This is a genomic window from Mycobacterium bourgelatii (assembly GCF_010723575.1).
Taxonomy (GTDB): Bacteria; Actinomycetota; Actinomycetes; order Mycobacteriales; family Mycobacteriaceae; genus Mycobacterium; species Mycobacterium bourgelatii.
Genome location: NZ_BLKZ01000001.1, coordinates 3911495 through 3969165, shown reverse-complemented (window position 1 = coordinate 3969165; position 57671 = coordinate 3911495). Strand labels below are relative to the sequence as shown.

Here is a 57671-nt window from a genome sequence, read left to right as displayed (position 1 = left end):
CCGGTCAGGCCATTGCCGTCGACGGCGGCTACACCGCCGGCCGCGATCACGGCGTGGTCGAGCTGTTCGGATTGCCCGACTAGTCCTTGGGCTTCTTGGGCTTCTTTGGGCCCTTTTGCGGCGGTCCTTGCGGTGGTCCCGGTTGCGGAACCTGAACGGTGGTGGTCTCGGTAACCGCTGGTGGCGGCTCGATCGTCGTCGGAGGCGGCAACGGCGTGCTGGTGGTCGCGGGTGAGGGGGACTGTGCCGCAAACGGGTTGTACGCCATCAACATGATCGCCAGGATCAACAACGAGATGACCGCGGCGATCCACAGTTTTCGCCAGGGTTGTTCCGGCTCGGCATCAGCGTCGACGCCCGAATAGGTCCCGTCATAGGTCCCGTCGGGAACCGGCGGGGCCTCCATCACCCGGGTGCGGGGTGGTTGCCGCACCGGATCGGGGCGGTGCAAGGCCGCGCGCATCGCCCCGGCCTGCGCAAAGCGCTCCGCGGGTTCTCGGGTCATCGCCCGCGCAATCACGGCTGCCAGCCCCGGGTGCACGTCTGGGCGCCGCGCTGTGATCGGCGGCGGTGTTTCGTGCAGGATCGCGTGCGACAGCACGGCCAGTGAGTCCTCGGGGAACGGCCGTCGTCCGGTCAACGCCTCGTAACCGACCACTCCCACGGCGTAGAGGTCGTCGGCGGGCGTGGCAGGCTTCCCGATCAACCGGTCGGGACTCAGGTAGGCCATGGTGCCAACGACGTGGCCGGTCATGGTGTGCGCGCCGCCGGTGGTCTTGGCTATGCCGAAGTCCGCCAGCTTGGCGTGGCCCGCGGCGGTGAACAAGATGTTGCCGGGTTTGACGTCGCGGTGCAGGATCCCCGCGCTGTGCGCGTCGGTGAGGGCGGCGAGAACGGAATCAAGAACCCCGTGCACAAACGGTGGGGGCAGCGGACCGCGTGCGATGTGGTCGGCGAGTGACACGCCAGGAAGCCGTTCCATCACGATGAACGGCACCCCGCGGTGTTCGCCGATGTCGTGGACCACCACGATGTGCGTGCTGCTCAGCGCCGCGGCCGCTCGCGCCTCGGTCTCGAACCGCAGTCGGTTCTCCGGCCGGTCGATCGACGGATGCAGCAGCTTGATCGCCACGGGGCGGCCCAGCTTCAGATCCCACCCGTCGCGCACCTCGGCCATGCCACCGCGACCGATGACCGCTCCCAGTTCGTAGCGGTCGCCAAGCCGCCCGCCCGGTTCCAACAGCGCCGCGACGGCGCCGTCAACCCGGCGAGGTTCTGGATTTTGGCGTTCGGTACCCATGGCTGCGTTACGGGGATAGCCGCTGACTACGACGCCGAAACTCCTGGCGTACGGTCGTCGCATGACGTCGACAACCGAAGTCAGTGGCGGGGTCGTCGAACGGGCGCGCGGCATGCGCGACCTGGTGCGTGCCGAGGCCGCTGAATCCGAGCGCATCCGCACCCTCACCGACGCCATCGTCAACGAAATGTGGGCCAGCGGCCTGATGTCGTCATTCAATCCCGTCGAGGCCGGGGGTGTCGAGCCGTCGTTCGCCGAAATGATCGAGACGTGGATCGAAATAGCTTGGCAGGATGGTTCTTTCGGCTGGGTCGGCATCGGGAACCTGCCGTCGTCGTTCGCCGCCGCCAGCTACTTGCCCGACGAGGGTTTCGCCGAGGTGTTCACCGCCAACAACAACCGCGTGACGATGGGTGGCCAGTTCTTCCCGAACGGACAGGGAACCGCGGTCGACGGCGGATACCGGCTGAGCGGCTCGTGGAATTTCGGCTCCGGGATCGGCCACTCGCAGTACGTCGCGGCGGGATTCTTCCCCATGGACAACGGCGAAATGCGTTGGGTCGGTGAGGGAATCCCCGACATGCAGATAGCCATCGTGCCGCGGGAGGACATCAGCTTCAACGACGGTTGGTATGTGCAGGGGCTCAAGGGAACTGGCTCGTACGACTACAGCGCCCAAGACGTGTTCGTGCCGCAAAGCCGGACCTTTGGATTGTTTGAACGCGTGCCGTGCCGGGGGAGTTCGCCGGCCACCCGAATGGGCCTGATGCCGGTCACCGCCGCCGGTCACGCGTCGTGGGCGCTCGGGGTGGCCAAGAGCATGCTCGACGATGTCGCCGAACTGGCGGCGACGAAGTATCGGATGAGCGACATGGCGTCGTTGGCCAGTCGGCCGACGTTCCAGAAGGGGCTCGCGCACCATGTCTCGGCCTGGCGTGCCGCGCGCCTGCTCGTGCATGACGCGTTCGCCACCGCCGAGGCGGCCGTCGCCGCTGGCGAGGAACTGACTCCGACGCTGCGGGCCGATATGCGCGCGGCCGCCGTCTACGCGACCGATACGGCTCGCGGTTGTGCCGAATGGGCACATCTGGTGGCGGGGACGAGCTCAATCCGCGAAGGCAGTCGCCTCGAGCGTGCATTCCGCGACATGTACACCGGTACCCAGCACGCGTTCATCAGCGAAAAGGTCGCCATCGACGCGGCGCAGATTTGGCTGGGCATCATCGAGGACCAGTTCGGGTTGTGAATACACGAAACCTCCCCGGTCAGGTGACCGGGGAGGCTCGTCGAATTTGTGCTTACTTGGCCAACTTCGCCATGGCGCTCGCCGCGACGCTGCCGGCCACGATCAGCCCGACCCCGACCAGGAAGTCCAGGGCACCGGTGATCAAGCCCGCGATTCCGGTCACCACGACGAACTCGGGCAGCCACTCGAGGATCTTCACCAGCGAGGGCACCTCCGCCTGCTCGCCATTGGCCAGGTCGAACTTGGCGGTGGCGTAGTCGGCGTAGAACTCGGTGAACGAGATTGCGCAGAAGATGGCCGCCAACTGCAGGATCCAGCCGGTCCAGAAGTTGCCCGGGTCGTGCAGGATCGCGTCGCCGACGAAGCCGACCGCCGCCGCGAAGGTGAAGGCGCTGGCCCAGGCCGCGGTGATGACGCTGTTGATCCGCTTGAACAGAGGACTCTCCCAGTGCTCCCGCGGCGTGCTGTCCTTGGCGTAGGAGATGGTGAACGGCTTGCGGATCAGCAGGGTGACCCACGCGAACATGGCGAGCGAGAAGTTGGTGAGCTCGCCGGCCCAGGTCTCCAGGAACGTGGTGACGCCGCTGCCGGCTAACGCGCCGACCAGCGCCAGAGAGGCGAAAATCGTCGCACCGAAGATCTCCAGGCCGTGAATCTTTATGCCGCGGAAGGTGCCGATGAGCATCACCAGCAGCGCAAAGCCCAGCGCGGAGATCACGGCGATCTCGAAGCGGCCCGGCGTGGACAGGATCGCCATCAGCGCCCAAGGGGCAATGCCGGCAAACGGCGACTTGAGGAAGCTGTCAATCGTGTCGCCGATGCTGCGGCGTTCCGGCTGAGCGTTCGTCTCGGTGGTGTGGGACGCCGGCGCGTCGTGGGGGCGGGTGCTGTCGTTCATTTTCAACTCCTCGAGTGACCGACGTTCCGTTTATGACGTGTCGATATTGTCATGTCGACAGTGACATGTCAATACAGGAATGTTCTGAGGGCTCGGCCCATGCGGGTGATGGCTTCGGTGAGGATGGCTCGTGACGTCGCGAAGTTGACCCGCACGTGCCCGCTGCCGCCGGTGCCGAACACGTGGCCGGAACTGAGCGCCACGCGGGCGTGGTCCAGGAACCAGCGGGCCGGACCGGCGAGATCGGACACCACGGCCAGGCCCTCGGACTTGGCTTCCTCGATGCCGAGCGCGCGGCAATCCAGCCACGCCAGGTAGGTGCCCTGCGGTCGGAGCAGGTGAATTCCAGGCAGATGCTCCGCGGTGAGCTCGGCCAGCAGGGTTCGGTTCGCGTCCAGCCCCTGCAGCAGCGCGTCGAGCCAGTCGCCGCCGCTGCGGAAGGCTTCGGCGTGCGCGATGATACCGAGGTGGCTGGGGCCGTGGCCGACTTCTTCGGGCATCCTGCGCAGGTCGTCGGCGGCCTCGGGCCCGGCGATGGCCAGCGCCGCCTTGAGGCCGCTGAGATTCCACGCCTTGGAGGCCGATATCAGCGCGAAGGCGTTCTCGCCGCCCGGCACCGTCAGATACGGGGTGAAACGCGCGCCGCTCAGCACCAGCGGGGCGTGGATCTCGTCGGAAACCAGGCGGACGTCGAAGTGTCGGGCGCGCTCGGCGACCCCGCGCAACTCGTCGGCGGTGTGTACCGCACCCGTCGGGTTGTGCGGGTTGCAGAGCAGATAGGCGACATTGCCTGACCGGCCGGCCGACGTGCGGGCCTGTGCGAAGGCCTCCTCGAGCGCTGCCAGGTCGAGTCGGCCGTCCTCGCCGAGCGGCGCCTCGACGACGCGGCGGCCGTCATGGGATACGAAGGCGTAGAACGGGGCATATACGGGGCTGTTCACGATGACGGTGTCGCCGCGCTCGGTGACCAGCCGCAGCACTTCGACGATCCCGAGCATGACGTCGGGAACGACGGCCGTCCGGCTGATGGCGATGTCGTCCCAATGCCAACGCCGCGAAGCGAATTCGCGGACCGCCTTCGCGTACACCTTGCCGTGCGGGTATCCGGTGTCGCCGTCGTCGATGGCGCGATGAAGGGCTTCGGCGACCGTCGGTGCGAGGTGCACGTCCATCTCGGCCACCCAGAGCGGCAGCACGTCGGCAGGGTGCCTGCGCCACTTCATGCTCGTGCGCTGGGCGCGCAGTTGCTCGAGCGTCAGCTCCTCGAGTGGATTTGGCACCCCGCCTTTTTACCGCGAGCAGACGCAAACTCGTATAAATCCTTGGGGTTTGGTACAAGTTTGTGTCTGCTCGCGGGGGTTATCGGGCGGGGAGGTACGCGTGTTGGGGGATGGTGAGGGGGAGATCCACGGCACTCAGCAGGCCGGGTTCGGCGGCGACGACGTAGGGGATGGCGTTGACGACGCGCATCGCCGTGGCCACCATCGCGCCCGCGCCCGACGTCATATGGCCGACGCCGGCCTTGCGGGGATCTTTGAGCGTGGCGGCCAAGGTGCAGTCGATGTCGGGGTCGCCGGTGATCTGGATGCGGTAGGACAGGTCGCCGATGCCGCGTGGCCAGTCGGGGGCGACGTCGTGCGCGAGCCGGGTGACGTGCTCGATGGTGATGACGTCGCGGCCGTCGGCGACGCCGATCGCCTGCATGCGGATCGCGCCACACGTCCCGGCCTCGACCGTGCCCATCGCGACTTCGAGCGTCCGCTCGGTGACCGCGCGATCGAACGTCTCGCGGAATTCGTCGACGGGAATACCGAGTGCCTCCGCCACCAACCGGATTTGGCCCTGCCATTCGCCGGTGATGGCGCCGGGGAATCCGATCCACGGTTGGTAGTCGAGTGGCCGACCGAAGCCCAGGGCGTCGCTCATGATGTCGGGCACCCCGTAGTCGTCGTACAGACCGATTTCGTAGGCGTGGATCTTTTCCACGGACGACGACTGGGTGGACAGCACGAGGGGCAGATAGTCGGCGGCGAAGCCGGGTTCGATTCCTGAGGCGTACAGCGAGACCTGACCTTGCTTCGCGGCGGTCACCAGTTGGTCGCGCCACTCGGTCGGTTGGTAGGCATGCGGATTCACCAGCCGGGTGGTGCTGGTGGTGACGACGTTGATGCCGGCTTGGAGCAACCGCACGTAGTCCGGGATGGCCAGCGCGTCGCGTTCGGGCCCGCTGGCCGCGTAGATGATGCAGTCGGGCTTGAGGGCGATGAGCGCGTCGGCGTCAGTGGTTGCCTTCAGGCCGATCGGCTCGCCGTTGGCCAACTCGCCGGCGTCCTTGCCGTCCTTTTCCGGCGAGTGCACCCATACCCCAACGAGATCGAGGTTCGGACGCTGGTGGGCGGTGCGGATGGCGATGGACCCGATGCCCCCCGTCGACCAGACAACTACGCGATATGTCTTTTCTTCGGGATTGGCCATCGTGGCCCCTTCGGCTGCAGTGACGAATGGATACCGAATATTTGATCCGGAAGCTAGCAGCCGCCGTAGGGGCCGTCAACGTGCCCGATGTGCGGATACTCGAATAAGCGTGGCGCTTAAGCCAATTGGACCCGACCGGTGATGAGGTCCATGATCGCCTTGCCGGGCGCCCACGAGCCGGTGATCGACGCCATGGCGTGCCCGTTGTCAACGTTGAGGGTGATGCCGTTGATGGCGGCCGAGGCGGCGCTGTTGAGCATGATCATCGCCTTGCCGATGTCCTCGGGAGTCAGCACGGCACTGCCCGTGTCGTCGCGGAAGTCCTGGGCGAAGCTCAGCCACAGGTCGGCGTTCGCGCGCGCCAGGGGAGTGTCGGTGGGGCCGGGGCAGACCGCGTTGATGCGGACTCCCTTCTTCAGGAAGTGGTAACCCTGCCAGGCGACGTAGGCGTTAATCACCTGCTTGCTGAAACCGTAGTGGATGAAGCCCTGGGCTTCGCGTTCGGCAACCCAGTCGTTGGCCGCCTTGTAGTCGGGCGTGGCCAGGAAGTCCAGCACCAGTTCGAGGTTGTTCTCCCAGCCCATGCCGGCCACCGACGAGATGAAGCAGATGGCTGCGCCCTTGTTGATCAAGTCCTTTGCGAACAATCGGTCGATCAGGTGACGGTGCCCAATGAAGTTGACCCGCATCAGTTTCGGCCCGTCGGCGACGCCCGCCGCCGAGAACAGCGAGTCGACCGGCCCGTCGAGTTCGTCGACCGCGCGGTCGATCGAATCCTGGTCGCTCAGGTCGACCTGGATCACCCGGTCGACCTCATAGTCGACCGAGGCGTAGTCCGCCACGGTGACGTGCGCTCCCAGGGACTTTGCGATCTGCGCCGTGGCGGCACCCATCCCGGTCGCGCCACCGACCACCAGAACGCGTTTTCCCTCGTAACCCAACAAGTCTGACGCCGTTGTCATCGTTCCCCTTTTCCCTGGCCATTCGTTCGCCGACGTTACAGTATCCGGACCAGATGTAAGTTGCCAACCCTCCGCGGGCGTGGCGGTTGACCGCGCTCGCGGGTCCCACGTAGCGTACTGAGACAAATATTAGGTCGGCTAGGAGTCGCCGTGTACATGCTGCGCTTCGACATGCGGGCCCCGGCATTCGGCGCCAAACCAGAGGCGCTGTATGGCGCGGCGATCGAGATGTGCGCATGGTCCGAGGATCACGGCGGACTGGCCGCCGTGTTGTGCGAACACCATGGGTCCGAAGACGGCTACCTGCCCGCGCCGCTGATGTTGGCGTCGTCGATCGCCGCGCGCACCCGACGCATGGCGCTGAGTCTGATCCTGGTTCTGCCGTTCTACGACCCGGTGCGACTGGCCGAAGATATAGCGATCCTCGACATCATCAGCGGCGGACGGGCTTCCTACATTCTGGCGCTGGGTTACCGGCCGGAAGAGTATGAAATGTTCGGCGTTTCGCTCGGCGAACGCGGGCCCCTTGCCGACGAGAAACTTTCCCTGCTGCGGCGGTTGCTTGCCGGGGAGGAAGTGGTGCAGGACGGGCGGCGGATCAACGTGACGCCCAAGCCGCTGACGGCCGGCGGGCCGGCGTTGACGTGGGGCGGCGGCAGCGTGGCGGCGGCGCGCCGCGCCGGTCGGTACGGGCTGAGCCTGTTGGCCAACGCCAATGTTCCTGGCATGCAGGAGGCCTACGAGGCGGCGTGCCGCAAGCACGGACACCCGATCGGCGGGACGATCCTGCCCGACCGGGACGCGCCCTCGGTGATTTTTGTCGCAGACGATGTCGACCAGGCCTGGGCGGAAATCGGCGAGCATCTGCTCCACGACGTGCGGACCTACGCGGCGTGGAACCCTGGCAACGAAGTGTCTGCGGGCTTTTCCCATGTGGACACCGTCGACGAATTGCGCGAAGTGGGAGGATCACACGTGATCTACTCTGTCCCGGAAGCGATTTCACGAGTTCGCGCCGGCCAAGTGCTGCACTTGTCGCCGTTGTGCGGTGGACTGCCGCCGGAGATTGCGTGGCCGTATCTCAAGCGAGTGGGCGAGGTTGTATTGCCCGAAGCTGCCCGTCTAACGCGCGTGGAGACAGCATGACCGGCGCCGGCACGACCGAGATCTACTACGATCCATTCGATTTCGAGATCGACGACGACCCGTACCCGATCTGGAAGCGGATGCGCGATGAAGCGCCGCTGTACTACAACGAGAAGTACAACTTCTACGCGTTGAGCCGGTATGACGATGTCGCGCCCGAGCTGACGAATTGGAACACCTACCGGTCCGGTCGCGGCACCACCATGGACATCATCATGAGCGGCGTCGATATTCCGCCGGGCGTCATACTTTTCGAGGACCCGCCGCTGCACGATCTGCACCGGCGTTTGCTGTCAAGGGTTTTCACGCCGCGGCGGATGGAGGCGATCGAGCCGCTGACGCGTGACTTCTGTGTGCGTGCGCTGGATCCGTTGGTCGGCACGGGCAGGTTCGACTTCATCGAGAATCTGGGCGCGATGGTCCCGATGCGCACGATCGGTTATCTGCTGGGCATACCCGAGGATTCGCAGGCCGCCATCCGCGATCGTGGGGGGCGGGCGATCAGCCTCAAGGAGGGTACGTTCACGGCCGTCTCGGACGACCTGTTCGAGAAGAGCTATCAGGTCTTCTCCGACTACATCGATTGGCGGATGGAGCATCCCTCCGATGATCTGATGACGCAGCTGATCAACGCCGAGATAGAAGACGGCGGGGTGCTGCGGCGGCTGACACGGACCGAAGTGTTGATGTACACGACCATGATCGCCGGGGCGGGTAACGAGACGACGACGCGCCTGATCGGGTTCATCGGTCAACTGTTGGGCGAGCACCCCGACCAGCGCCGAGAACTGGTGGCCAACCCATCGCTGATTCCGATGGCCATCGAGGAGGTGCTGCGCTACCAGGCGCCCTCGCCCGTGCAAGCGCGGTATGTCGCGCACGATGTCGAGCATTATGGGGTGACCATTCCCGAGGGATCGGTCATGTTGCTGCTCAACGGTTCCGCGAATCGGGACGAGCGCAGGTACCCCAACGGCGAGGCGTTCGACATCCATCGCGGCGCCCCCCATCTCAGCTTTGGGCATGGACTGCACTTCTGCCTGGGGTCGGCGCTGGCACGCATGCAGGCCCGGGTGGCGTTGGAAGAAGTGCTCAAGCGTTGGCCGGATTGGGAAGTGGATTACTCCGGTGCACAGATGGCGCACACCAGTAGCGTGCGCGGGTGGGCGAAGTTGCCGGTCATCACGGGGTAGGGGTGGGGCTGGCGCGTCGGCCGCGCGGCGTGCGCTGCCGGCTTAGTCACATCCGTCACTTTGGTCTCTCCGCCAGGAAGGTGGATCTGTGCCCGGCTTGTAGCGACAAGCGTTGTGGCAGAGTGTTTGTCGCTACAAAGCCGGGCAGGAAGCCTGCCGGCTGGCGGAGAGACTGATGTGGTGATTGGGGCAGATGCGCCGACACCTGCGGCGTACGCTTCCTATGTCACATCCGTCACTTTGGCCTCTCCGTCGGGAAGGTGGATCTCTGCCCGGCTTGTAGCGACAAGTGTTGTGGCAGAGTGTTTGTCGCTACAAGCCGGGCAGGAAGCCTGCCTGCTGGCGGAGAGACTGATGTGGTGATTGGGGCGGATGTGACTGGCTTTCCGAACCCAGTCCTCAGCTGTCAGGACTTATCCAGCTGATCCACCAGTACCGCACCGTCTGGGCGGTCCCCGAGGGTCTGCAACTGCAGCGTGATGTCGTCACCCTGCGCCGTGATCCGGATGATCTGGGCAAGTTCCGCGGGTGCGTCGTTCTGCACATAGTGATCGGCCGTCGGCACCACCCAATAACGGCTGCGGCCAGGCATTTCCCGCAGATACGCCTGCCAGACATGGTTGGCCACGCGTAGCGGGGAAACCGAGTCATGCAGCCCCCAGATCAGGGTGACGTTCATGGGCAGCGCGGAAAGCTTTTCGAGCCAACTCTTTTCATCGGCTGCGCGCTCGCGCAGGTATTGAATGGTGTCGGGCAGGACGCGCATTCCGTCGTCGTGCGCAAAGCATTTCGCCAGGGCGGTCAGCTCAGGGTCTTCCAATACCCGACGCGGCATGAAGCAGGTTTGCCCGAGGCCGGCGGCCAGCAACTCCGGCGTCACTTCCGCGGCCGCGCGCCGTCCCGTCTTCGGGTCGAGCAGCGCGGTCTGAAAGGCGGTCAGATTGGACAGCGGAAGGTAGACGTTGCCGTTGGTGATGATGTGATCGACCGGCAGCGGTTGTTCGGCGTCGGCCAACAGCCCGAGCGCGATCATGCCGATGCTGCTGCCGCGATCATGGGTCAGCATCCGGTACTCGGTCAGCCCCCACACGGAGGTGATCATGTGCACCAATAGCTGCGCGTCGTCGTAGAGCGAATACACGTGTGGCTCCGGCGGCTTGTCGGACAACCCATACCCGGGGAAGTCCAACGTGTAGATGTCGAACTCGGACTCCAGTTCACGCGCCAAGGCGAAGAAGTCGATGCTTGACGTCGGGAAGCCGTGCACCAGCACCAGGGCGGGCGCGCCTTCGGTGCCGTAGCGCCGGGTGAACACGGTGACGTCCTTGCCCTCGTTGGCGGCCGTCGTCGACTTCCAACTCAATTCCGTTCCGCCGCTTTGCCATTCCTCGAAAATGTCCACGGTGCAAGCCTTATCCCAGAGCGAAGGTTACGGTAGCCAGCAGCAACGGTAATTGGTCCTGGCGCAGTTGCGGTAGGGGCAGTTGCTCGGCGCCGAGGAACGCGCCGCTGAGATAGTTGTCGGAGTTCCAGACGGCCTCGGTGCTGACCTGACCCTGGTAGCTGAAGCCCTCGATGACGTAGGGCAGTCCGTCGGCTTCGAGCAGCGACGGGCCGTTCATCAGCTGGAAGTGCAGGTGCGGTGCGTTGGAATTGCCGGTGTTGCCCAGCTTGGCGATCTGCTGACCTTTCGTGACCTTGTCGCCTTTCTTGACCAACAGCGAGCCCTTGTCGAGGTGGGCGTACATCGCGTACACGCCATCACCGAGATCCAGGATGATGTGGTTGCCGTCGACGTTCTCCACGGTCAGCTTGGCGGCCAGGACGGGATCCGACGCCGGCAGGATGCCGGGGACATTGGCTTCCAGATCGTCCAGGATCTCGACGACGGTGCCGTCGGCAACCGCATGCACGGGCTGCCCAAAGCTGACATAGCTTTCGTTCTTGGTCCGGTCGCCGGTGTAGAAGTTGCCCTGATCGTCGGTGCGCATCCAGTCGATCGCAAAGCGCTGGCTGTTGTTGAGCTTCATGTTGACCGGGAGGATGGCGTCGCGGTGTCCCCAGCCCGGATCGCAACAACCGTTGAAGGCGACCCAGTTGTTGCCCCGCAGCGGGGGAGCGATCTGTCTTGGCTTGCCGGCCGAGATGTCGAACGGGTAGCCCAGCGTGACGAACGGCCCCGCATCCTTGGCTCCCGGATGCGCCGCGCCGGTGCCGTGCAGGCGCAGCATCACCGCTTTCGGAAACTGTTCGGGCTTGTCCAGCGCGAAGTCGATGAGCAGTGTCCGCGACGTCTGTGGCGCGATGTCCGCATCGGTCGACGGTTCTTGGGTGAGTTGGCGTAGCCGGTTGCAGTTTCCGTAGTTGCAGGCGGGATCGACCAGTTGGACTCCGCCGAACGATGCCAGCACCTTGTTCGGGTCGCCGGCGTCGACGACATCGACGGCGGAGAGGGTGGCGGGTGCGGCGGTGGAGTTGGTGAGCTGTACGTCGAAGGCCAGGTGGTACTTGTTGTCGGTGCCCGGGAACGGGAACGTCGGCTGGCTGATCGGCGCGACGGTCAGCGGCGTGAACGCATCGGGCACCTTGATGCCCGCCACGGCATTGCTCGGCGCCGGAGCGCCCGACGGTGCGGATGCGGCCGGGCCGGACGGGGTCGAGGATGTGCACCCGCCGACGGTGAGTGCCAGCGCGATAACGGCCAAAGTCTTTCTGAGCGCGCTGCGCCCCCGCTGTCTCGTCACCCCGGTGAGCTTAGGGTGGCCCGCGATTGCCGTTGATGATCAACACGCGGGTCATCGGCGGCGTCGCTACCGAGCGGCTGTAACGCCCGGACATCGCTAAACAAAAGGAACGATAACGATTCTCGGCGGCTTCGCCGTGTCGCGCGACAATTCTGCAGATGGCCGTCGAATGTCCGCCGACGCAGGGGGAATCGTGCACAAGTCTCTCCGCGCGCTCGTCGGTGTGGCAGCCGGGTGCTGCGTGGGCGTCAGTGTCGCCGCTGCGGATTCGGAGGCCGATCCAGGAGACAGCCTTGCCGTGAGCGCCTGCGAACTGCGCACACTGGTGCTGACCGCCTTTCCCGCCGAGGCCGATGCGGTCTTGTCCCACACCACGCTTGACCCCAACCCAGTCGTTGTCGCCAATCGCAGGCACTTCTACCTCGGCACGCTCGGCGGCAAGAAGGTCATCGTCGCGATGACCGGCATCGGGCTGGTGAATGCAACGACCGCGACGCAGACCGCCTTTGACCGGTTCACCTGCCCGTCCGGGATCGCCGTTGGCGCCGTGATCTTTTCGGGTGTCGCGGGCGGAGCGGGTCGCGTCAGCCTGGGCGACGTGGCCGTTCCCGCCCGATGGACGTTGGACGACGGCGCCACGTTTCGCCCGGTCGATCCGGGCATGCTCGCCGCAGCCCAGTCGCTCGCGGTCACGTTGTCCAGCGTGAATACCCTTGGCAATCCGATGTGTTTGTGCAAGAACGTGCCCGTCGTGCGGCTCAACGACTTGGGCCGGGTACCGCAGTTGTTCGTCGGTGGTGACGGCTCCAGTAGCGACAACAACAACGGCACGGCGTTTCCCTGTGTCCCCAACGCCGGCGACGTCTTCGGCTGCCAACCATGCAGCGCCCCCGATCGCTCACTGCTCTATACGGGCAACTTCTTCAAGGACACCCCGGCCTGGTTGTTCAAGGGGTTAATCGGAAACCTGAGACCCTTCCCCCTGGAGAATCCGGCGTTCGATGCCGTCGACCAGGAGAGCGCGACGGCGCAGGTGGTCGCCGATGCGCACGGCACGCCGTTCCTGGCTATCCGCGGCATGTCCGACGGGCCAAACGACCCGCTTCGCTTGCCGGGCTTCCCCTTTCAGTTCTTCTTCTACAAGCAGCTCGCCGCGGAAAACGCGGCCCGGGTGGTCGCGGCCTTCCTGCAGAACTGGGTGGGAATCTGACGCTAACCGCGGGCGACTGGACGGGTTGGATCCGAGCTCCACTCCGACCACGACCCCGGGAACAGCGCCGCCTCGTAGCCCTGGGTGGCGAGCGCCGCGATGACGACCGCCGCGGTGACACCCGAGCCGCAATACGCGCCGACGGACTCGTCAGGCCCAATGTCGTTGTCGGACAACAGCCGAGCGAGCGCGTCATCGGCGAGGAAGTTGCCGTCGCCACTCAAGACGGCGCCGCTGGGCAGGTTTTTCGCGCCCGGGATATGGCCGGCGACGGGGTCGACGGGCTCAACATCGCCGCGGTAGCGTTCCGGCGCACGGGCATCGAGCAGCGTCACCGTCCCGATCTGCTCCGCCGACAAGGTCGGCTGGCTTCCCGTGTACAAATCATCCACCGGCACAATCACATTGCCGGGTTCTCGATGCACCGGACCGCTCTCCAGCGGCCCGCCCGCGGCGCGCCACGCGGCCAGGCCGCCGTCGAGGATGCGTACGTCCTGCAGTCCGGCGGCGGTCAGCACCCACCAGGCCCGGGCGGAACCGGCACGGTTCCAGTCGTCGTACGTCACGATCGGTGTGTCCTGGTTGACGCCCCAGCGGCGGGCGGCCGCCTCCAGGCTGCGTCCCGACGGCAACGGGTGGCGGCCGCGACCGTGGACGGTGTGGTCGCTGAGCTCGTCATCGAGCGACACATACACCGCGCCAGGGATGTGTCCTTGTAGGTAGGCGTCGCGCCCGTCGGGTCGGTCGAGGCGCCAACGCACATCCAGCACGGCCACCGGTTTGCCGCTGTTCAGCAGCTGGGCCAGCTCGTCGGCGGTGATCAGGACCTCGTGGCGTTGGGGCACAACGACGAGCCTAGCTACCGCAGTCGGTCGCGGATCGTGGCCAACTCCTGCTCGGCGAGCTCGAGCAGCACGGCAAGGCGACGGAAGGAGTCGTCGATCACCGCGGCATCATCGGTAGCTGGCGTGGCGCCGCCGAGCCTCCCTTGGACATCGGTCCATGCCGTCTCCACCGCCTCCAGCAGGGCCGCACTGCGCGAAACCTCGGGGCCGAAGAAGTTTGTGACGAGCGCGGGCGTGCGCGGGGTGGGTGTCAGGTCCGACGGCAGCGACGGGGTGATGATGTATCCGTTCGCGAGGTCGCCGTAGATGGTGACGTCGTCCGGTCGGCGTGCGGCATACAGCGCGATGTACGCGCACAGCACGGCGTCGATCGGGTCCTCCGCCCGGTCCAGATCGACCTGCCGTTCGGCCTGCTCCACTGCGTGTTGTAGCCGCGCCCAGTCGGTGCCGGCGGTGACTTGCATTCGCGGGGACGCATCGGCCAGGCCTTCGATGAGCCGCATGAGCTCGAGCAGCGCGGCCCTGCGGTCCGCGACGCTTCTGCCTCGCGCGCCCTTGTACTTCAGGGTCCGGCCCAGCCGGAACAGGACAACGGTTGCGGGGTGCGGGTAGACCTCGATGGCGCGCCGTTTCGAGGTCGAATACGGATCGATGTCCAGGCCGAGTCGTGCGGCGAGGCGGGCGCCGCGCGGAGCGTCGCGGAACCAGTCCATACCGGTGTTCGCCGAATGTGCGCCGGCGTCGAACTGCCGGAAGTGCGGGTTGAGTTCACTTTCGGCCAACCGCATGCCGGTCGGGTTGTTGACCACCAACGGCGCATCGATCCCGACCAGGCACGGCCCGTCGACGTAGGGCGCCAGCGCGGCCAGCACGGCCGCATCCGTTGTCGCCGCGTCAGCAAACTGCAAGAGACCTTGATCGTCCAGCACCGCGACCCCGCTGGGATTGCGTTCACCCCAGGCCAGGTCCAATCCGACGAAGTACATCTGCCAACCTCCCGCCAAGCACCCTAGTCTCAGAGCGAAGCTTTGAGGCGATAACCTCGTGGGCGGAATCGGGGTAGGGAGACCATGGTGAGGCGGGTCGACAAGAGCATTGCGACGGTGCTGGGGGTACTGGGCGCCCTGTGTCTGCTTCCGGTCGCACCGGCTCGGGCCGTGCCCAACACGCAGTGCGTCCTGACGACGCCGGTGCGGGAGGTGCGGAGCACCTCGGAATTGCCGGCCGAGCTACTCGGGCTGCTACCGCGCATCGCCGAGATCGGCGCGCCCTTCAACAAGACGGACGCGGTCAACGACGCCACACTGCCGTTCCGCAGGTTGATTCGGGCCGGCAGTCGCGGGACCGACTGGTTCCTCTGGTACGAACACGGCGGCTTCGACTACTTCTGGCAGGCCGTGGTCGCGCGCGTCACACCAGGTGAGGAGGCCAAAGTGTTGGCGAATGCGGGCACAGTGTCCGATACTCTCTGCACATTCACGGACGGCGTTTTCGCCGGAAAGGTGCCACCCTATCCGCAAGGCACGTGGGCTGCTGCTGGCTTCTAGGTCGCAACTCGCCTGGGCACGAAAGGACATCCAGCTATGAATCCGCAGGACCCGAATCAGCCGCCGTACGGAGGCCAGCAGTGGGGCGGACAGCCCCCCGGCTACGCGCCGGGCTACTCGCCCGCCTACGGGCCGGCGACTACCACAAACACCATGGCGATCATCGCACTCGTCGGTGCGCTCGTGTTCGCCCCGCTGGGAATCGTCTTCGGGCACATCGCTCGTGGACAGATCCGGCGCACCGGTGAAGGCGGACGCGGACTGGCCACCGCTGGCTTGATCCTGGGCTATATCTTCACGGGCATCTGGGTCCTCACGGTGGTGCTGCTCATCATCTTTGGTGTCTTCGTCGCGTCCCACGAGTCCGACTTCGAGCCGTCCTACGTACCGTCAAGCGACACCTCGGTGTTCTTCACGCATATCCCGTGACATTAGGACTGAAATCACATGTGTCACTGTGGTTTCAGTCGTCCCAATTGCCGGATGGGGGTCCGGGGCTGCGGTAGCCTCATGGCACCTAGTCGGAGGGGTCATCTGTGTCCTATGTCGTAGCGGCGGTTGAGCTGCTGACCACTGCTGCCGAAGATTTGGCCGCGGTGAGTTCGGCGATCGCGGCTGCAAACGCGGCGGCGGCAACCTCCACCACGTCCCTGCTGGCCGCCGCTGCCGACGAGGTATCCACGGGTATCGCCGCGCTTTTCCGTGCGCACGCACTGGAATATCAAGAGGTCCAAGCGCAACTCGTGCAATTCCACGGGCAATTCGTGAGCAAGCTGGTTGCCAACGCGGACGCCTACCTAAGTGCCGAACTCGCCAACGCGACGAACGCCGGTCCGTTGGCGGCGGCCAGTACGAGGATTACGGTCCCGGGGGCGACGCCGCTCTACTTCCCCGGGCTGATCACTCGGCTGCCCTATCTAGGACAGATATTCCTGCAGGGCGGGGTGGCAGGGCCGCCCACGGCGTCGCTTCTGCAGGCCTACGACCTGCTCAATTACGCCATCGGGCAGAACTGGTACCCCGGCACGGTGGCTCAGGTGGTGAACTTCCCCGCCAGCATGGGCATTGTCAGCGGCAGTCTGACCGCGCCGACGGTCAATGAGGCCGTCGCCATCGGGCGGGGGATGCTCCACGACCAGATCATGGCCGCGGTGGCCGACGGCACTCCGGTGCACATCGCCGCGCTGTCGCACGGAACGCTCGTCGCCAACCGCGAATTGGCTTACCTGGCAACCGCTCCGGACGCTCCAGCGTCAAATGCCCTGCAGTTCACCCTGTTCGCCAGCCCCGAGTTCGGCTTGTTCAAGACTTACCTGCCCACCGGGGCAACCCTGCCCATAGTCGATTACACGGCGCACGCTTTGGCGAACACCCAGTACGACGTCAACTTGGTGTTCGGACAATACGACGCCTGGTCCAACCCGCCGGACCGGCCCTGGAATCTGCTGTCGGTGGTGAACTCGCTATTCGGTATGGCCTACCACCACAACACCGCGGCGCTGACCTCCATGTCGAACGCGGTGGTGCTGTCCAGCGACGTCACCCCCTTGGGCGGCACGATCACCACGTACATGATCCCGTCGCCGATTCTGCCGATGTTGTTGCCGCTGCAGGATATTGGCGTCCCGCAGCTAATTGTCAACGGCCTCAACTCGATTCTGCAACCGATGGTCAATGCTGGTTATTCGTCGCTGGATCCCAATGCAGGGCCGTACTTCTCCGGTGGAGCGCTGGTCGGGCTGCCTCGGCTCTTATGGTGACGCTCGGTTTTCGGGCCTAGGGCCAGACTTCCCAGCTGATCATCGTCCGCATCGGACCGGCGAACACCGGCCGCACCACGCCTGACTGCCAACGCTTTTCGATCAACGGGGTCAGATAGGTGGTGGTGGCGATCGGGTCGTCGTCGAGGTAGACAACGGTGATGAATTGCGGGTCGGTGCGCCAGCCTCGTGGTGGGGGGTCGTAGGCATTTGTGGCGCCGAACGTCCAGGCGCCCGCGGTGCCATGGGTAGCGAGCAATTGTGGGTAGTGTTCGGCGCGTAGCCATTCCAGCCATGCGGTCGTGTCTGCGTCCGCGGTGGGTTCTTCGACGATCAGCAGCACACCACGGTGTGGGCGGAACGGCACGACCTCGGCCGAAACCAGCGCACGCGGGGCGGCATGCCACTGCAGCAGTTGGAGTCCGGCGATCTGCAGCAGTGGGCGCCAGACCGGGAAGCGTCCCTGGTCGCGGAGGGCTCGGCCGAGGGCGACGAAGTCGTCGATGGTCTGTCGAACGGGATCGCCGACCAGGTAGTGCACGGCGTTGCCGACCTGGCCCAACGGCCCTTCCGCGACCAGTCGGTGGTCCAGGTAGTCGCCGTCGGCGATCCACCGCAGGCCGTACACGATCCCGGGCAACTGATACTGCTCCGGCATGTGGTCGAGCAGATGCCAACGCAGGTAGCTGCCGTCGTCATCGGGCGACTCGGGTGCGGTGAGGCTGAAAATGCCTGCCTTGACGCGGTTCACGTTGTATTGAGCTCGGCGAGCGCCTGCAGGTTCTCCAGGTAGTGCTGCAGGGAGGTGCTGGCGAAGTTGGCGTTGACGATCGTAGCGCCGTGCGCGACGGTGTCGGCGATGAGTTCGCGACTGCGCTCGGGGTTGTCGATGGGATCGAGACGAGACGACGGCGCCAGCACGACGTCGAATGCGGGCGGAATCGTCAGGCGAGCCAGCCAGTCTCGGGCCTGCTTCAGGGGCACGCCGAACGGTGTCCAGCCGTCGGCCAGGTTGACCGCCCGCCGCAGCGATCGCAGCGTGCGCCCGCCGACCCAGATGGGGACGCGCTCTTGGACGGCGCACGGGTCCACCACCATGCCGTCGAATGAATAGAACTCGCCGTGATACTCGGGCTCTGTGCGCGATAGCGATGCCCGCAGCGCCCGTAGCGCATCGTCACCGCGGGGGCCGCGGTCGTCGAATGGGACGCCGAGCAGATCGAACTCCTCCTTGAGGCTGCCCACGCCGACACCGAGGATGAGTCGGCCGTTGCTGACGACATCCAAAGTGCCGTAACGCTTGGCGATTTCGAGCGGATGGTGGTAGCCGAGCACCAATACGTTGGTGGCCAGCCGGATGCGCCGGGTGCGTGCGGCCAGATACCCCAGCGTGGCCAGCGGATCCCAGTAGCGCGACCCGCGGCGGGCTTCACCGTCGCCGGCGGGAAGCGCGACGTGCTCGCTGCATGTCAGGTGGTGATAGCCGAGTCGGTCCGCGGCTTCGGCGACGTGCGTCAATTCCTCTATCGAGGCGCCATTTTCCCAGTCGGCGTTCATGCCCGGGACCGACGTGACAATGGGCGAGGCGATGGACAGCTTTGCGATGGGGGCGCTCATCGGGCTAGATTCTAACAGTGCTCGAATTGCTTCGAACCGGGCTCGAATGACGTCGGCGACCAGGCGTCGGTACGGGGAACTCGACCGCGCTCAGGTGGTGTCGTCGCTGCACGGCCTCGCGCGGCGCGTCGGCGTACAGCGGGTGACGATGCGTGATCTCGCCGCCGAACTCGGCTCCGCCGTGCCGTCGGTCTACTACCACGTCCCGGGAAAGCAGGCCGCGCTTGATCTGCTCGCCGAGACCGTCCTGTCCGATATCCCTGCCCCGTCAGACGGGCCATGGGATGCGCGGATTATCGAACTGTACTGCGCCGCACGGGAAGTAATGCTCGAAGTACCCGGCCTCGTCAACGTCCTGCAGACCAGCGGCGGGGGAGAGGCCGCTGGCCGCCTCGACAAGCTCAGCCGCTCGCTGCTAGCCGAAGCCGGGGTGTCGAAATCCGTTGTCACCACTGCACATACGCTGCTGTACACCTATCTGCTCGGTTCGGTTGGTCTGGAGGAACTGCGCGGCAAGCGTCAGACCACCGCGCGCTTTCGCGCCGGGCTAGAGGTGATCATCGCTGGAGTGAAGGCCTCGTGAGCACCCCGAAGATCGGCTCGATCGTTGTCGAGAGTCAGAACAGTCCCAGTGACCGCGACGCCGCGGCGGTGCTCGACCCCGACACGTTCGTGTCCGGTGCGCCCTTCGAAGCGCTGGCCCGCCTGCGGGCCAACTCGCCGGTTCACCCGGTGCAGTTGTCCGGGTTGCCACGCGCGTGGCTGCTCACCCGGCACGCCGATGTGCGACTCGTCAGCCGCGACACGGACACTTTCACCAGCAGTCGGGGCAACACTTTGGTCGAGGTCTCGGCGGCGCCGAATTCGGCGATGCTGCCGGGCATCGACCCGCCGCGACACGTGAAGATCCGCAAGCTGATCAACCAAGGTTTCACGGTGCGCAATGTGCAGCGCCTCGAACCGCACATGCGCAGGGTGGCCCGCGACATCGTCGCCACCATCACCGGGAAGGGCGAATTCGACGCCGTTCTAGACATTTCCGCGGAGATGTCACTGCAGGTGATCGCCGACGTGCTCGGCGTGCCGGCCGAAGACCGGCTGGAGGTTTTCCGCTGGAGCAATGCGATCGGCAGCCTGGGCATCGAGGACCCGGACTATGCACCCACGCCCGAAGCCCTCGGCCAGGCCGCAGCCGAAATGTTCGCCTACTGCGGTGAATTGGTGAAGCATCGGCGCAAGTATGGGCTTACCGACGACATCCTGTCGGCACTGCTCGCCGCGGAGGTGGACGGCGAGCGCCTCAACCGCGACCAGCTCAACGAGTTCTTCCTGCTGCTGGCCGTTGCCGGCAACGAGACCACCCGAAACACGCTCAGCCACGGCATTTTGGCGTTGTCCGAGCACCCGGATCAGCAGGCTGTGTTGGCGCGCGACCCCGCCGTCGCCAAGGTCGCTGTCGAGGAGTTGTTGCGCTGGGCCACCCCGGTGTTGCATTTCCGTCGCACCGTCACCCGGGATGTGGTGATCCGCGGTCAGGCTATTTCGGCCGGTGACTGGGTGCTGATGCATTACCTGTCTGCCAACCGCGACGAGGAAGTTTTCGATCGCGCCGACGAATTCGACATCACCCGAACCGATGCCGGGCATGCGGCGTTCGGCGGCGGCGGAGTGCACTTCTGCCTGGGCGCTCAGCTGGCCCGGCTCGAACTGCGGGTGATGCTCGAGGAGTTGTACCCGAATGTGCCGGGGTTGACGGTGACTGGACCACCGGATCGGTTGCGGTCCTCGTTCTTTCACGGGATCAAACGGCTGCCGTGTAGTACGGGTTAGGGTGCGGCTTCGCCGCCGTGTCCGGAGGCATGTGTCACCTTCAGATTTGATGGCGAATGCGCTATCAAATCTGAGGGTGGCCTGGTGGTCCCGGCTGCGGGCCGCTCGGCCAGGCGCGACCTACTCCCCGCTCCCTTCGTAGGCTTCCGTTTCGCTGGGATCGAGCAGTTGCACTTCTTGGAGATCCATATCGCGCTGCAACTCGCGCAGCACGATGTCGTCGATGAGGTTTTGGTTGCGCAACTCGGTGATGGCCTGTCGCTGGCGATCGAGCACGCCAAGACGGACGCGCCGGATTTGGTCGCTGCGCTCGGCCACATCGCTGGCCGCGTCGCCGTCACCGTTGGCCAGCACGGCACGTTCCTCGTATTCCTTCTTCAGGCGCTTCAGGACTTCTGGGCCAACTCCGACCTCGGCGGCCACTTCGGGCAACGCTTCGAGGGCGACTTCGGCGCTGCGGGTTTGGGCCAGGTGCAGTTCGTCGGCCTGGGTGACGTCTTCGGGCATGTGTGCCCACCGAACGACTGCCGGCAGCGTGCTCCCTTGAACCAGGACCGTCACCAAGATGACCACTACGACGACGAAGATGATCCGATTGCGTTCCGGGAACGGAGCTGTTCCGCCTTGTGTGGTAAACGGAACCGCCAACGCCGCAGCGAGCGACACCGCGCCGCGGAACCCCGCCCAGCTGGTGACAAACCGGTGGCGGAAGGGCGCGTAGTGGCTGGGCTTCTTGAAGGTCTTGTCGATCACGCGGCCCAACACCGAGCTGAATTCCACCCAGAGGAAACGGGTGACGATCACGACGCCCGTGACCGCGAAGGCCATGACGAGCGTGTCGCGAAGCCCGCCCTCGCTGTCGGAGAGGTGGCGCACCGCGCCGGGAATCTGGACCCCGACGAACACCCATAGTGACCCGTTGAGCAGGAACGTCGTGACGTCCCAGAAGGCGTAGGACTGCAGGCGGGAACGCGCCCGGATCACTTTCGGCCCGGAATAGGTCAGCACGAGGGCCGACACCAACACCGCGACCACGCCGCTGCACTCGATGGCTTCGGCGAGCAGGAACGCCGCGAACGGCGTCAGCAGGCTGAGCGCGCCCTCCTCCAGGGGCGCGTCGATGCCGCGGCGGAACAGGGTCACCAGCGCCCCGATCAGCAGTCCGGCCACGATGCCGCCGAGGTAGGAAAGGACGAATCGTCCGGTCAGCGCGGCGGGGCTGACTGGTGCGCCGCCAACCGCGACGGAGACGGTGACGCCGAACAGCACGAGCGCGGTCCCGTCATTGATGAGGCTTTCCCCGCGTAGGACGGTGAGCGCGCGGCGCGGCAGTTTCTTTGCCAGCCCGGCCACGGCCGCCGCGTCGGTGGGGGACAGGACGGCGCCCAGGACACTTGCCGCGTGGGGTTCCATGCCGAGAAGTCGTGCCGCCGTCGACACGGCGAACGCGGTGGCGATCACCAGGCCGATGCTGAACATGATGACGGCGCGAATGTTCCAGCGCAGTTCGCGAAAGCTGGTGTTCAAGCTCTCCCAGTAGAGGATCGCCGGCAGGAACAACAGCAGCACGATCTCGCCGTGGATCTCGACTTCTCCGAAGCTGGGGATCAGGCCCAGCAGCCCTCCGAGCAGGATCAGCAGGACCGGCGGACCGACGCGGTAACGCCGGCCCACCACCGTCCCGACAACCACGGCGGCGACCAGCGTGACGATGACGACGAGCCCGAACACCTGCCCAATCCTGCCGTACTAGAGGATTGGCCGCCCGACAACCTCCGGCGCCGCAGAGGCTCAGTTGCAGTCGCAGCAGTCTCCGCAATCGCAGCAGTCGCAGCTGTCGCCGCAGTCGCAGTCACAGCCGTCGCCGCAGTCGCAGTCGCAGCAGCCGTCGTCGCCGCAGCACTCGCAGCAACACTCACCTTCGCACTCACAGCAGCATTCTTCGGTGAACCTGTCCCAGCAGCCCTGTTTGCGTTTCGGCACGGGCGGTGGCAGCTCACCGGGAATACCCGGGATGGCGCCGGAGCCGATGACCTCGTTGCCCCAGCTGATGCCTTCCTGCTCGCCGTGCGGCGTCCCGCCGCCGCGCATGTCGAAGGTGCGGGATACCGCGCGGCGGACCTCGCGGGTCAACAACCGCCGGGGGAGCCGGCCGTCGGTGAAGTCCACGTCGGCCAGCGCCAGTTCGATGCCGAGCACCGCGTCGTCGCACAGGGCGCGGGCCTCGGCGATGGAGGTTTCGGTGGCGACAAGGGGGTTCCACTTCCCGCGGGCCACGTCGTCGCGGTAATCCTCGACCGCGTCGAGCAGATGCGCGATCCGGCCGAACAGCCTGCCGACTTCACGGAGCGGTTCGGCGTTGGCGGGGCGGCCGGCCAACACGGCGGTGTGCGCGAAGGCCGCGGCGACCGCCGTCTCGGTGGGTTCGGTCACCGCCAGCAGCGAGCTGCCAGGGCCCGCCGCCGCCTCGAGCTCGGTCTGTCGGTCGATCGCGGCCACCAGCACGCCCGTGTCGAATCCCAGTGAATGCCCGGCGTCGGTGCCCTGGCGCACCCAGCGTTCGGCGAGCCGACGCGCGGCGGGCCGAACCGGTGCGGCGCCGACCAGGCCGTCGCGGTCGTCCACGTGATCGCGCACCCGGGCAGCGGCCAACGCCAACGACACCACCGCGGCCAGCTTGACGCACTCGCCGGTCGCCACGTCGGCACGCTTCATGCCGCGCAACGGGCACGGTCCGGCGGTGCGACGCGTCGGTTTCGCCGTCGACTGGGCTTCGACGAGCAGGGAGACCACCATGCCGTCGTAGTTGGTGGCGATCCGCGCGGCCTGTCCGTAGTCGTCGCGCAAAGCCAGGCACAGTCCGCACAACTGCGCTCGCCAAGCCGCGGTGAGTTCGCTGCCGAGGCGATGACGGCAGGGCCGGATGATGCCAAACACGAAATGAAGCTACCCGACCGTGCGGGCGCACACGGTCGGAAACGCCGCACTACTGTCGCAGGTAGTGCGTAAGGTCAGAATGAACACTCGCGGGAGAGGAGTCCGCTCATGACGAGCGAGGTGGATTTCCACTTTGATCCCATGTGCCCCTTCGCATATCAGACGTCCATCTGGATACGCGACGTGCGTGAGCAACTGGGAATCACCATCAACTGGCGGTTCTTCAGCCTGGAAGAGGTCAACCGGGTCGAGGGCAAGAAGCACCCGTGGGAGCGAGACTGGTCCTACGGGTGGTCGCTGATGCGCATCGGCGCGCTATTGCGCCGGACGGATATGTCGTTGCTGGACAAGTGGTATAGCGCGATCGGACATGAGCTGCACGGTCTTGGCGGCAAACCGCACGACCCGGAGGTGGCGCGCCGGTTGCTGGGCGAGATCGGCTCGGACCCAGGGGTTCTCGACGCGGCCCTGGCCGATTCGACGACGCACGACGAAGTGCGTGCCGAGCATCAGCGGGTCGTCGATGCGGGCGGGTTCGGGGTGCCGACGTTGTTCTTGGATGGGCAGTGCCTGTTCGGGCCGGTGCTGGTGGACCCGCCCACCGGGGCGGCGTCGTTGAGGCTGTGGGACGTCGTCACCGGTATGGCCGAACTGCCGCATGTGTACGAGTTGCAGCGGCCGAAGTCGGCGGCTGATGCCGAGTTGATCGGCCGGAGCCTGCGCCCATATCTGGATGGGCGGGATTGGGTGAGCATCAACCGCGGGGAAGTGGTCGACGTCGACAAGCTAGTGGGGCGTGCTTAGCCATGGTGACCGTTGTGGCACCAATTGCCAAGTCGCCGAGTAGGTTCCGGATGGCGTGATCGATGTCTAGGCCGCAGGGCGGCGCCCGCGTTGGCACCCGGTTCGGTCCGTACGAACTGCGGTCACTGCTCGGCGTGGGCGGAATGGGCGAGGTCTACCAGGCATACGACACCCGCAAGGGCCGGATGGTCGCGCTCAAGCTGCTGCGGTCCGAGTTCGCCGCGGACCCGTCATTCCAGCAACGATTCCGCTGGGAGTCTGAGCGGGCGGCGCGACTACAGGAACCGCATGTCATCCCGGTGCACGATTTCGGCCAGATCGACGGGGTGCTGTTCATCGACATGCGCCTGGTCAACGGCGGCAGCCTGAAAGACCTGCTGCGTGCACGCGGCGCGCTCGAGCCCGCCCGGGCGGTGTCGATCATCAACCAGGTGGCATCCGCGCTCGATGCCGCGCACGCCGACGGACTGGTGCACCGCGACGTCAAGCCCGAAAACGTGCTGCTGACCGCCGAGGACTTCGCCTATCTGGTCGATTTCGGCATCGCCCGCGCCGGCAACGATCCCAGTGTGACGGCGAGCGGGTCGTTGCTCGGGTCGTGTGCCTACATGGCACCCGAGCGGTTCGACAAGGTACCGATCGGGCCGCAGGCCGACGTCTATTCGCTGGCCTGCGTGCTTTACGAGTGCCTCACCGGCGAGCCGCCCTTCCCGGGTACGGAGGCCCCGCAGCTGATGACCGCGCACCTGATGTCGCCGCCGCCGCGGCCAAGCATCATGCGCAGGGGGATCAACACGGCGTTCGACGACGTCATTGCCATCGGTATGGCCAAGCGGCCCGATGCGAGGTTCGCGTCCGCGGGTGAACTGGCCAGCGCGGCCTCCGATGCGCTGGGTGTGGATTCCCCGGCCCCGGTGAGTCGGCCGTCGCAAACCCGGCCCTTCTCGACGAGATACGAAAACCCGGATAACACCGGCTTCAGCCCGTATCCGCCAGCGATGCCTGCGCCTCAAAGCGCTTCCCGGAGACCGGGTTACGGGCGTACGACGGTCATCGTCGGTGGCGTGGCCGCGACCATGTTGGTGCTCGCGGCGATCCTAGGTGCCATCCTGGTCATCCGCAGCACCTTCTCCAGGTCGACCCCAGCGGCGGAGGCGCCGCCGCAGCCGACGACGGCGACGCCGTCGCTGTCACGTCCGGTGGATGGCGCCGACGGGCTTGGCTTCATTGGGCACTCCGCCCGGTGCGATCCCGGGAATCCTCCCGCGATGGTGGTGCGAACGGCCCAGTCACTCTTGGTGATATGCCAAGCCGGCACTGGGAGTTACTACTACCGGGGTGAGCGGATCCGTGATGGCGCCAACATCGAGCTGGCCAATGCGGTGCGCATCGACGGTGGATTCGACGTCACCAATCCGGCCAACGGCGTCCGCTATGAGGTGCGTCCGCAGCAACTCACGATTCTCAGTGGTAGCCATGTCGATTCGGCGGAACCGGTGCTGCAATACGCCACCGCGAACTAGGTCCGTCGTCGTCCACCCAGCGCCGTCCGGGAGCCGCGATTCGCGCCAAACGCGCTCAGCCGTCTGCGAAGATCACGCCGGGGTTGAGGATGCCCGCCGGGTCGAAGCTCTCCTTGATCCGACGCATGAGCGCAATCTTGGCCGGATCCTCCAGCTTGAGGTAGTACGGTGTCTTGGCGCGGCCAATGCCGTGCTCGCCGGAGATTGCGCCACCCAATTCCATTGCGAGCGCGAAGATGTCGGTCATGAGCTGCTTTCGCTTCGCGTCGTCTGGGCACACGATTGCCATGTGGACGTTGCCGTCGCCGGCGTGCCCGCAACCGATCGCGCCGCCGCCCGCGGTTGCTGCGAGACTCCGCGCGGTGGACAGGAACTTCGGCATCGATGCACGGGGGACGACGGTATCGATGATGTCGTTGGCGCCCAAAGCCTTTGCGGCCCAGAACGCTTTCTCCCGTGCCTCGATCAGCTTTCGCGCCGCGCCCCCTTCCAACACGTAGGCGTCGGCCGCGCCCAGTTCGGCAAGCATCTCACCAACGGCCTCGACGTCCTCCATCAGTCGATCGCTGGTGCGGTCCTCCACCGCCACAAGCAAATACGCTTGGCAGCTGTCGCGGATGCTGTCGGGAATGCCCAACTCCAGATTCTGGGTGGCGATGAGCGCCGCCATCGTCATGTTGTCGATGTATTCCACGTTGTAGGGCGCGATGCCGCTGGCGAGCACCTTTGGCACCGCCTCCATGACCTGGTCGAAGTCGACGAACGGGGCAAGCACGCTGGCTTGGTGTTCCAGGCGCGGATGCAGCTTCACGATCACCTCGGTGGCAAGGGCCAGGGTGCCTTCCGAGCCGACGATCAGCTGGGTCAGGTCATAGCCGGTGGAGACCTTGGCGATCTTGCCGCCGGTGCGGATGATCTCGCCGGTCGGCAGCACCGCCTCCAGGCCGAGCACGTTGTGCCGGGCTATGCCGTACTTGACCGCGCGCATGCCGCCGGCGTTGGTTCCGACGTTGCCGCCGACGCTGGAGGACAGCTCGCCCGGGTGGACCATGTAGCCGAGCCCGTGGTCGATGGTCGCGGCGTCGAGTTCGGTCAGCGTCACGCCGGGCTGGACCACGGCGACCTGGTTTTCGGTGTCGACCTCGACGACCTTGTTCATCCGTTCGAAGGAGATCAGCAGGCCGTTTGGGAGGGGGCGCGCTGCCCCGGACAGGCCACAGCCCGATCCTCGGGCCGTCACCGGGACGGCGAATTCGGTGGCGGATTTCAGCAGGTCGGCGACCTCTTGCGCGGTTGCCGGCTTGGCGACGTAGGCCGGCAACTGCGGCGGGAGGGCCAGCTCCTCGTCATGTCCGTAGTCCTCAGGGATGGCGTCGCCGGTGAGCAAGTTATTGCTTCCGACGATTTCGGCGAATCGCGTCGCTGCGTCGCTCATCGGACGTCCCCTTTCCTACCCCTTTTGGCTAGTGGGCAGCGATTCACTTTATAGCTGGCCGTCGGGGGTCGGTAAGGGTCTCTGGACTCCTGGTCTCGTGTGCAAGGCGCCGCCGGCGTGTAGGTGACCGGGACGTTTCGACGCGGTCATGATGCATCGATCAGGGTCAGGTCGGGATGCTCTGGCCGCACACCCATGCCGACCATGCGGGCGGGGATGCGCGCGAGCCGGGGCCAGCGGGCAACCAGCTGCACCGCCCGCGGCGGCCTGAGCTGTGCTGGACCACTCAACACGGCGGTGATGACGTTCTTTTGGATGAAGACCTGCGCCGCTTGGGTGACGCGGGTGGGCAGTTCACGCCGCTTCTGGACGCGATGCAGGTCGGCGGCGGTTACCTGGCCGCGACGCAACGGCGGGATCAGGAGATTGGCCGCGGCCACTGCGTCCTGGATCGCAAGGTTGATACCCACTCCGCCGATGGGCGACATGGCGTGGGCGGCATCGCCGATGCAAAGCAAGCCGGGTCGATGCCATTTCTTGAGGCGGTCGACCTTGACGGTTAACAACGCCAGATCGTCTAAGTCGGCAAGCTCGTCCGCGCGATCTGCGAGGAACGGTGCCAGCTTCGCTATCTGGCTGCGAAAGAAGTCAATTCCGTGCATGCGCGCCTGTTCCAGGGAGTCCTTGGCGATGACGTAGCCGCATTGCCAGTAGTCGCCGCGGTTGATCATCACCATGATGACGCCCTGGCCGAAGCTCCCCATCGATTCGTCCGGATCGCTTGGTATGCGCGGGATACGGAACCAGAGAACGTCCATCGGCGCACCAAGGTTCACGATGTCCAGGCCTGCTTTTGCGCGGACGGTGGAGGATCTGCCGTCACAGCCGATTACGAGGTCGCTGAAGATCTTCGTCTCCCCAGTGGGGGTGTCGACGATGACGCCGGCGATGCGGCCGTCTTCCTCGATCAGGTTGTTGACCTCCGCCGTCAGCATGAGCCGGAAGGTCGAATAATGTTGTGCCTCGTCGGCGATGAAATTTAGAAAGTCCCATTGCGGCATCATGGCGATGAACCTTCCGCGCACCGGCAGGTGGCGGAAATCGGCCATTGTTACTTTGAAATCACCGAAATTGGCGCTGATCGTTGGTGTCGGGTGATGCGGTCGTTGGAGTAGCCCCTCGTAGAGTCCGAGTTCGTTCATCACCTCGAGGGTGGACGGATGGATGGTGTCACCACGGAAATCCCGTAGGAAGTCACCGTGCTTTTCCAGCACGATGACATCGATCCCGGCACGGGCCAGTAGGTAGCCGAGCATCATGCCCGCAGGCCCGCCACCGGCGATGCAGCAGCGTGTTTTCAATTCGGCTGTCATGGCGACGGGTTTACGTTTAGCGACGGGCAGTCCACGTTTGAACTCTACCGGGGTGTGGGTTGGGCGGGAAGGCCCGTCGAAGGTGAGGGAAATGTACCTATTCCCAACCGTTTTGGGCCATACGCCGCACGTTCGGCGTGCTAGGCGGGCGACGTCTGGCGGGTGTCGTCACACGCGCCACAGCAGTCACGGCTGGGGAGCACCCTGCGAGATGCCCGGCTTGGAGCGACTTTTCAGCGACAAAGCCCCTGGGCGGTGACGCAAGTCCACCTCAGGCGACCAGTCCGCGGATGTCGTCGGCGGTCAGGTTGGAGCCGAATGCGTTGCCGTCGTCGACGACGCTGGCGAACAGCTTGGCTTTGCGGGCGTTGAGGGCGAGTACTTTGTCCTCGATGGTGTCGCGGGCGATCAGTCGGTAGACCATGACGTTGCGGGTTTGGCCGATCCGGTGGGTGCGGTCGATGGCCTGCGCCTCGGTCGCCGGATTCCACCACGGGTCGAGCAAGAAGCAGTAGTCGGCCTCGGTGAGGTTCAACCCGAACCCGCCGGCCTTGAGGCTGATCAGAAATACCGGGGCGTCTCCGTCCTTGAACCGCTGTATCACGCTGGCGCGGTTGCGGGTCTGCCCGTCGAGATAGCAGTAATCGATGCCCTCGCTGTCGAGGCGATCGCGAACTCGGCCGAGGAAGCGGGTGAACTGGCTGAACACCAGCGCCCGGTGACCGCCGGCGACGACGTCACGCAGGTGCTCGGCCAGTGCGTCGATCTTCGCGCTGGCCATCTGGTCATATTCGGGATCGACCAAACCGGGATGCAGTGCCATTTGTCGTAGCACGGTGAGGGATCGCAGGATCGTCACGCGGTTGCGCTGCATGTCATTGAGCAGCCCGAGCACCTTCTGCCGCTCGCGTTGTAGCCGCTTGTCGTAGAGGGCACGGTGCCGCGACGGCAGGTCTATTTCGAGGACCTGCTCTTGCTTGGCGGGCAGTTCGGCGGCGACGTGCTCCTTGGTGCGGCGTTTGACCAACGGCTTGATGCGCCGGTGAAACAGAGCCAAAAGCTCAGCGTCGCGGTTTTTTTCGATGGGCTTGGCGAAGAAATCGTTGAACTTGGTCGGGCTGGGGAACAGCCCGGGGGCGGTGATGGACAGCAGCGCCCAGAACTCCATCAGGTTGTTCTCCATTGGGGTGCCGGTTATCGCCAGCTTGAACGGCGTGGCGAGCTTGCGGGCGCACTGGTAGGTCTTGGCGCGGTGGTTCTTCACGAACTGTGCCTCGTCCAGGATCAGCCCGGACCAGGTTCGGTTGGCGTGAGCCTCGAAGTCGAGCCTGAACAGCGTGTACGAGGTGACCACGATGTGGGCGCCGGTCGTCAGCTCGTCGAGGTCGGTGCGGGCGCGGCGCAGCGTGTCGGTGATGGGCACAACGTTCAGCTCGGGTGCGAACCGTGCGGCCTCGGTGGCCCAGTTGGCCACCACGCTGGCCGGCGCCACCACAAGAAACGGCGCCATGCCCGGATTCTGTTGCCGGACATGGCAGATCAACGCCAGCGACTGGATGGTCTTACCCAGTCCCATGTCGTCGGCGAGGATCCCGCCGAGCCCGTGCGCATACAGGGTCGTCAGCCACGAGAATCCTTCGGACTGATATGGCCTCAGGTCAACGCGCAGGTCGCTGGGCACTGCCGCCGGCGCCACGCCGTTCAGGGCGCGAAGTCCGTCCGCCTGACGGCGCCACTCGTCGGCCTGGCGCGTGACGACTCCGAGTTCGGCCAGTTCGTCGAAAAGCCCGACCTGGAAGCGGCTTATCCGGGGTGGCCCGTCCTCGGCGTCGGTGAGGGAGCCGGCCTCGGTGATGAGCTCGCGCAGCTTGACCAGCTCCGGTTTGTCGAGCGAGAAGTAGGCGCCGTCGGGCAGCAGTAGATGGGACTGTCCGGAAGCCAGCGCGGTGAACACGCTGACAAACGGAATCTGCTTTCCCTCAATGCTGATCGTGACACCGAGGTCGAACCAGTCAGTCTGACCGGGCACCGTATCCGTTGTGACCGCAACGGCAAGGGTGGCTTCCCGGTAGTCAGCTGCGTCGCCGGTTACCTCAAGGTCTACCTCGGGGAGCTCGGCGAGCAGCGGCTGAATTTCGGTGGCGAACCGCATGGTGTCCAAGCCGGAGAGCCGGACCCGGGGAACGAGCCTGCCGTTCGCGCCGCGCAGCCGCACTTGCTCCAACGGCGCTTCGAGAGTCGAGGCGAGCGCCGTCTCAGCTTCCGGGTCGCGGTAGCCGACATGGTCCGGCGAGCCGATCGGTGTGCGAAAGTCTCTGTCGCCCAGTCGGTACGCCCACTCCCAGCTCACCTCGAGTTCGTGACCGTCCTGATAGTCGGCGCGCAGCACCAGCGTCGGCCCGACGATCTCGGGGGGCGTGAATGAATCGTCCGAGGACGTGATGGTGGCGGTGTGGCGCAACCTCGGGTAGTACTCCGCCGCGAAGCGCGCCGCCTCGGATGCGGGTATGACCACCGGCGCGTCGCCTAGTGCCATGCGCTGCAACGCCTCCGGTGCCGGTTTGTCCAACCGGGCCAGCCGCGTCCCGGCGTCGTCGTAGACCACACCGTGTCCCGGCGACCCGATAAATGCCAGTGGCCGCACCGTGGTGCCGTTCACCCGCAGCATCGGCTCAATCGCAAGATCACCGGACTCGTCGGCCGTGACGTCTAAACACAACTCGGCGTCGGAGGGCGGTCGAACCTCGCGGTGCGTCCCTGCCTGGATGAGTTTCACCCCCGCTTCGCGCGCCCCTTCCAGCAGCGGCCACAGTTGCGGGGATCCGAACCGCAACAGCGAGATGATCCTGCCGTCGTCCTCCTGACCGTACGAATAGTGGTAAACGCCATAAGGGTTCGAAATCGACGCCCGATACGTCACGTAAAACTCACGCAACACCTGGACGTGAGCGTCGAGATAACCGTCCCGACCTAACGTCCGCACCTTGTCCCAACGCAGATGGTCGGCGACCCAACCGCCCCGCTTCGCGGGCCGCATGAGCCGTGCCACCAGCAAGGGCAACGACCCGTTCGTCGCAAGGTTCAGCTCGATCGCCAGTGGCGTCCCGGTGCGCCCCTGAGGAGGAGTCGCCGGCAGCAGGGCATCCAGGGAGTGCCGCCACGCCGTCGGGTTTTGCGCGCGTTGTGCGCTTGTTGTCGTGGCATCGGCGATGGCTATGGCAATGGCCGCGACATGCTTGCAGTCGAGGTGCACCGGGCAGCTGCAAAAACCGAAAGCGACTTTCCAGCTGCCGGTGCCGTCGGGCGAAAGATGCACCGTGGTGGCGTAGGCCCGGCCCTGGCTGCCCCAGACTGAACCGGCCAGAGTCTGCCGCTGCGCGTCCCAGAGACAATTCAGCACCCGGCCGTCGCGCGCGTAGGCCAGGCCACGGTGATAGGTCGCCTCACCGAGCCTGGTCAATGCGCTGCCGAGGTTTATCGACGGAAAGTCCTGGGGCTGCATGATCGTACGGTAACGAGGGGGTATGACAAGTCGGCTGCACCGCGTTGAGCCGTCGGCGGGCGCCGCGAGATCTGGGCATACCCCTGCGGCAGGAGCGTGGCCGGGTGAAACTAGTGCCATGGAGGTATGCGATCTCACCGCCATCGAGCGGACCGAAGCGTCCCTGTCCAAACCGCCGAGCCCGCGCCGGGCTGAGGCGTCGACGTCAGCAAAGTGGGTGGCATCGTGACTGCCGTCGGACCCTCGGCCGAGCCACGCCGCGTGCTGCGCGGCCTTTCGGATGTGCGCGCGTTCTTTCACAACAACACCGTGCCGGTGTTCTTCATCTCGCCGACGCCGTTCAACCTGCTGGGTATCGACCGTTGGATACGAAACTTCTTCTACCTCACGTACTTTGACTCTTTCGAGGGCTTGCATTCGCGGGTGTTCGTGCCCCGTCGGCGCGACCGCAGGGATTTCGACTGCATGGGGGATGTCTGCAACCACCTGCTGTCCGATCCGGAGACGCTTGAGTTCATTGCGAGCAAAGGTCCCGGCGGCAAGGCCTGCTTCGTGTTCCTGGAGGAGGAAACACAGGCACTGGCGCGGCAGGCGGGTCTCGAGGTCATACACCCGCCCTGCGAGCTGCGGGAACGCCTCGGTTCCAAGATCATCATGACGCGCCTGGCCAACGAGGCGGGTGTGCCGAGCGTGCCGCACACGATCGGTCGCGTCGGCTCTTACGACGAACTGCTGGCGCTCGCCCAGAGCGCGGGGCTGGGGGACGACCTGGTCATCTCGATCGCGTACGGCAACGCGGGCAGCGGGACGTTCTTCATCCGCGGTCAGCGCGACTGGGACGAGCACGCCGCTGATCTGACCTGTCAGCAAGAGATCAAGGTCATGAAGCGGATACGCAATGTCGAGGTCTGTATCGAGGGCGTGGTGACCCGGCACGGCACCGTGATCGGCCCCGCGATGACGAGTCTGGTCGGATACCCGGAGGTGACGCCGTATCGGGGCGCCTGGTGCGGCAACGACGTTTGGCGCGAGGTGCTGCCGCCGGATCAGACGCATGCCGCACGGGAGATGGTGCGCAAGCTGGGTGGCGTCCTGAGCCGCGAGGGGTATCGCGGCTACTTCGAGGTGGACCTGCTGCATGACCTCGATTCCGGGGAGCTCTACCTCGGCGAGGTGAACCCGCGGCTGAGTGGTGCCAGCCCGATGACGAACCTGACCACCGAGGCTTACGCGGACATGCCGCTGTTCCTCTTCCACCTGCTCGAGTACATGGACGTGGAGTACGAGCTCGACATCGAGGAGATCAACGAGCGCTGGGAGCGGGGTTACGGCGAGAACGAGGTCTGGGGCCAGGTGATTCTTTCCGAGACGTCACCGGATATTGAGCTGTTCACCTCGACGCCGCGTACCGGGGTGTGGCGCATCAACGACGAAGGCCGGGTCTCCTTCATGCGGTCCGCCAATGACTGGGCCACGCTGCTGGACGGATCCGAGGCGTTCTACATGCGGGTCGCGGCGCCGGGTGACTTGCGTTCGCAGGGAGCACAACTCGGGGTCCTCGTCACGCGGGGGCACTTGCAGACCGAGGACTATCAGCTGACCGAGCGGTGCCGTCGGTGGGTCAACGGGATGAAGGCGAAGTTCGTGTCGACGCCGCTGGTGCCGGCGGCGCCAATCGTGTCTCGGCTCGTCGCACGGGCGTGAGCGGGGGCGTCGGCGTTTCGGGTGGTGGCGTTCCGGCCGGGTTTTCGTTGGGTAACTGGCTGTCGGAGCCGTATGCGCGGTGGGCGTTTCGGCACGTCGAGGACTTCATGCCGACGGCGGTCATTCCGCGCGGGGACGGACCGGTTGCGGTGTTGCCCGCTGCCGGTGCTGCTGTTGCAGATATGCCGGTGACCGTTGGTGACGGGGTGGCCACAACCGTCGGCGCGGTGATGGCCGACACCGCTACCGACGGGTGGGCCGTCGCGTTTCGTGGGTCTCTGGTGGCGGAGGAATATCTGGACGGGTTCGACGATCGGACGCGGCACTTATTGTTTTCGGTGAGCAAGTCGCTGGTGGCCGCCGTCGTGGGCGCGCTGCACGGGGCCGGGGCGCTTGACGTTGACGCGACGGTCACAGCCATTGTTCCTGCCCTGGCGCAGTGTGGGTATGCGGGTGCGACGGTGCGCCATCTGCTGGACATGAGGTCGGGTATCGCGTTCTCGGAGAATTACGCTGATCCAGCCGCGGAGATACACGTGCGGGAGCAGGTGATCGGGTGGGCGGTTCGGCGCCGTCCGGACCTGCCCGCCACGCTGCGCGACTACCTGCTGACGTTGCGGCAGAGCCGTTCCCATGGTGGTGCGTTCGAATACCGTTCGTGTGAAACGGATGTGCTCGGCTGGATCTGCGAGGTGGCCGGCGGGCAGTCGATGCCGGAGCTGATGTCGGAACTGTTGTGGAGCCGGATTGGGACCGTTTGCGACGCGACGATCATGTTGGACGCTGCGGGCGGCACCGGGATTTTCGACGGTGGCATCAGCGCTTGCCTTACCGACATGATCCGGTTCGGGTCGCTGTTCCTGCGTGACGGTGTCTCGTTGACCGACCAGCCGGTGGTGCCGCCGGCGTGGATCGCCGACACCCTCGACGGCGGTCCCGACTCCCGTCAGGCGTTCGCCGCCAGTCCCGACGACACCGGGATGCCCGGTGGGATGTACCGCAACCAGATGTGGTTCCCGTACCCGGGCAACAACGTCGTGTTGTGTGTGGGCATGTGCGGTCAGCTGATCTACATCAACCGCGCCGCGGAGGTCGTCGCCGCGAAGTTGTCGTCACAACCGAGCTCGCAGGAGCCGGGGTTGTTGGACGCGGTGAAGGCGTTCGATGCGGTGTCGCGGGAGTTGGCGGGAATGGCTTGAGGTTTCGGTGCTTCGCCCCGGGGGGCCGCTTGCCGTGGACGGTGTTGCGAGTGCATTCGGCCCATCAAGATGGGACTTCCGGCCCTGACCGTGACGTATGCAGTCGGCCGATAGTGAGGAGATGGAGCGCTTGTCGGCACTGGACGCCACCTTCCTCGAGGTTGAGGATTCCGATCCGCACGTGAGCATGGCGATCGGCGGGGTGTCGATCATGGAAGGACCCGCGCCGACCTTCGACGAGTTCGTCGCATCCTTTGCTGGGCGGGCGCAAGACATCCCGCGCTGTACGCAGATGTTGCGGACCCATGCGTTCGACCTCGGTCCACCCGAATGGGTCGACGACCCGCATTTCGACATCTCGCGCCACCTGCATCGGTTGGCGGTGCCGCACCCCGGAGGAGACGCCGAACTCTTCGAACTGGTCGCGAGCGTGATGGAGCGCCGACTCGACCGCGAGCGTCCGTTGTGGGACTGCTTTCTGATCGAGGGCCTCAGCGACGACCGGTGGGCGGTGTTGACCAAGCTGCATCACTGCATCGCCGACGGCATCGCGGCAACGCAAATAATGGCCAGGTTCAGCGACGACGGTGGCGGCGACACCTTCGCCACGGAGATCCGTGCCGCCAAGGAGCAGGACCGGGGTTGGCTGAGCCTGCCGAAGGTGAGTCTGAACCCATTGAACTGGGTGAGCGGCATCGTGCGGACCGCGGTCGGCGCGGCCGTCGCCGTCGAGCACGCCGCCGTGGGCGCGGCCGAGTTGACGGCCAGCGTGCTGAGTCCCGGACCGGAAACGTCGTTGAGCGGAAGCTTGACGACCATGCGTCGCTTCAGTGTGGCCCGGGCCCGGTTGTCGGACCTGCAGGAGGTGGCTCGGGCATTCGATGTGACGCTCAATGACGTTGCTTTGGCGGCGATTACAAACAGCTACCGCCAGTTGCTGCTGGCCCGCGGGGAACAGCCCAGCCACGACTCGCTGCGCACGCTGGTTCCGGTATCGGTGCGAGGGACCAACCACTTCAACGTCGCGGACAACCGGGTTTCGGCGATGCTGCCGCTGCTGCCTGTGGATGAGGAGGATCCGGTAGAGCAGCTGCAGTTGGTGCACGACCGACTCGTCCAGGCGAAGGGGAGTGGCCAACGCGAAGGCGGCAATGCACTGTTTGAGGCGGCAGAGCATGCACCATTTGTGGTTTCCGCGTGGACTATTCGCTTGCTGACGCGTCTGCCGCAACGGGCGGTGGTTGCTTTGGCGACCAACGTTCCAGGTCCGCGAGCAGAACAGAAGCTGATGGGCCGACGGGTTCTCGAGATCTGGCCGATTCCTCCGATCGGGGTGCAGCTACGGACCGGCATCGCGATGGTCAGTTATGCGGACAACTTCGTGTTCGGGATTACCGGCGACTATGACGGGGCGCCTGATGTTCACGTGTTGGCGAGGGGGATTGAGGATGGGGTGGCGCAGTTGGTCGCTGCCAGTCGGCGGCGTCGAAGGAAGCGGAGGGTGAAAGGACGTGCTGCGGGGTGAGTCTGGGTGGGATGGGTTGCGCTTCGGTGACGGGTCGGCTGCGTTGCGTATGTCCGGCAACGTCCGCGGGTTTACGTGGTGCGGATGATTAAGCCGGTTGGCGGGGACGCCGGAGACGGTAGCGAGAGTGGCGAGTTGCCGGGCGAGATGCGTCCAAGCACGTGCGGTCCGGTGAGTAGCGGAACCTGGTGCCAGCTGAGGAAGCCGACCAGCGCCATCAGATAGGCCTCCTTAGCTTGCGCGGGCAGGCCGTGCGAGTCGCTGAGGGCGAGGGGGAGCCGGCGTTGGAGCGCGGCAAGCAGCGTCGGGTTGCGGACGCCGCCTCCCGACGCGACGACCTCGACGGGCGCGTACGGTGCGAGCGCCTCGGCGACGGTGATCGCGGTCAGCTCCGTCAGCGTCGCCAGCAGGTCCTCGGGCGAGAGATCCGGCAGGCCGCCGAGGTGGAAGTGTTCGCGGCCAGTCGATTTCGGTGGTGCCTGGGCGAAATACGGGTCGGCGAGCAAATCTTGCAGGAGCTGCGCGTCCGGGGTGCCAGCGGCGGCGACCCGGCCGTCCGCATCGCAGGCGCGGCCGGTGATTCGCCGTGCCGCCTCGTCGAGTAGACAGTTGGCCGGGCCGGTGTCGAATGCGAGTGGGGGACAGCCGGGGCGCACGATTGTCACGTTCGCGATTCCGCCGAGGTTGAGCGCCGCGCGGGTGTGCTCGCCTCGCAGCCACAGGTAGTCGAGGATTCCGGCGAGCGGGGCGCCGTGGCCGCCGGCAGCGATGTCGCGTGAGCGGACGTCGGAGATGACCGGCAGCCCTGTCGCCTCGACGATCCATGCGGGCTGCCCGAGCTGCAATGTGCCCTTCGCCTCGTCGTCCTCTACCCAGTGATGGACCGTCTGACCGTGGCTGACGACGAGGTCGGCGGGTAGCAGCTCGGTGGCCAGCTTCGCTGACGCCTGCCCGATCAGCTGGTCGAGCTCGCATAGCTCGCCCGCCGTCGTCGGGCCCAGCGAGGCGTGCAGTTGTGCGCGGACCTCAGCCGGCCACGGGCGCTCGATGTGGCGCAGCGGGGTCATCGTGATGGCGCCGTCGTCCCAGTCGAGCTCGGCTGTAGCCGCGTCGAGGCCGTCCATCGACGTGCCTGACATCAGGCCGATTACTCTCATGTTTTCGTCATCGCTGTCGAAAAGCCTTTCAGCGCAAGGGCGTTGTGTTTCCGCATTACGTTAGCTTTGCATGCTTTCCTGTCTTGGGGATCAGCTTGCTGCGTGCCGCGTGCTCTGAAATCTCCAAACGTCCTGGCAAATACCTTGCCTACGGCATCTCAGCGCACAGTCCCCTACTGCCAACGACCCTGTCACCTGTTAATCGATCAGGGCGGTGTTCGGACGACGACAAGGATCGGCGGACGCGAACCTATTGCGACGGTTCGGCGATGGCTTTAAATCGGGTGGACAGTTGCCGGAACTTTCCTCGAATGCCATATTCGGCGTAGACCGAGGGGAAGTGGATAGTTATGAATTGCGATGTCTACCAGGGCAATGCGCACAGGTTTGCCTACCTGGAAGGCGTGCTCTACGCCGCTAGTGGTGGCCTGCCAACCTCTCGGAGAAGGTTGAATTGCTTTGAAAACCCGTCCGCTAGGCCATCAGCGCGACGGTGGTACTCGGGCGTTCCTAAGTCAGCAGGGTTCGCGGCGCGGCGCTGGGCAAGACGCGCGAGGGCGTCGGCACCTTCGTTGAGCGGCTCACCCTGGTGACCTTTTACCCACACTGGGGTGAGCCACTCGCGTTGGGAGTGGATCGATCGTTGCGCTGACACGAGGGCAGCCGGCTTGCCGCCAGGGCGCTCAGTCGTATAGCCCTGCGGCAACACAATGTCTCCGTCCATCCACCGTTTGATCATCTCGATGGCCAGTTTGCTGTCGCTCATCACTGTCAGCGGGCGCTGCAGGTTGCGGACCGCGTCGTTGATAGCCCGCAGTTCCGAGATCAACACCACCTTCGTCCCATGAAGCGTCTTGGAATGCCTGTACCCGTGAAGCCCGTACTGGCCGTTGGACGCAAGCCATCCGAACCCACTGAACTTGCGCCGTACGGATCCGTCGGTCGCCACCCACAGCGGAGACATGTCGGTTGACTGTGGGGGCACCTCCGCTGGCTGCGCTGTCAACCCGGCCTTGGCGGCCTCCATCAACGGGAGGCCGCTGAGGCCGGGCCATCCGACTGACACGCCGGGGACCAGGGCGGCGATCTCATCGGTGTAGCGCCACAGCGGACTTTTCGCTTGCAGCGACACAAGGAAGCGCACCGGCCCCAGCTCGGGCGCATCGTCACGAATCACGGCTATCGCGTCGAAGATTGCTGTCTCTTTGTTGGGGGCGTCGAGCTGTCCGGACCAGGTTCGGTCTTCGGAGACAGCGTGGTAGCGGAAGGGTCCACCTTCTTGGCCGCAGACGGCGATCGCTATTTCTGGCACGCGCGGTCGCTGCACAAATGCGACGTCAATGCGGCGCGGACGCGGCGTCGGTTTGGGCATTGTCGTTGTCTTCCCTGGTCGTGACGGTTCGGCTTTGAGGCTAACCAGGGGGACCGACAATTCTGGTTGCTTGACGGGGGTCTAACGAACGGGACTCCGACGCTCTAGGCAGGCGCCGGCGTCATCCGCCTCCGCCAGATCGGGCAGCGTTATTGAGCGCGTCATACGCAGCGTCGAGTCGTTGCCGGCGGCGCCGGTTGGTCTCGTGGTTGGCTTCGGCGGCCACGGTGTCGATGAGGTCGTCAAGCCCTTCATTTGTGACTGTGAGGATTCAGGTGGCTGGGGCCGTCACGGGAGGTGCGCTAATCGGCTGCTTTGAAGAACGAGCCAACGGATTGGATTCGTCAAGAGTTCGGTGTGACACGCTGGTGTTGTGAGCGAGCAACCAGCCATGAGCGAACCGGTCAGATCCCGGCCGGTTGCGTCGTCTGATTCAGCGCGTTCGCGTATGAGCAAGCAACGCCGCCGCGACACTCAGGCGGAATTGTTGGTAAGGCAGATTCTTCACGCGCGGGGCATTAGGTATCGCGTCGACGTCAGGCCGGAGCCCGACTACCGATGCAAGGCGGACATCATTTGGAGGACCCTGCGTCTGGTCGTTTTCATAGACGGGTGTTTCTGGCATGGCTGCCCTCAGCACGCGACCAGACCACGGGCAAATGGGGAGTGGTGGGCGCAAAAGCTTGACGCAAATATCCTGAGAGATCGCAAAACCGATGCCTTTTTGGCAGCACGCGGGTGGACGGTCCTACGTTTCTGGGAGCATGAGGAGCCCGCAGCTGTCGCAGATGCAATTTGCGCTAAATTGCGTGAGCTGCGTGGAGTGGGTGGTTAACCGGTCATTCAGAGGCCATCGCCATCGTTTTTTCGCTATGGCTGGACGGGGGGCGCAGTGGAGAACGCCGTCCTTCCTGCCACGAAACCTTGACTACTCGGTCGAGTTCTTTTCCAGACAGCGGGATTTGTAGCGCTTGTGCGAGCACATGCACCGCCAATCGCGGAGGGATGGCATTGCCGATCTGCTGACCGATATCGGAGCCGGACCACGGAAAGTCGTGCGGAAATGTCTGAAGGACTCCGGCCTCGCGATGCGACAGTCGGCTCCACTCGCCGGTGGCAAGCCGGAGGCGATTCCGCATGACTTTTCCTGTCACTGTCGCCGCCGGTTCGCCGGAGTGGCGCTGTCCACGATTACGGGGATTACCGCCGCTGCCGTAGTTAGAGATGACGGTGAAACTCGACTCACGCGTGAGAGCGTGACCCATGGAAACCCAGGGTTCACGTCCGATCGCCCCCTGGTTTGGTGAACCCTTCCGAAAGGTGTCGTGTGTTGGGACCGGGAGGTCGACCTTGCCTCCGCCATGCCGCGCAATCAGGATTGCGCGACGACGTGTCTGTGGGACCCCGAATTCTTCCGACCGAAGAATCCCGACGGCGCAGTTGTAATCGTGGTTCTGGAGCACCTCACGGAAAGCTTCCCAAACCGGTAGCACAGCGGGCACCTGTTCCAGAACGATCGCCTCAAAGGGAACGTTGGCCTTTAGAGCTAGAAGTGCCCACCGCATCGGCTCGAGAATCAGTTCCGTCCGTTCGTCAGTCGACCACCCTCGCGCCGAATGCGCCCCGGGGTCGTCGGCCATGGCCGTGACGGAGCGGGTGATCTGCTCGATTACGCGTCTGCCAGTGCCTTTGCCAGCGACAGTGAACGTCTGGCAAGGCGGTCCTCCCGTAAGAACGGTTGCATCCGGGAAGTCGCTCGGCCCGTACACGCGCACGTCGCCCTGGACCGTATCAAGTCCGGCGGCGGCGCGAGTCGCGCATGCACCCTCGTCCAGTTCGATTCCCGTCACCGGGATTCCTAGCCAGGTAGCACCCACATCGAGGCCGCCGGGGCCAGCAAAGAGATCGATGATGCGGTGTTGGCAGACTGTCGGACCATCTTCCCGCGGCATGGCAGTGATGGTAGCCGGCAGCCCCGTCAACGCTGTGCATTGCGCCGCCGACACACCAGACTTTCAGCAGGGGCGTTCAGGCTCGAAGCTGAGTTTTCGCCGTCATTCGCAGCCCTTCGCCAACTCTGCCGGAGTCTCCACATATCCCAGGGCGATTCAGTCTGAATGACCCTGGGATATGTGGAGACTTTAGATTTTGGGAAACGAGGATGGAGGCATGCCGAAGGAACTGGTGCCTGGAATGTCGACGTCGCGGTACGGCCCGGTGGAGGCGGCTGCCGTGCGGATGGTCCTTACCTTGCGTGCCGAGTTGGGCACCGAGCATGGGACGGGGTAGCGGGTCGCCCGCCAACCGGGTTAGGGGATCGAGTCGGTGCGCTCCTGGTTGCGGCAGGCCGATATCGATGACGGCTACACCCCTGGGTTTGATGCCAATGCTGTTAAGTTTGTGTGGGTGAGGGGGACTTCGGGCGGCGCTCGGTGCCTGCCCGGTGACATAGCGGCCGACGATGCGCAGGGTGCGGACGAACCATGTCCGTAGCGGGTCGAACTCGTCGGGGTCGGCGGCCTCACACATCAGGGCGCGGATCGCGTAGTGGGTAAGAGCAATGCCCAAATCTCCTGGCGCACCATGTCGGGGCTGTGTGAAGGCAACACCCGGTAACAGCCGCGTTGGCGGGTTTGTTCTCCGCCAGAATGGATTCGAATTCCCAGCGTTGGTGATAGGCCGCGGCAAGTTCGGCGGCGCTGACTCGTTCGGGATCGACGATGGTGGTGATCAACCGGATCGGTGATCGGTTGTCGGTGTCACGGTCGGCAACGTCGTAGTCGATGACTCGCACCACGGGGCCTTGCGGGACGGTAGACAAGCCGCGGGCCTGGTGGCGGCGGATGCGTTGACGTTCGCTGGTGGTGGGCAGCACGCTAAGGCACGAGCCGTCGGCCAGTTTGGTTACCGGACGCAGTGTCAGACCTGACTGCACTGGCCAGCAGCGGGCGAGCCAGGTCCGGCTCATCGACGTGGACCCCACCGAGATGGCCGTCGATCACCGCGTGGGTGGCGCATGCACGGTGACGGGGATCTCCAGCCAAGTCGCTCCGACGTCAGTCCGCCGGGGTCTGCGAAAAAGTCGATGATCGAGGCGCCGGATCCGTCATCTGGTCTTCCGTCGGCATGGCACAGATGGGAGCCGGCGATCAAACGTTCCACGCAGCGGCACGCGGGGGAGCCGGGCTCGGGGCCGGCCCGAATTCGATCGAGGCCATATCGTTCTCGATGACTGATCACGAATTGTCGGACGTGAATGATAGACACTCTTACCGAGCGGCTGGAATGCTGCAGTCAGTGTTTGCTGTCGGTGAGTTTGTGGGGTGCGAATCGTGATATGCAGGGGTTGGACTGATCCTGATCCTGTCTTGGAGGGATTGGTCGACGACTTTCGTGATCGATGCATCCGCGTCTACATCGAGGATCCGAATCGAGTTGAAGAGGACGCAGGTAAAGAACGAGGAATTGCCGAGGGCGGTTATGGCCGGAAGCAGATTCAGGAACTCGTGCAGAACGCCGCGGACGCGCTGCAGGGAGCACCGGGACGTATCCAGGTTAGTTTGACCGAGGGTGCGTTGTATGTCGCAAATGAGGGTAAGCCGTTCGAGGACTCGGGCGTACGCGCCCTGCTGTACACGCACCTCTCCAACAAGACTGGCGCCGAGATCGGGCGGTTTGGGCTGGGTTTCAAGTCCATCAGCGGCATCTCGGATCACCCGCAGATCTTCAGCCGGTCGGTGTCATTCGGATTCAGCCGGTCGCAATCGTCAGAGACCCTGTCGACCGAGCTCGGGCGACATTATGAACCGTCGGGAGTCCCGGCGCTGCGACTGGCGTGGACGCTCGACCCGTTGGTTGATTTTCGTACGGATCCGCACCTTGCCGAGTTGTCGACTTGGGCAACCACTGTGGTCAAGGTACCGCTCAAAACGGGCGCCGCATCTCAGCTTTCCGTGGAGATTCAGGAGTTTGACGAGTCGTTCAATCTTTTCACGCCGCACGTGCGGATCTTGGATCTGGTCGATTGTGTCGCCGATCGGTCACGCCGATTTGCGGCATCGAAGAAGGGCAACCGGGTCACGCTCACAACACCTGACGGTGACCGGGAATGGTTGGTGGTATCGAACGATCACAAACCTTCTGCTCAGGCGTTGGAATCGGCCGGTCATTCGGCACGGCGTGATTCGGTCACCGTCAGCTGGGCGCTGCCGCTCGGCGGCGCCGTCGGCGTCGGCCAACTGTCCGCCTACTTCCCGGTCAAGTCCGACGTCACCCTGAGTGGCCGGATCAACGCACCGTGGAAGCTGTCGGACGACCGGATCAACGTCATCGAGTGTCTTTTCAACCTCGAAATCCTCGAAAGTGTCCTGCCTAAGCTGGTGGTAGCCGCCCGCAAGGATCTGATCGCCGATGGAGCATACGGCCGCTACATCGACGTACTCCCGGCCCGCGGTAAGGAAGCCCGGAGCTGGGCTGACAAGGTACTGAATGAACCGGTTTTCAAAGCGCTGAGGGATTCTCGGTGCCTGCCGGACCTCGACGGTCAGCTGCGCTCGCCTTCTGCGTTGCAGCGCATTCCGGATGACGTCATGGAGTACGCCAAGATGTGGCTTGCGGTCACAGGGAACCGCAGCAGTTGGGTGCACCCGGATTGCACCAGCACAATCGAACGGCGGTCCAAGGTTGATCGCTTGACTCAGGAGGGTGACCGGCCGAAGCCGGCGGGAAGGGTTCTGCATTGGCTGCATTCGGTTGTCGCGGATCCCGACCCGGCTCAATCGGCGGCGGCGATCGAACTGGCTGCGAATCTCATTTTCAAAGGTGGCAATACGGAGAAGGACGTCCGTGATGCCCGGATCGTTCTGCTGGAAAACAAGTCCCTTGCTCAACCAGTTCGTGGGCGGTGCTTTCTTCGAACGAGTTCAGCTCAGCATGGAACGTCTTTCGTTCACCAGGAGGTGGTTTCCAACGCGACCGCCGCAGCCGCGCTCGAGGCGCTCGGGGTTACCGCTTTCGAGGATGGCGGCGAGATGCTGGAACTTCTCACCTCGCTCCGACGGACGGGCAAGGTCGACTGGGACGAGCTATGGATCGCGATGCGTGGGTCAGGTGTGCAACAGGTTCACGAGGCGTTCGCGAGCGTGCTTGAAGGACGTGCAGCGCGGATCATTCACGTGCGAAACGGACTCGGTCGATGGGTCCTTCCGCAAGGACTTTATTTTGCTGGCGAGTGCCTGAAGCAGGTCAAAGAAGATGGCCAGTTCCTTGTCGACGGCGACTATCACGCCAGCGACCAAGATCTGTTGTACATGCTCGGTGTGCGTAGTCGGCCATCGCGATCCGGAGGTGCGAATGAACGCTGGGTCTCGAAATACGCGAATGAAGTTCGCGGACGCATGGGCGATGAGCTCGGCCTCGGTGTCCAAGCGCGCCAAGCAATCGAGATCGACGGTCTCGAAGCTGTTCTGGGTCCGCTTGAGTGTTTACCCGACCTCAGCGTCACCAACAGGACCGCGCTGACGCTGGCTCTGCTGAACGAAGTAGATGTCCCTCGCGTTCGGGTCAGCCATCCAAATGTTCCCAAGACGGCTCGCTATGTCGCCCCGGAACTGTGGTGGGCGAGGCAGCAGGGGCTATTGCCGACGACTCTTGGGCCAATGCCTGTGCCAGATGTGTTCGTGGCGGATGTGCAGGACGTCCCAAACGGGCTAGTTCCGTCCGTGACGCAGGTGGTCCTCAGTGGGGACACCGAGCGGGTGCTGAAGCTGAAGCGACGCATCGGCGATCTTGATCCGGAGAGCTTCCGTAAGCTCGTCGCTACCCATGCAGGTAGGGATGACATCGTCCGGGTCGGGCAGAGTTACGCGTGGTGGTGTTGGACGCACAAGGACCTCGAGCCGCCCGATCGGTTGTGGGTTCGCCAAAGTGGCGAGTGGTCACAGGTGGAAACAACTGGCGTGGCCGTTGTCCACAATGAGAGAGCGCGTGCGGAGTTGGACGAGTTCGGCATACCGTGTGTGGTCGTGGACAGCATCGACGATGTCCGTGATCTCAGTGAACTTTGGCAATGCTTACAGGGGCGCGATCTGCCCGTCACCTACTCGTATGAGACAAGTGCTGAACCAGAATTGGCCACAGATGTATTCCCCGTGCTGGATACGCTGGCAGAGGACGAGCTGGAGGACATTGTCATCCAGAAATGCCTATCGATAAGTAAGGTCTGAGGTTCCCCAGAATTGGTGGACATCTGAGATAGCGGGACGGTGGTCCCCTGGAAGGATGTTCGTATGCCACGATCTCGGCGGTCGTTTTCTCCTGAGTACAGGGTTGAGGCGGCGCATCGTGTCATTGATGGGAATCGGCGTGTTAGCGAGGTTGCCCGCGAGCTGGATCTCAATGAGAACCTGCTGCATAAGTGGGTGCGAGATGAACGGCGACGGATGGCCGCGGCCGCAGCTGGCGGTCGGCCGGACCCTGGTGGTGGTGAAGGGCTTTCGGTCGATGAGCGCGCGGAGTTGGTGGCACTGCGCGCGCGGGTGGCCGAGCAGGCGAAGGACATCGCTTTCCTGGAAAAAGCCTCGGCGTACTTTGCAGCACAGCATCGAAGGTGAGCCGGTTTGAGCTCATCGCTGCAGAGTGCGCCGGCTACGACACGCATGGCCGAGCTGCTCGGGGTATCCAGGGCGGGCTACTACAAGCATGCCCATACCTGCACCGCTGCTGAGCCCACACCTCGGGTGCAGCGCCGCCGTGACCTGGAGGTCAAGATCCTTGCCCATCACCGCGCCTCACGGGGCACCTATGGGTCACCGCGCATCACCGCCGACCTGCACGCCGAGGGTGAACGAGTTTCGGAGAACACGGTCGCCAAGATCATGGCCGAGTTGGGCATTGAGGGGATCAGTCCGCGCACCTTTAAGACCACCACCCAGGTCGACCCGGCAGCCTCGTTTCCCCCGGATCTGGTCGGGCGCTGCTTTGACCAGGGCCGTATCGACGCGGTGTGGTCCTCCGACATCACTTACCTGTGCTGCGGAGACGGTGACATGTTTTTATGCGCCATCCGTGACGAACACTCGCGGCGCGCGCTGGGCTGGGCCGTTGATGACCACATGCGCACCGAGCTGGTCACACTGGCCGTCGAGCGGGCCGCGTTCGTGCGCGCTCACCGCTGCCAGGGGGTCATATTGCATTCGGATCGCGGTACTCAGTACACCGCCCACGACATGGCGCTGGCCTGCGCCGCTCACGGGCTTCGGCGCTCGATGGGCGCGACCGGGATTTGTTGGGATAACGCCGGCGCTGAATCGCTGTGGTCGAGCTTCAAGCACGAGTGCTACTACCGGCACGCCTTCGCGACGAAAGCGGAACTTATTGCAGCAGTTGACAATTGGATGATTTTCTACAATAATGATCGAAGGCACTCAGCACTTGGAATGCGCTCACCTATCGACTATGAACGCACGCTGCGTGCCACCACGGAAGCAAGCTAACCGTGTCTACTTTTTCGGGGGAACCCCAGTCGCGGTCGTCCCCGGTAGGCCGGCGGTACGGGTTCCGGCGTCCTTCGGTCGTGAATCCAACAGGATTCTGGTGACGGGTGACGCCGACAGGGCGGTCTTGAAGCAGGTACTGAGCTGCCTCCTTCTTGACGACTCCGATGGACATGTTGACGCGCTGCTCAATTCGATGGAACGGCAGAGAAACTCGCATCGAATTCGGGCGATCCGCAACGCTGCATCCGACTCTGAGCGACTTCTGATGCTGGTGGGCGAAGACCGATTGAGGGCATTGATCCCGAAAGATGCGCTCGGCTACATGGCGGCCGATGGCCTACCTGAGCCGCAGGGGCTCGAGCTTGCGGAGCTCTGCGTAACCATGTTGGGAGTTCGCGCACTGGAACGAGCTTGCAAGGTGGATCCACTGGGATTGCCTTATCCTGCACCATCTTCCTGGGCGGGTTCGTACAACACTCGACAGTGGGTAAAGCGTCTGGGATTTGACGAGGAGTGGGCCGGGCAACGGACCCGCAAGAGGAATAAGCCCACGGAGTACGTCGACGGTCCGACTCTGCTCGACGAGCTTCACGACTACCAGCAGGTTGTGTCTGAACGTCTGCACCGCCTATTGAGGGGTGAAGGCCCCCAACGTGCAATCATCTCGCTACCCACTGGGGCGGGTAAGACTCGGGTGGCGGTCCAGAGTGTGATCCAGTCGATCCGTGATGGTGCGCTGGACAGATTTGCCGCTGGAGCGGGCTTCTCAGGACCGATCTTGTGGCTCGCCGACGGTGAGGAGCTATGTGAACAGGCTATCGACGCATGGTCGTATCTCTGGCGGGCGTTGGGGCGTCAGGACACTCAGTTGATCCTCAGCAGATTCTGGTCGACCTACGAAATGGAGGAAGAGGTTGCGGGAGTACAGGTGGTTGTCGCCACGTGGCAGAAGATCCTATTGAGAGCGATTGAAAACGAATCGTATGCCTGGCTGGCGCAGGCACCGGTTGTGATCCTCGACGAGGCGCATGGCGCCCATACCCCGTCGTACACAAGAATTCTTGGATGGCTCGGACGTGGCGCTCGCGAGCGGGACAAGCCATTGATCGGACTCACAGCTACACCATTCCGGGGTAGGAAAGACAGTGCTCAGACATTGCAACTACTCCGCCGATTCGATGACAACCGCCTGGACGAAGGCGTCTTCGGGGAGGAGCTTCCACAGGTCAGGTTGCAGCGCGACCGCGTCCTCGCACGCGCGCATCTGGAGATTCTCGATGGTGTGTCGATCGACCTCTCGGAACGGGAACTCGAGGACTTCAGATCGAAAGGATGGCTGTCGAGGGGGGCCGAGTCGCGGCTGGGCCGCGATGAAGATCGAACACGCACGATCGTGGACTCGATCATGGGCAAGCCCGAACAATGGCAGATAGTGGTATTTGCTGCATCGGTCGAAAACGCACAGACGTTGGCAACGCTGCTGACGCTGCAGGGCCGCCCTGCGGCGTCCATAGACCAGGACACGAGCCCAGAGGATCGCCGGGCGGCGATCGAGAGATTCAAGTCGGGCGAACTCAAGGTGCTTACCAATTATGCAGTGCTATCGCAGGGTTTTGATGCTCCCAAGACTGATGCTGTGTACATCACCCGTCCAACAAGCAGTGAGGTCCGCTATCAGCAGATGGTTGGACGGGGCCTCCGCGGACCGAAGAACGGCGGCACCGAAGAAGTGTTGATCGTGAATATGCTCGACAATCTGTTGGAGTTTGGTGACAGCATCGTGTACCAGAGTGTCAAAGACATTGTGGACTCAGAGGATTCCACTGGCAATGAACGGCTTGATGGATTGGCACTCCGATAGTCACGACGCCAGATTGCAGACACGTACCGCGACGACCGCGGCGCCTCGTTATAGAGACAGTGACAGCGGGAGAACAAAAGCTATCAAAAGGAATGTCCGTGCATCCTGTCGATCGAGTGACAGCGGTGTGTCAGGGCCGAACAGCCGCGGCGCGGGAGTTGACAAGATGCGGACACGGATTGGTCCGGATAAAGCGGACCTTCCGCGTATGCACAAGTCAGTTGATTCAAGGCCGGCTTGTCTAGCGTGGAGCGGCCCCCGATACAGAGAGGTGTCGTTCGCGAATGTCCAAGACCGCAGCGATACGCGTGAGGCGCAGCCTGATCGTCCGGGTACCAACGGCCTTGCGGACGCGGAGACAGTAGCGTGAAGGCCGCAGAGATAGCGCTCAACGATGCCCAGCGGGATGTGGTAGAGGCACCGATAGAAGAACGTTTGCTGGTGATCGCGGGCGCTGGGCAAGGTAAAACCGAGGTCGTCGCGCTCCGTATCGACCACCTGGTGCAGGAAGAAGATATCTCCGCATCGGCTCAAGTCCTTGTGTTGAGCTTCTCCCGCGCAGCAGTGACAGCCGTCAAGACCCGACTGAGTGCACGAGAGGTGCCGGCAGCGAACGTCCGGACATTCGACTCGTTCGCAGGCCAGATTATCCTGGACGCTGAGGAAGAGCCGACCGGCAGCTTTGAGGCCCGTATCCGCAGGGCTACACAACTGATCCGCGAATCAGACGACGCCCGTGAATCGATAGTCGACCTCCGCCACATCGTGATCGACGAGGTCCAGGACTTGGTCGGAGACCGGGCCGACCTTGTGCTCGAGATCTTGCGTGCAGCAAGCGATGACGTCGGGATTACAGCACTAGGCGATCCGTTGCAAGGCATATTCGACTTCGTGTTGGACGAGTCGCGCAGCAAGACGTCATCGACCGCGGTCATCGAGGCTCTCAAGAACGAGTTTGGTTGCACTGAAGTCCAGCTCGGCGAGAATTACCGTGCCAGAGGAAAAGGCCCGAAAAAGGTAGTCAAGCTGGGTGAGCGACTTCGAGCGACTGACGATCCGGAAACTGCTGAAGATCTTATTTCTGAGCTGCAATCCACGCTGTTGGATCTTGGGGAGTTCGACGAGTGGGTCGACATGGTTGCGAAGGATGGAGTAACGACAGCGATCTTGTGCGCCACCAACTCTGATGTCCTGCGGGTGTCGCGACATCTCAGTGATCACGGCATTCGCCATGCCGTACGCCGGCAGGCTCAAGATTTCGGCGCAGTCAACTGGATCGGCAGAACGCTAACATCATTGTCGGGCCAGACTGTCGATCGATCGGAGGTCGAAGAGGCGCTGGCCCGGTCACTCGATCGGGCACACATCGATCAGGCCTGGTTCCTGCTCAAGTCCGTTGCCGCCGACAAGCGGGGTCGGGACGCGCTCAATTTGGGACGGTTGCGCCACTCGATCCGAACCAACATGCTGCCACTCACGCTCACTGAGCCTGATTCCGCGAACGTCATCGTATCGACGGTCCATCGCGCGAAGGGCCTCGAATTCGACCGCGTGTTTCTGGTTGCTCCCAACTACGAGCACGAGAACGACGAGAACGAGTGGGCGATCATCCGGCGTGAGTACGTCGCACTGAGTCGTGCCAGGGACGACATCTATATCTGCTGGCTGCCGCAGCCCCGCTCATCGTTCGAAAACATGCGATGGCTACCGGGACGACGCGTCGAAAGGGTGTTCAACCGAAAAACCCGTAAGAAGCGCGTCAAAGCATTCGAATTTCTATACGACGACGTGGACGTCAGTGAGCCGACCGCTGGTGGCGGACTCGACGCCGCCGATGTCCAGGAAAACCTTCGGGGCGACGATCTCGTGGGCGCCAATGTCGAGGCTTTCTTGGACCACGAGAGGAGCACTTCGTTTCTCCCGTCCTACCTCCTGACCACAGAAGAGGGTTACCTTTTGGGTCGCACGAGTGAGAGCTTCAATATGGCGTTCAACACGGTATTCGGGCGTAGGGGCGGAGGGGTCTTCCCCGGAAGGCTATACGGGCTCACCCTGGTCTCGGTCGAGACGGTTGCCGGCGAGCCACGGAAGACCGAACGTCTCGACGTCGGCCGGTCTGGGTTGTGGCTGGCACCCCGCATAACCGGGCTCGTGGAACCCGACTGGAAGACGATGGAGGAAGTCGAATGATCACCGAAAGTGATCCGCTGGGTCGCAAGTATGCCTTCCGCGACGGGATCGTGCGTGAACTCCAACGAGACTTGGTTGGGCCCAGCAATACGGACGACGACGCAAACGAAGTCATCACCGAACTACCTCTTGACCGATACGTCGTCGGCGTGCTTTGGCCGGCAGATGAAGAAGTGCAAGAAGCACCCGACCCTGACAGCGACGATCCCGCTGACTCCGAAGGTGATGACGACACTCCGGTGTCACAGGCTCTAATGCGGTATCCGAGCTCGATGGGCTTGACTTTCACCGTCGACACCGCGCGTGTCACCAGCGTCCAAGTCGATTTGCACGTGGCGCAATACATACCATCCGACGAGAAAGCTGAGACTTCCGAGTCGGGACGGGCTACCAAGGGCCGGCAAGACAGACCGGCCGAGTGGTTGCGGGTGCCGACCGCGATCGAACCGATCACATTGGATATCGCTGAGAACCGAACTGAGTACCGCGAAGTGGCACCACAGCTACAGCTATACGCATACATTCGTCAACCCAAGGACGGCGCCGTCACGGTATCACTCGCTCTTCGCAACACCAAGACGAAGCAGAAGGGGTTGTGGCGAGACGCTTTCGCCTGGTTTCAGGTGGGAATCACCGTTACGACGGCTGTGGCGGCGATCATGGACAGGACTCAGCCGCAGCTGTCGAGCACCGATCGGGATCTGAGGTCGGCGGCTTTGCTGTACAGAAATGCCCGCGTTTTCGCGATCGGACATGGCTGCGCGGCGACGTGGGATAGAACGCCTCTACCCTACGTGTCTTCTGTTGAGACCACCTACATTCCGCAAGTCGAGGTACACCGTGCTCGGCCCAGGAAGCTACCAAGTGTCGACCTCCGCATGTCGACTCTTGCCGAAGCTTCAGACGAGGTGGTGTTGGAGAACCTTCGGGCGATGGTGAGCGAATACCGTTCGTGGATAAGCAATCTCGATCAAGCGGTCAGCGAGGGGAAAACGGATGTTCCTGAGCGACTGAACGAAGTAGTTGCCGACCACATCGCAGACGCCGAGGCCGCGGCGGCCCGTATCGAAGCCGGGATCGACCTGTTGGCCTCTGACCCGCAGGTGTTCAAAGCCTTTCGGCTAGCAAACCAAGCAATGCAGACGCAGCGAGCCCGTCAGGACTGGGTTCGAGGAGGTGCCAAGGGTCGTGTCGACCCGGGCGTAGACCAGAGCTGGTATCCGTTCCAGATCGCGTACATCCTCCTCAACCTTCCCGGTCTCTCGGACAATGGGCATGAGGAGCGCGGGCTGGCTGACTTGCTGTGGTTTCCCACAGGTGGTGGAAAGACGGAGGCGTACCTCGGCCTTATCGCCTTCATCATCCTTCTGCGCCGGCTCCGGGACCCAGAGGTGTCCGGCGTCGCAGTCATCATGCGCTACACACTCAGGCTGTTGACCATCCAGCAGTTTGAACGGGCGACGATGTTGATGTGTGCGCTCGAACGCCTGCGCCTCGAGCGTAAAGACCTTGGTGTCGAACATTTTTCGATTGGACTCTGGGTGGGTTCGAAGGCAACTCCAAATAGCCTCGATGAGGCTCGACGAGCACTGAACCATCTTCGAGCGGGTCAGGATCTGACCGAGAACAATCCCGTTCAACTGACGCAGTGCCCATGGTGCGGACAGGAGATGGACCACACCAACTATTCCGTCGAGAAACAACCCGTGCGCAGGCTGGTGATCGCTTGCAGGACAGCATCCTGCGATTTCCGTTCCGGATTGCCCGCGTACGTAGTCGACGAGGACATCTATCGCGTACGTCCGGAGTTGGTTCTCGGCACGGTGGACAAGTTCGCGGCGATGGCGTGGGATGAGCGGGTCCGCGCATTGTTCTCGCGCGATGGTGCGGGCGCGCCGCCGGACTTGATCATTCAGGATGAATTGCATTTGATATCGGGACCCCTCGGCTCCATCGTCGGTCTGTACGAGATCGCGGTGGATGCTGCCTGTGGGATTCGTTTGGGAGACAATGGGCCATCAGTCGGGCGCCCGAAGGTCATTGCGTCGACAGCTACGATCCGCCGGGCAGATCGACAGATCAGCGCCGTATTCGATCGTGAGGCTAGACAGTTTCCTCCTCCGGGGATCGACCCCGATGAGTCGTTCTTCGGTGAGCCTGCGCCACGCGACACGCTCGGCACTCGGATGTATGTAGGTGTGATGAGTGGGGGAACGAGCCATGCCACGTTGTTGGTGCGCACGTACGGTGCCCTCCTGCAGGCAGCTCAGGATCTGGATGGTGACGATGAGACACGTGATCCGTACTGGACATTGCTCGGCTATTTCAACAGCCTTCGCGTTCTTGGCAGCGCGGTCCTCCAGGTGGACGCGGATGTTCGTGACCGCTTGAAAGTTGTTGCTGGGAGGAATAATACGATTCCTCGAACTATCCGCAACGTGGTCGAGTTGACCAGTCGCGAGCCTTCGTCGGAGATTCCGAACTCTTTGAAAGGTTTGGAAGATGAGTACCCATCCAAAGAGGCTGATGATGTTGTGTTGGCTACCAACATGATCTCCGTCGGACTCGACATCGACAGACTCGGGCTCATGGCAGTGATGGGGCAGCCGCAATCGAGTGCCGAATACATTCAGGCCACTAGCCGGGTGGGACGTAAGCACCCGGGCCTGGTTGTCACCATTCTCAATTCGGCTCGCTCGCGAGACCGCTCTCACTATGAGAGTTTTCTCCCGTTCCATCAGTCGCTTTACCGTGCTGTCGAGGCCACTAGCGCGACGCCGTTCGCGGCCCGTGCCCGTGACCGTGGATTACACGGGGTACTGGTGGCGCTTGCGCGGCTCCTTATCGATGAGCTGGCACCCGACGGTGCGGCTCATCTTGCTGACGACAATTACGACGCACTCACAGAACTCGTGAAGATCATCGCCCAACGAGTCAGCAATACAGCGGAAGAAGAAATCGACGCCACGATCGATGAGGTGGACGAACTACTCGAGGTGTGGACGACGGAGGCGGCTGCCAAGCCGAACATGCGCTACAACAATCCCAGAAATGCGCAGGCGGCTTTACTGGTCGAGGCGGGTGCCGGCCTCGTCGAGGATTATTCAAAGAACGAGGCACCGTGGCCGACGCTGCGAAGCATGCGAGATGTCGACGCTGAAAGCGGCCTCTATCTGATCCCCTTTGGGAGGAAGTCACAGTGAACCAGCCGAAAGCGCGACGCAGCCAACTGATCAGTACTTACGGCATCGGGGGATTGTTCCCGTCCTCTACGACCAGCTACATGATCGCCGGCTTGCACGACTGGAAAGAAGACCGCGCCGAGCCGGTGAGCGAGCCACGGTTGGCTCGATCACTGAAGGTGTCGGAACTCAAGCAGCCGCCCGCAGGCGGACGCAAAGACGTCCCCGTCATTCGATTTCCCTACACCCAGGTGTGTCCGACATGCAGACGGATCGGCCGTCTCCATGAGTTGTCAAAGGACTGGAACGTAGCCGAGTGCAGCAAAGACAAGCAGCCGTTGAATCCGTTCAGGTTGATCGTTGCCTGTCGTCGCGGTCACATTGATGAGTTCCCATATTTTCAATGGCTGCACCGCGGACAGGGCAACGCAAGCTCGGATCACTCGATGAAACTGGAGGCGCGTGGGCGTACATCGTCACTTGCTGACCTGGTGTTGACATGCACATGTGGCGTCGCGAGCCGCAATTTGGATGGTGCAGTCGGCCCGCTGCCCGAATTCGGTTCGTGTCGGGGCGCCCGTGAGGTGAGCCCGTCGTAGTGGTCCAGTCGTTGTGGGACTTTGATGCCCGAGGGTTCGGGCAGGAAGAATCGACGACGACATGGCAACGAACAAGCGCCGGCGGCACACGCCGGATCAGATCATCCGCAAGCTCGCCGAGGGCAACAAGCTCCTTGGGACCGGGCAGCAACTCAGCGAGGTGTGTCGCCACCTTGAGATCACCGAGTCGACCTGGCATCGCTGGGTCGCCCAGTACGGCGGGATGAAGGCCAGCGACGCCAAGCGACTCAAGGAACTTGAGGCCGAAAACGCCCGGCTCAAGAAGCTGGTCGCCAACCAGGCCCTTGACATCGACATGCTCAAGGAGATCTCGTCGGGAAACTTCTGACCCCGAACCGCAAGCGCAGCGCCGCGGCGATGCTGCGCGAGCGGTTCGGGGTCTCTGAACGGCGGGCGTGTGCGGTGGTCGGCATCCACCGTTCCACCATGCGTCTGCAACCAGCGCCGATCAGCGATGAGGAGGCCCAGTTGCGGGCCTGGCTACGCAAGTTTTCCACCCAGCGGCCCCGCTGGGGATGGCGCCGTGCTGCGATCGCGGCACGGCGAGCTGGCTGGAAGGTCAACAACAAGCGCATCCGCCGCCTGTGGCGCCAGGAGGGCCTACGAGTTCCGCAGCGCCGCAGGAAGAAACGCTTGACCGGCATCGGTGCGCAGGTCGGGGCGATGTGCCCGATCCGCCCGAATGCGATCTGGGCGATGGATTTTCAGTTCGACACCACCGCCGACGGACGAACGTTGAAGATGCTCAACGTAATCGATGAGTTCACCCGCCAAGCCCTGGCGATCGAGGTCGACCGGGCCATCAACGCCGACGGCGTGGTCGACGTCCTTGACCGTCTGGCCCTGATGCATGGGGCACCGGCCTACGTGCGGTTCGACAACGGACCCGAGTTCATCGCCCATGCTGTCAACGACTGGTGCCGCTTCAACGGCACCGGCTCGCTATTCATCGATCCCGGATCCCCCTGGCAGAACGCCTGGATCGAGTCATTCAACGGCCGACTGCGCGACGAATTGCTCAACTCCTGGCGCTTCGACTCCCTGCAAGAAGCCCAAATCATCATCGAAGATTGGAGAATCGACTACAACGCCAACCGGCCTCACTCCGCCCACAATGGGCTCACCCCAGCCGAGTTCGCCCTACAGTGGACCACGACCCACCAACCGCAAGCCGCATAGCGACTGGACCATCAAACGGGTCCCCCTCACCCGCCCCTGGCTCGGTGCCGACAACGAGGAATGTGGCGAGGTCCCGAGGGCTCTGCAGCGTGGCGCGTCCAATGTTTGGTATCCGGCGGTCAGGTCCTCCATCTCGATACCTCCGTACTCGGAGGCTTTGTCGAAGTTCGTCGATCCGCATTGGTTGGTGTTGTCAGATCCAGATGTCGTAACTCCCGCGCTTTTGGCAAAGATTGCAGACTCATCGAACGGCAGGTTCACCGTCGAGCAGATCGTCATCGAGATCGAACGTCGCCGTGGTGAGGAGCGCGAGGATGACGACCTGTCGGAAGCGAGACTGCGCTCAGGCGAATACCGAGCACTCATCGACGGCCGCCCCGACGACGACCCGGACGCTGACTTCGTCTGCTTGCCACGCGATGTACCCGCGGTCTTCGATGACCTGATCACCGACGTCCGTAAGGTCACGCGGCTCCGCGAAGTCCGTGCGTTGTACGGCTTCACCAGGCTCGACGGAGGCGTGGAATCAAATCTTTGTGCGTTGTCTGCTACCCGCAAAAACTGGCTTCCTGCGATTCAGGTGATCGGTGAAGGCATCTTCATCGCATTCGACCGGCAAAGGCTTGAGAACTGGGCGAACAGGCCCTTTGCGCGGGAACGTGCACGCATGCTCAAGGTGGTGGCCGACAGGAATGCGGCTGAATACGGTCACCCACCCAAACACATCGACATCGTCGAGGTCGCACTGCACACCTTGGCCCACATCATCATCGACCAGTTGTCACTCGACGCCGGCTACCCGGCAGCCGCGCTGCGTGAGCGTCTTTACGTCGATGACGACATGGCGGGCTTGTTGATCTACACCGCAAGCTCTGATTCTGCTGGGAGCCTTGGTGGCGTCGCCGCTATGGCCGAAACCGATCAGCTTGGAAATGCGTTGGGAGAGGGACTGGTACGGCTTTCGTGGTGCTCGTCTGATCCTGTCTGCATCGAGTCGAGGGGTTCGGGTAGTGATGCGCTGAATCTGGCGGCATGTCATGCATGTGTGCTTGTTCCCGAAACTTCCTGTGAGAAGAACAACTCGTTCCTCGATCGGGCGCTCCTGTTCGGAACTCGGGACGGGGGTAACGAATCTGAAGGTATCTTCAGCGAATTCGTCGCCAATGCCATTGGCGCATGAGCTCGTGCGAGCGGAGAGTGTCAAGGAATGTCTGAAGTAGCCGCTGGCGAACTCCGCATCGTCGTCCGCGACGAGGAGTCGCTCGTCCGCACCGTTCGAAACACGGAGCGAGACGGGGTCCGCGTCGAAGTGACCGGTGTCAGCCCCCTCGTCCGTGATCAGGATGCGGTGTTCTTCGGCTCGCTCGACACGATTGACCGGCTCGACCCGCGAGACGGCGAGCTGGTCGCCGATGACTCGGCTGGCTTTCGAAGCTCGAGACTCTAACTGGAATCGATCCGTCGCTGAGTGGGATGTCGAGGAAATCGCGACGGTCACCGGCATCGACATCGCTCCGGTGCAGCTCAGTGAACTCGAAATGCAGTTCCGGGAAGCGCTCAAAACACACATCACCAGGGCGGCCCGGATGTGCGGTCGAGACCGCAAACGGATCCACGGGGGAGGAACTCGAGCTGCGTCTTGCGGACCGGACGGCAACGTGCGCCGGTGGCGGATGAGACCGCTGGTCCAAGTGCAGGCATCCGTATGGACCGAACCCGACTTCCTGCTTAGCCGCAGTGACGCACAGGACCTCGACGTGGCCGTCTATCTGGACGGACGCAAGTCCCACGCCAGCCCGGAGAACAACCGCACCGCCGACGACGCGGTCAAGCGCGACG

Annotated in this window: 46 protein-coding genes and 2 pseudogenes (2 of these 48 running past the window's edge); 28 read left to right on the top strand and 20 right to left on the bottom strand. The window is 63.9% G+C overall.

Going from position 1 to position 57671, the window contains the following annotated elements:
* Positions 1 to 83 carry the 3' end of an SDR family NAD(P)-dependent oxidoreductase gene (locus G6N68_RS17170; RefSeq protein WP_163714648.1) on the top strand. 703 nt of this gene lie to the left of the window's left edge, so the window shows 83 of its 786 coding nt (coding positions 704–786); its start codon lies off the left edge, out of view; its stop codon occupies positions 81 to 83.
* Here the strand turns inward: G6N68_RS17170 and G6N68_RS17165 are convergent.
* On the bottom strand, positions 80 to 1363 hold the full coding sequence (locus tag G6N68_RS17165; RefSeq protein ID WP_240355512.1) for a serine/threonine-protein kinase: 1284 nt from the start codon (positions 1361 to 1363) through the stop codon (positions 80 to 82). The genes G6N68_RS17170 and G6N68_RS17165 overlap by 4 nt on opposite strands.
* Here G6N68_RS17165 and G6N68_RS17160 point away from each other — a divergent pair.
* Positions 1362 to 2546 (top strand): acyl-CoA dehydrogenase family protein, encoded by a 1185-nt coding sequence (locus tag G6N68_RS17160; RefSeq protein ID WP_163714645.1) that lies wholly within the window; start codon positions 1362 to 1364, stop codon positions 2544 to 2546. The two genes, G6N68_RS17165 and G6N68_RS17160, sit on opposite strands and share 2 nt — an antisense overlap.
* Before the next feature lie 52 nt (positions 2547 to 2598).
* Here the strand turns inward: G6N68_RS17160 and G6N68_RS17155 are convergent, their stop codons facing one another.
* The 4 genes from G6N68_RS17155 to G6N68_RS17140 all read right to left on the bottom strand — a co-directional run bounded on the left by G6N68_RS17155 (position 2599) and on the right by G6N68_RS17140 (position 6881).
* Positions 2599 to 3444, bottom strand: a complete 846-nt coding sequence (locus G6N68_RS17155; RefSeq protein ID WP_276068581.1) for a DUF3159 domain-containing protein — start codon at positions 3442 to 3444, stop codon at positions 2599 to 2601.
* A 68-nt stretch (positions 3445 to 3512) separates the two neighbouring features.
* On the bottom strand, positions 3513 to 4667 hold the full coding sequence (locus G6N68_RS17150) for a MalY/PatB family protein (protein WP_163718726.1): 1155 nt from the start codon (positions 4665 to 4667) through the stop codon (positions 3513 to 3515).
* A gap of 136 nt (positions 4668 to 4803) precedes the next feature.
* Positions 4804 to 5919 (bottom strand): NAD(P)H-dependent amine dehydrogenase family protein, encoded by a 1116-nt coding sequence (locus tag G6N68_RS17145; RefSeq protein ID WP_163714642.1) that lies wholly within the window; start codon positions 5917 to 5919, stop codon positions 4804 to 4806.
* A 116-nt stretch (positions 5920 to 6035) separates the two neighbouring features.
* The gene (locus tag G6N68_RS17140) at positions 6036 to 6881 is read right to left on the bottom strand and encodes an SDR family oxidoreductase (RefSeq protein ID WP_163714639.1); all 846 of its coding nucleotides are present in this window, start codon (positions 6879 to 6881) and stop codon (positions 6036 to 6038) included.
* Positions 6882 to 7031: 150 nt separating this feature from the next.
* Here G6N68_RS17140 and G6N68_RS17135 point away from each other — a divergent pair, with 150 nt between their 5' ends.
* Together G6N68_RS17135 and G6N68_RS17130 are read left to right on the top strand one after the other, a co-directional pair.
* The gene (locus G6N68_RS17135) at positions 7032 to 8027 is read left to right on the top strand and encodes an LLM class flavin-dependent oxidoreductase (protein WP_163714636.1); all 996 of its coding nucleotides are present in this window, start codon (positions 7032 to 7034) and stop codon (positions 8025 to 8027) included.
* The gene (locus G6N68_RS17130) at positions 8024 to 9220 is read left to right on the top strand and encodes a cytochrome P450 (protein WP_163714630.1); all 1197 of its coding nucleotides are present in this window, start codon (positions 8024 to 8026) and stop codon (positions 9218 to 9220) included. Before G6N68_RS17135 ends, G6N68_RS17130 begins: the two co-directional genes overlap by 4 nt.
* Before the next feature lie 406 nt (positions 9221 to 9626).
* Here G6N68_RS17130 and G6N68_RS17125 read toward each other — a convergent pair whose 3' ends face one another.
* Together G6N68_RS17125 and G6N68_RS17120 are read right to left on the bottom strand one after the other, a co-directional pair.
* Positions 9627 to 10622, bottom strand: coding sequence for an alpha/beta fold hydrolase (locus G6N68_RS17125; protein WP_163714628.1), 996 nt, complete (start codon positions 10620 to 10622; stop codon positions 9627 to 9629).
* Positions 10623 to 10632: 10 nt separating this feature from the next.
* A complete protein-coding gene (locus tag G6N68_RS17120) occupies positions 10633 to 11964 on the bottom strand; it encodes a M23 family metallopeptidase (RefSeq protein WP_163714625.1) in 1332 nt (443 codons plus the stop codon).
* Between the two features lie 193 nt (positions 11965 to 12157).
* Between G6N68_RS17120 and G6N68_RS17115 the strand changes: the two genes are divergently transcribed.
* A complete protein-coding gene (locus G6N68_RS17115; RefSeq protein WP_205351361.1) occupies positions 12158 to 13174 on the top strand; it encodes a 5'-methylthioadenosine/S-adenosylhomocysteine nucleosidase in 1017 nt (338 codons plus the stop codon).
* 2 nt (positions 13175 to 13176) lie between these two features.
* On the opposite strand, the gene G6N68_RS17110 is transcribed toward G6N68_RS17115, so the two are convergent.
* Positions 13177 to 14019 carry a sulfurtransferase gene (locus G6N68_RS17110; RefSeq protein ID WP_163714619.1) on the bottom strand — a complete coding sequence of 281 codons (843 nt, stop codon included), beginning with the start codon at positions 14017 to 14019 and terminating at the stop codon, positions 13177 to 13179.
* A gap of 239 nt (positions 14020 to 14258) precedes the next feature.
* Positions 14259 to 15005 (bottom strand): annotated as a pseudogene (locus G6N68_RS17105) (DUF429 domain-containing protein); the annotation flags it as partial.
* Positions 15006 to 15092: 87 nt separating this feature from the next.
* Between G6N68_RS17105 and G6N68_RS17100 the strand changes: the two are divergent.
* The 3 genes from G6N68_RS17100 to G6N68_RS17090 all read left to right on the top strand — a co-directional run bounded on the left by G6N68_RS17100 (position 15093) and on the right by G6N68_RS17090 (position 17326).
* A complete protein-coding gene (locus tag G6N68_RS17100) occupies positions 15093 to 15566 on the top strand; it encodes a hypothetical protein (protein ID WP_240355511.1) in 474 nt (157 codons plus the stop codon).
* Between the two features lie 36 nt (positions 15567 to 15602).
* Positions 15603 to 15995, top strand: coding sequence for a DUF4190 domain-containing protein (locus tag G6N68_RS17095; RefSeq protein ID WP_163714613.1), 393 nt, complete (start codon positions 15603 to 15605; stop codon positions 15993 to 15995).
* 107 nt (positions 15996 to 16102) lie between these two features.
* Positions 16103 to 17326: a PE-PPE domain-containing protein gene (locus G6N68_RS17090; protein WP_163714610.1), complete on the top strand. Its 1224-nt coding sequence runs from the start codon at positions 16103 to 16105 to the stop codon at positions 17324 to 17326.
* Positions 17327 to 17342: 16 nt separating this feature from the next.
* Here G6N68_RS17090 and G6N68_RS17085 read toward each other — a convergent pair whose 3' ends face one another.
* Entirely contained in the window at positions 17343 to 18077 is a 735-nt protein-coding gene (locus G6N68_RS17085; RefSeq protein WP_163714606.1) for a hypothetical protein, read from the bottom strand.
* Positions 18074 to 18943: an LLM class F420-dependent oxidoreductase gene (locus G6N68_RS17080; RefSeq protein WP_163714603.1), complete on the bottom strand. Its 870-nt coding sequence runs from the start codon at positions 18941 to 18943 to the stop codon at positions 18074 to 18076. The genes G6N68_RS17085 and G6N68_RS17080 overlap by 4 nt, the downstream gene beginning before the upstream one ends.
* A 46-nt stretch (positions 18944 to 18989) precedes the next feature.
* Here G6N68_RS17080 and G6N68_RS17075 point away from each other — a divergent pair, with 46 nt between their 5' ends.
* Together G6N68_RS17075 and G6N68_RS17070 are read left to right on the top strand one after the other, a co-directional pair.
* Entirely contained in the window at positions 18990 to 19526 is a 537-nt protein-coding gene (locus tag G6N68_RS17075) for a TetR/AcrR family transcriptional regulator C-terminal domain-containing protein (RefSeq protein ID WP_163714600.1), read from the top strand.
* The gene (locus G6N68_RS17070; protein WP_163714597.1) at positions 19523 to 20773 is read left to right on the top strand and encodes a cytochrome P450; all 1251 of its coding nucleotides are present in this window, start codon (positions 19523 to 19525) and stop codon (positions 20771 to 20773) included. Before G6N68_RS17075 ends, G6N68_RS17070 begins: the two co-directional genes overlap by 4 nt.
* A 120-nt stretch (positions 20774 to 20893) precedes the next feature.
* On the opposite strand, the gene G6N68_RS17065 is transcribed toward G6N68_RS17070, so the two are convergent.
* Positions 20894 to 22504, bottom strand: a complete 1611-nt coding sequence (locus G6N68_RS17065; protein ID WP_163714594.1) for a Na+/H+ antiporter — start codon at positions 22502 to 22504, stop codon at positions 20894 to 20896.
* A 60-nt stretch (positions 22505 to 22564) separates the two neighbouring features.
* Positions 22565 to 23710, bottom strand: coding sequence for a DUF5685 family protein (locus G6N68_RS17060; RefSeq protein ID WP_163714592.1), 1146 nt, complete (start codon positions 23708 to 23710; stop codon positions 22565 to 22567).
* Positions 23711 to 23818: 108 nt separating this feature from the next.
* Here G6N68_RS17060 and G6N68_RS17055 point away from each other — a divergent pair, with 108 nt between their 5' ends.
* Both G6N68_RS17055 and G6N68_RS17050 read left to right on the top strand, forming a co-directional pair.
* Entirely contained in the window at positions 23819 to 24514 is a 696-nt protein-coding gene (locus G6N68_RS17055; RefSeq protein WP_163714589.1) for a mycothiol-dependent nitroreductase Rv2466c family protein, read from the top strand.
* Positions 24515 to 24576: 62 nt separating this feature from the next.
* Positions 24577 to 26037, top strand: coding sequence for a serine/threonine-protein kinase (locus G6N68_RS17050; protein ID WP_163714587.1), 1461 nt, complete (start codon positions 24577 to 24579; stop codon positions 26035 to 26037).
* A 55-nt stretch (positions 26038 to 26092) separates the two neighbouring features.
* Here G6N68_RS17050 and G6N68_RS17045 read toward each other — a convergent pair whose 3' ends face one another.
* The 3 genes from G6N68_RS17045 to G6N68_RS17035 all read right to left on the bottom strand — a co-directional run bounded on the left by G6N68_RS17045 (position 26093) and on the right by G6N68_RS17035 (position 32347).
* Positions 26093 to 27472, bottom strand: coding sequence for an FAD-binding oxidoreductase (locus G6N68_RS17045; RefSeq protein WP_163714584.1), 1380 nt, complete (start codon positions 27470 to 27472; stop codon positions 26093 to 26095).
* A 146-nt stretch (positions 27473 to 27618) separates the two neighbouring features.
* Positions 27619 to 28845 carry an FAD-dependent oxidoreductase gene (locus tag G6N68_RS17040; protein ID WP_163714581.1) on the bottom strand — a complete coding sequence of 409 codons (1227 nt, stop codon included), beginning with the start codon at positions 28843 to 28845 and terminating at the stop codon, positions 27619 to 27621.
* A 271-nt stretch (positions 28846 to 29116) separates the two neighbouring features.
* Positions 29117 to 32347 carry a DEAD/DEAH box helicase gene (locus G6N68_RS17035; protein WP_163714578.1) on the bottom strand — a complete coding sequence of 1077 codons (3231 nt, stop codon included), beginning with the start codon at positions 32345 to 32347 and terminating at the stop codon, positions 29117 to 29119.
* 222 nt (positions 32348 to 32569) lie between these two features.
* Here G6N68_RS17035 and G6N68_RS17030 point away from each other — a divergent pair, with 222 nt between their 5' ends.
* The 3 genes from G6N68_RS17030 (at position 32570) to G6N68_RS17020 (ending at position 36775) form a co-directional block, all read left to right on the top strand.
* Positions 32570 to 34051: a biotin carboxylase gene (locus G6N68_RS17030; protein ID WP_371871701.1), complete on the top strand. Its 1482-nt coding sequence runs from the start codon at positions 32570 to 32572 to the stop codon at positions 34049 to 34051.
* A 47-nt stretch (positions 34052 to 34098) separates the two neighbouring features.
* Positions 34099 to 35250, top strand: a complete 1152-nt coding sequence (locus G6N68_RS17025) for a serine hydrolase domain-containing protein (protein ID WP_240355783.1) — start codon at positions 34099 to 34101, stop codon at positions 35248 to 35250.
* Positions 35251 to 35371: 121 nt separating this feature from the next.
* The gene (locus tag G6N68_RS17020) at positions 35372 to 36775 is read left to right on the top strand and encodes a WS/DGAT/MGAT family O-acyltransferase (protein WP_163714569.1); all 1404 of its coding nucleotides are present in this window, start codon (positions 35372 to 35374) and stop codon (positions 36773 to 36775) included.
* A 71-nt stretch (positions 36776 to 36846) separates the two neighbouring features.
* Here the strand turns inward: G6N68_RS17020 and G6N68_RS17015 are convergent, their stop codons facing one another.
* Positions 36847 to 37932: an anhydro-N-acetylmuramic acid kinase gene (locus G6N68_RS17015; RefSeq protein WP_163714566.1), complete on the bottom strand. Its 1086-nt coding sequence runs from the start codon at positions 37930 to 37932 to the stop codon at positions 36847 to 36849.
* A gap of 409 nt (positions 37933 to 38341) precedes the next feature.
* On the bottom strand, positions 38342 to 39109 hold the full coding sequence (locus G6N68_RS17010) for a ribonuclease HI (RefSeq protein WP_240355510.1): 768 nt from the start codon (positions 39107 to 39109) through the stop codon (positions 38342 to 38344).
* A gap of 586 nt (positions 39110 to 39695) precedes the next feature.
* Here G6N68_RS17010 and G6N68_RS17005 point away from each other — a divergent pair.
* Complete coding sequence (locus G6N68_RS17005) at positions 39696 to 40139, top strand: very short patch repair endonuclease (protein ID WP_163718723.1); 444 nt, start codon at positions 39696 to 39698, stop codon at positions 40137 to 40139.
* Positions 40140 to 40143: 4 nt separating this feature from the next.
* Here the strand turns inward: G6N68_RS17005 and G6N68_RS17000 are convergent, their stop codons facing one another.
* Entirely contained in the window at positions 40144 to 41256 is a 1113-nt protein-coding gene (locus G6N68_RS17000) for a DNA cytosine methyltransferase (protein ID WP_163714559.1), read from the bottom strand.
* Between the two features lie 217 nt (positions 41257 to 41473).
* Between G6N68_RS17000 and G6N68_RS32120 the strand changes: the two are divergent.
* Positions 41474 to 41692, top strand: a pseudogene (locus G6N68_RS32120) (IS3 family transposase); the annotation flags it as partial.
* Between the two features lie 133 nt (positions 41693 to 41825).
* Here the strand turns inward: G6N68_RS32120 and G6N68_RS16990 are convergent.
* Positions 41826 to 42272, bottom strand: coding sequence for a hypothetical protein (locus G6N68_RS16990; RefSeq protein WP_163714556.1), 447 nt, complete (start codon positions 42270 to 42272; stop codon positions 41826 to 41828).
* A 400-nt stretch (positions 42273 to 42672) separates the two neighbouring features.
* Here G6N68_RS16990 and G6N68_RS16985 point away from each other — a divergent pair, with 400 nt between their 5' ends.
* From G6N68_RS16985 to G6N68_RS16935, 11 genes are all read left to right on the top strand, one after another.
* A complete protein-coding gene (locus tag G6N68_RS16985) occupies positions 42673 to 45528 on the top strand; it encodes a sacsin N-terminal ATP-binding-like domain-containing protein (RefSeq protein ID WP_205351360.1) in 2856 nt (951 codons plus the stop codon).
* Between the two features lie 63 nt (positions 45529 to 45591).
* On the top strand, positions 45592 to 45915 hold the full coding sequence (locus tag G6N68_RS16980) for a transposase (RefSeq protein ID WP_069422688.1): 324 nt from the start codon (positions 45592 to 45594) through the stop codon (positions 45913 to 45915).
* Between the two features lie 45 nt (positions 45916 to 45960).
* Complete coding sequence (locus G6N68_RS16975) at positions 45961 to 46797, top strand: IS3 family transposase (protein ID WP_163714553.1); 837 nt, start codon at positions 45961 to 45963, stop codon at positions 46795 to 46797.
* A 100-nt stretch (positions 46798 to 46897) separates the two neighbouring features.
* Complete coding sequence (locus G6N68_RS16970; RefSeq protein ID WP_240355509.1) at positions 46898 to 48661, top strand: DEAD/DEAH box helicase; 1764 nt, start codon at positions 46898 to 46900, stop codon at positions 48659 to 48661.
* Between the two features lie 366 nt (positions 48662 to 49027).
* The gene (locus tag G6N68_RS16965) at positions 49028 to 50851 is read left to right on the top strand and encodes a UvrD-helicase domain-containing protein (protein WP_163714547.1); all 1824 of its coding nucleotides are present in this window, start codon (positions 49028 to 49030) and stop codon (positions 50849 to 50851) included.
* Positions 50848 to 54054, top strand: coding sequence for a helicase-related protein (locus tag G6N68_RS16960; RefSeq protein WP_163714544.1), 3207 nt, complete (start codon positions 50848 to 50850; stop codon positions 54052 to 54054). Before G6N68_RS16965 ends, G6N68_RS16960 begins: the two co-directional genes overlap by 4 nt.
* Positions 54051 to 54632 carry a DUF8724 domain-containing protein gene (locus tag G6N68_RS16955; RefSeq protein ID WP_163714541.1) on the top strand — a complete coding sequence of 194 codons (582 nt, stop codon included), beginning with the start codon at positions 54051 to 54053 and terminating at the stop codon, positions 54630 to 54632. Before G6N68_RS16960 ends, G6N68_RS16955 begins: the two co-directional genes overlap by 4 nt.
* A 61-nt stretch (positions 54633 to 54693) precedes the next feature.
* Positions 54694 to 55832, top strand: a protein-coding gene (locus G6N68_RS16950) for an IS3 family transposase (protein ID WP_163714538.1) whose coding sequence is annotated in 2 segments (ribosomal slippage) — positions 54694 to 54964 and positions 54964 to 55832 — 1140 coding nt in all. Because the reading frame shifts where the segments join, the coding sequence is not laid out codon by codon here.
* Positions 55768 to 57012 carry an MrfA Zn-binding domain-containing protein gene (drmB, locus tag G6N68_RS16945; RefSeq protein WP_205351359.1) on the top strand — a complete coding sequence of 415 codons (1245 nt, stop codon included), beginning with the start codon at positions 55768 to 55770 and terminating at the stop codon, positions 57010 to 57012. Before G6N68_RS16950 ends, drmB begins: the two co-directional genes overlap by 65 nt.
* 27 nt (positions 57013 to 57039) lie before the next feature.
* Positions 57040 to 57279, top strand: a complete 240-nt coding sequence (locus G6N68_RS16940; RefSeq protein ID WP_205351358.1) for a hypothetical protein — start codon at positions 57040 to 57042, stop codon at positions 57277 to 57279.
* Positions 57245 to 57671 carry the 5' portion of a hypothetical protein gene (locus tag G6N68_RS16935; RefSeq protein ID WP_163714535.1) on the top strand. The gene runs 407 nt beyond the window's last position, so 427 of the gene's 834 nt are visible here — the first part of the coding sequence; the start codon lies at positions 57245 to 57247; its stop codon lies beyond the right edge, outside the window. Before G6N68_RS16940 ends, G6N68_RS16935 begins: the two co-directional genes overlap by 35 nt.

Coding starts and splice junctions, on each gene's coding strand:
- drmB (WP_205351359.1), top strand. CDS start 55,768: ATGGGCTCACCCCAGCCGAGTTCGCCCTACAGTGGACCACGACCCACC.
- G6N68_RS17005 (WP_163718723.1), top strand. CDS start 39,696: ATGAGCGAACCGGTCAGATCCCGGCCGGTTGCGTCGTCTGATTCAGCG.
- G6N68_RS17050 (WP_163714587.1), top strand. CDS start 24,577: ATGTCTAGGCCGCAGGGCGGCGCCCGCGTTGGCACCCGGTTCGGTCCG.
- G6N68_RS17160 (WP_163714645.1), top strand. CDS start 1,362: ATGACGTCGACAACCGAAGTCAGTGGCGGGGTCGTCGAACGGGCGCGC.
- G6N68_RS17015 (WP_163714566.1), bottom strand. CDS start 37,932: ATGAGAGTAATCGGCCTGATGTCAGGCACGTCGATGGACGGCCTCGAC.
- G6N68_RS17165 (WP_240355512.1), bottom strand. CDS start 1,363: ATGCGACGACCGTACGCCAGGAGTTTCGGCGTCGTAGTCAGCGGCTAT.
- G6N68_RS16980 (WP_069422688.1), top strand. CDS start 45,592: ATGCCACGATCTCGGCGGTCGTTTTCTCCTGAGTACAGGGTTGAGGCG.
- G6N68_RS16940 (WP_205351358.1), top strand. CDS start 57,040: ATGTCTGAAGTAGCCGCTGGCGAACTCCGCATCGTCGTCCGCGACGAG.
- G6N68_RS17055 (WP_163714589.1), top strand. CDS start 23,819: ATGACGAGCGAGGTGGATTTCCACTTTGATCCCATGTGCCCCTTCGCA.
- G6N68_RS17130 (WP_163714630.1), top strand. CDS start 8,024: ATGACCGGCGCCGGCACGACCGAGATCTACTACGATCCATTCGATTTC.
- G6N68_RS17140 (WP_163714639.1), bottom strand. CDS start 6,881: ATGACAACGGCGTCAGACTTGTTGGGTTACGAGGGAAAACGCGTTCTG.
- G6N68_RS17150 (WP_163718726.1), bottom strand. CDS start 4,667: ATGAAGTGGCGCAGGCACCCTGCCGACGTGCTGCCGCTCTGGGTGGCC.
- G6N68_RS17080 (WP_163714603.1), bottom strand. CDS start 18,943: ATGAGCGCCCCCATCGCAAAGCTGTCCATCGCCTCGCCCATTGTCACG.
- G6N68_RS17145 (WP_163714642.1), bottom strand. CDS start 5,919: ATGGCCAATCCCGAAGAAAAGACATATCGCGTAGTTGTCTGGTCGACG.
- G6N68_RS17075 (WP_163714600.1), top strand. CDS start 18,990: ATGACGTCGGCGACCAGGCGTCGGTACGGGGAACTCGACCGCGCTCAG.
- G6N68_RS16960 (WP_163714544.1), top strand. CDS start 50,848: ATGATCACCGAAAGTGATCCGCTGGGTCGCAAGTATGCCTTCCGCGAC.
- G6N68_RS17155 (WP_276068581.1), bottom strand. CDS start 3,444: ATGAACGACAGCACCCGCCCCCACGACGCGCCGGCGTCCCACACCACC.
- G6N68_RS17000 (WP_163714559.1), bottom strand. CDS start 41,256: ATGCCGCGGGAAGATGGTCCGACAGTCTGCCAACACCGCATCATCGAT.
- G6N68_RS16975 (WP_163714553.1), top strand. CDS start 45,961: ATGGCCGAGCTGCTCGGGGTATCCAGGGCGGGCTACTACAAGCATGCC.
- G6N68_RS17040 (WP_163714581.1), bottom strand. CDS start 28,845: ATGACAGCCGAATTGAAAACACGCTGCTGCATCGCCGGTGGCGGGCCT.
- G6N68_RS17045 (WP_163714584.1), bottom strand. CDS start 27,472: ATGAGCGACGCAGCGACGCGATTCGCCGAAATCGTCGGAAGCAATAAC.
- G6N68_RS16990 (WP_163714556.1), bottom strand. CDS start 42,272: ATGAGCCGGACCTGGCTCGCCCGCTGCTGGCCAGTGCAGTCAGGTCTG.
- G6N68_RS17020 (WP_163714569.1), top strand. CDS start 35,372: ATGGAGCGCTTGTCGGCACTGGACGCCACCTTCCTCGAGGTTGAGGAT.
- G6N68_RS17035 (WP_163714578.1), bottom strand. CDS start 32,347: ATGCAGCCCCAGGACTTTCCGTCGATAAACCTCGGCAGCGCATTGACC.
- G6N68_RS17095 (WP_163714613.1), top strand. CDS start 15,603: ATGAATCCGCAGGACCCGAATCAGCCGCCGTACGGAGGCCAGCAGTGG.